Genomic DNA, 55,778 nt, shown 5'->3' with positions numbered 1-55,778 from the left:
GTGTGGGTGCTCGTCGCGCTCGCGGTGCTGGCAGGCGTGCCGCAGGGCCTGAACAACCTCGCCAACCAGAACGCCGTCTACGCCCAGGCCGACCCCGAGCGCCTCGGATCGTCGGCGGGGCTGATGCGGACGTTCTTCTACCTCGGCGCGATCGCGGCGTCGGCGGCGAACGGCATCGTCTTCCGCGACGGCGCCACCACCGCGGGCATGCACGAGCTCGCGGTCGTCATGCTCGTCGCGTCGGCGCTCTTCCTCGTGCTGACGCTGGCCGACCGCTCGCTGGCGCGCACGACGCTCAGGAGCGACTCGTCTCCCGCGGTCGCAGATAGATGAGGCGGCGGGAGGAGGGGGGCTCGGGCTCCGGGTCGGGCCCGGCGGCCGGCGCCGCGTCGGCGGGCGTGCGGGCCCGGGGGATCGCCAGGTCGTCCCCGCTGTCGGGCTGGCCGCCGCGCCGAGCCTCGATCCCGAGGATCGCGCGGTGGGTGCGGGCGACGAGGTCGGGGTCGGCGCGGTCGAGGGCGGCGGTCAGCCACCGCAGCGCGCCGCCGTCCCACCGGCCCGGCTCGGGGGTGTGGGCCGCGGAGCGGGCGGCGAGCACGACGCCGAGGCGGTAGAGGGCCTCGGGCTCGAGGTCGTCGGGCGGGACACCGGTCGCGAGCCAGAGGGCGACCTGGTCGTCCCCGCGGGCGAGGGCGACGCGGGCGAGGCGGGCGCGGTCGTCGGGGACGAGGCGGTGCCACAGGTCGCGGGCGAGGTCCTCGGGCACCGCCCAGCCCGTGGTGTCGCGGTCGGCGAGGTGGGAGAACAGGCGGTCGGCGGCCAGCGCGCGCCCGCCCGGGAGCACGTGCAGGAGGCGGACGCCGCCGTGGTCGGCGCGCAGCAGCCGGCGCACGACCCCGCGCAGCTCCGCCGGCGCCGGCGCGGGTGCGCCGAGGGCCGCGAGGTAGGGCGGGGCGAGATCGACGAGCAGGGCGGGCGTCAGTGGGAGCGGGACGCCGAGGCGGTCGTGGTCGACGGCGGCGCGCAGCAGGGCGAGGGGCACGCGCGACGACCAGCCGACGGGGTCGAGCACCGCGTGCGCCCGCGCCACCGGCCGGACCGTCTCGCCGATCGGGGGGTCGCCGGGCAGCACGACCAGCGCCTCGGTGAGCCGCGCGCGGACGCCGGGGGCGAGGTGGGCGTCGAGGAAGGATCGCCGGGTCGTCAGCACCAGGCGCACCGCCGGCGTCAGCGCGGCGTGGACCTCGGCGGTGAGCTGGTCGAGCAGCCCCGGCGGCGCGTCGTCGGCGACGACCACGACGGGCCCCGAGCGGGCGGCGACGGCGCGGGCGTCGCGCAGGACGGCGGCGAGGTCGGCGCCGTGGGGGTCGGCGACGGGCAGCAGCAGGCGGTCGCCCAGCATCCGGCGCAGCGCGCGGTGAACCGCCCGCGAGGTGCCGGCGAGGCGCTCGCCCGTGACGACGACCAGCGGGCGGTCCCGCCCGCACGCGTCCTCGAGGGCGTCGTCGACCGGGCGCGGGACGTAGGGCGCCGTGGCGTCGGGGTCGCGGACGCCGAGCAGCTCCGGTCCCGCGTCGCCGACCTTCACCGGCTCCGCGCGCCGCCGTCCCCGCCCCCTCGCCACCCACGCAGTGTCACCGGGACACGGACGGGTGACCAGACCTGATCTCGGCATCACCCGTTCGCCCGGCGTGTCGTTCCCCCGGGATCGATAGGGAGACGGTAAGGCGCACCCGGTCGAGATCGGTCACCCATGTGTGAGCTGCGTCCCACCGGCAACCCTCGACTACGCCGACAAGCCCAGCGCACGAGGAGCGCCGGGCCCACGGAGGTGCTCCATGGGACGCCACGACCGTCACGACACGACCAGCACGCCCGCCGCGCGGGGCGGGGGGCAGGACAGCAGGCAGGACAGCAGGCAGGACCGCTCGACCCCACGCCGGATCGCGCTCGCCGTCCGGCAGACGATCCCCGCGCCGCCGGCCCCGTTGCCGGGTGCCGACGCTACGACGCTGACTATCCGCCCGTTCGGCGCCGCCGGGCCGACGGTCGCGCCCGGACCCTCCCCGCACGTCGGCGGCGACGGCCTGATCCCGACGGCCGGCCCGCCCGCCCGGTTGAACCGTCGCGAGCGGCGGGCCGCGAAGCACGAGCAGGCCGAGCGGGACGCGCTCGCCGCGCGGCTGTCGCGCGCGCAGCGCCGCAACCGCCAGGTCGCGGCCTGGGGCACGCCGGCGGTGCCGGCCCCCCGGTCCCCCGACCCGTCGACCAGCGGCCCGTCCGCCGCCGACAGGCTCCGCGCCCGGCGCGCGGCACGGCCGCCGGGGGCCGACGTCTTCGTCCCGACCCAGCGGTCCTGAGCGGCGGTCCTGAGCGGGGCCGGTGGCGGGGCCCGAGGGTCCCGCCACCGGCGGCGCTACTCCTGGTCGGTGCGGAAGTCGTCCGGGGTCGCCTCGGACAGCGCGCGGCGCAGGGCCTCGACCTCGTCCTCGACGTCGGCGGTCGCCGCCGTCGTCCCGGCCTCGGTCTCGTCGGGCTCGTCCTCGGGACCGCCGACCGTCGCCACCGCGTTCGCGGGCAGCGCGGCCTCGCTGAGCACGTCCTCGGACACCTCGATCGTGCAGCCCTGGTGCACGGCGAGGGTGACCGCGTCGCTCGCCCGCGCCGACACCGACCGCGAGCCGCCGTCGGCCGTCGTGAGGTCGAGCTCGGCGTGGAACTGCCCGTCGACCAGCGCGGTCAGGCGCACGCCGACGAGCTGCGCACCGAACGCCTCGACGGCGTCGAGCAGCAGGCGGTGGGTCAGCGGGCGCGGCAGGGTCGCGGCGACCTCGGCCGCCGCGAGCGCCGTCGCCTCCGGCGCCCCGATCCAGATCGCGAGGTAGCGACGTCCCCCGCCCTGCTCACGCAGCAGGAGCACCGGGTCCTCGCTCCCCTGTTCCTGCCCCACACCGGCGACCTCGACCACAGCCATGCCACCACTATCCGCCCGCCCGCAGGCCGGCGTCGACCCGGCCATCGATCGGCCACGGCCGCGGCACGTCACGCGACGCCTCCCCCTCGGCGGTGTGGCGCCGGTCATACCCGCGAGCACCGCGGAAAGCTCCCGACTATCTACCTTCTCGCCGGAGCATAGTTCCGGATCGGGTCGGGGTACCCGTCCCCGCGTGCACGCTGATCTCTCGCTGACCGTCGACGGTCGCCACCACACGCTCACCGTCGACACCCGCACCACGGTGCTCGACGCGCTGCGCGAGCACCTCGCCGTCACCAGTCCCAAGAAGGGCTGCGACCACGGGCAGTGCGGTGCCTGCACCGTGCTGCTCGACGGCCGACGCACCCTGTCCTGCCTGTCGCTCGCCGTCGCCCACGACGGCGCCGAGGTCACCACCGCCGACGGCCTCGCGCCCGAGGGCGAGCTGCACCCGGTGGCGCAGGCGTTCCTCGACCACGACGCCTTCCAGTGCGGCTACTGCACGCCCGGCCAGATCTGCTCCGCGGTCGGGATGCTCGACGAGGCCGCCGCGGGCCACCCGAGCGTCGTCACCGACGACCTCACCGGGCCGGTCACGCTCGACCGCGCCGAGATCGCGGAGCGCCTCTCGGGCAACCTGTGCCGCTGCGGCGCGTACGCCCACATCGTCGACGCCGTGGAAGAGGTCGCCCGATGAGGCCCTTCGCCTACGAGCGCCCCGACGACGCGGCGGGCGCCGTCGCCACGGTCACCGCCGACCCGGACGCCGTCTTCCTCGCCGGCGGGACCAACCTCGTCGACCACCTCCGGCTCGGGCTGGCCGCGCCCGGCACGGTCGTCGACGTCACCGGGCTGACGTCGACGGAGATCACCGAGCTGCCCGACGGCACGCTGCGCGTGGGCGCCGGGGTCCGCAACGCCGACCTCGCCGCCGACGAGCGGGTGCGCACCCGCTACCCGGCGCTCGCGCAGGCCCTGCTAGCCGGGGCGTCGGGCCAGCTGCGCAACATGGCCACGACCGGCGGGAACCTGCTGCAGCGCACCCGGTGCGTCTACTTCCAGGACCTCACCACGCCCTGCAACAAGCGGGCGCCCGGGTCCGGCTGCTCGGCGCTCGACGGCTGGGCGCGCCACCACGCGATCCTCGGTGCCACCCACGAGCCGGCCGACGTCGCCTGCGTCGCCACCCACCCCTCGGACATGGCCGTCGCCCTGGTCGCGCTCGAGGCGCAGGTCCGGGTGCTCGGGACGGGCGGGGAGCGCACGATCCCGATCGGCGACCTGCACCGCCTGCCGGGCGACGACCCGTCGCGCGACACGGTGCTCGAGCACGGCGAGCTGATCACGGCGGTCGACCTGCCGCCGTCGCCGGTCGCCGCGCAGTCGACCTACCGCAAGGTGCGCGACCGCGCCTCGTACGCGTTCGCGCTCGTCTCGGTCGCCGCGGCGCTCGACGTCGCCGACGACGGCACGATCCGCGACGCCCGCGTCGCGCTCGGCGGCGTCGCCCACCGGCCCTGGCGGGCGACCGCGGCCGAGCAGGCCCTGGTGGGCGCGCCCGCCACCGAGGACACGTTCCGCGCCGCGGCGCGCGCCGAGCTCGTCGACGCCCGCCCCGTCGGGAGCCCGCGCGGCGGCACCGCGTTCAAGCTGCCGCTGGTCACGGCGACGCTGCTCGCGACGCTGCGCGATCTCACGGCGCGCACGGCTGCTGCGACGACGAGGGAGGACCCCGCATGACCTCCGCATCCCGCCCCTTCGTCCCGCGGGCCACCGGTCGGCCGATGACCCGCCCGGAGGGTCCGCAGAAGGTCCGGGGCACCGCCCCGTACACGATCGAGACCTCGGGCACCGACGCCCTGTACCTCTTCGCGGTCCAGGCCGGCGTCGCCCGCGGGCGCATCACCGCGATCGACACGAGCGCCGCCGAGGCGCTCGACGGCGTCGTCGCCGTGCTCACCCACGAGGACGCGCCGCGGCTGGCGCGCGAGGCCGACGCCGACCACGGCGTGCTGCAGTCGGCGACGATCCACCAGCACGGCCAGTACCTCGCCGCCGTGCTCGCCACCTCGTCGGAGACCGCGCGGGAGGCCGCGTCGCTGGTGACGGTGGACGTCGTCGAGGAGCCGCACGCGGCCGTCCTCGACGAGGACTCCCCCGACGTCTACGCCCCGGCGTCCCTCGTCGTCGGCGCGACCGACGACACCCGCGGGGACCCCGAGGCCGCCCTCGCGGACGCGGAGGTCGTGCTGCGGGCGACCTACCGGACGCCGATGGAGCACCACCAGGCGATGGAGCCCCACGCCACCGTCGCCCTGTGGGAGGACGGCGGGGAGGGCGAGCGGCTGGTGGTCCACGAGGCGACGCAGGCCGTGAGCTGGACCCGCCAGGCGCTCGCCACGGCGTTCGGGCTCGAGGAGTCGGCGGTCGAGGTGGTGTCCCAGCACGTCGGGGGCGGCTTCGGGTCCAAGGGCGGCACCCACCCGAACACGGTGCTCACCGCGCTCGCCGCCCGGGCCGTCCCGGGGCGGTCGGTGCGCTACGCGCTGACGCGCCAGCAGACGTTCGACCTGGTCGGGTACCGGCCGGCGACGATGCAGCACGTCGCGCTGGGCGCCGACCGCGACGGCCGGCTCACCGCGATCACCCACGACGCCGTCACCCAGGGCTCGCGCATCGGCGAGTTCGTCGAGCCGGCGGCCGCCTTCAGCCGCGGCATGTACGCGGCGCCGGCGCGGCGCACGACCCACCGGACGGTGCCGCTGGACATCGGCACGCCGACGTTCATGCGCGCGCCCGGGGAGGCGCCGGGCAGCTTCGCCGGCGAGTCGGCCATGGACGAGCTCGCGATCGAGCTCGGGATCGACCCGGTCGAGCTGCGCGTGCGCAACGAGCCCGAGGTCGACCCGGAGACCGGGCTGCCGTTCTCCAGCCGCAACCTCGTGGCCTGCCTGCGACGGGGCGCGGAGCGCTTCGGGTGGGCCGGGCGCGACCCGGCCCCGCGGGCCCGCCTGGTCGACGGCTGGTGGCACGGCACGGGGGTCGCCGCGGCGTCGTTCCCGGTCGTGCGCTTCCCCGGCTCCGAGGCGACGATCCGGGCGGTCGGGGGCGAGAACGGAGACGGCGACGGCCCGGTGCGCTACGCCGTCGAGATCGCCGCCGCCGAGATCGGTCAGGGCGCGCGGGCGGCGCTCACGGCGATCGCCGCGGACGCCCTCGACGTGCCCGTCGAACGGATCGACCTGCGCATCGGCGACACCGCGCTGGGCGCGGCCGGGCCGGCCGGCGGCTCGGCGGGGACGACGTCGTGGGGCGCGACGGTCGTCGAGGCGGCCGAGCGCTTCCGCGACAAGTACGGCGACGACCCCGACGACGGCGACGAGGCCGACGCGTCCACCCCGGACAACCCGTGGGCGTCGGACTACGCCATGCACGCCTACGGGGCGCACTTCGTCGAGGTGGCGGTGCACGCCGACACCGGCGAGATCCGCGTGCCGCGGATGCTGGGGGTGTTCGCGGCGGGCCGGATCGTCAACCCGCTCACCGCGCGGTCGCAGTTCCTCGGCGGCATGACCTGGGGGCTCTCGGCGGCCCTGCACGAGGAGAGCGTGCTCGACGACCGCTTCGGGCACGTGGTCAACCGGGACCTCGCCGGCTACCACGTCGCCACCAACGCCGACGTCGGCGCGGTCGAGGTGGAGTGGCTCGACGAGGACGACCCCTACGTCAACCCGATGGGCACCAAGGGCATCGGCGAGATCGGGATCGTCGGCGTCGCCGCCGCCATCGCCAACGCCGCCCACCACGCCACCGGCGTCCGCGTCCGCTCGCTCCCGATCACCCTGGACGCGTTCCTCTGACCGGCCTGTGTGAGCGATCTTCCCGGCTGTAGCTGGGAAGATTGCTCACATGGTCAGCGGGCCGAGGCGATGCCCGCGGCGAGGCGGGTCACGGCGGTGCGGGTCTCGGCGACGGCGGCGACGCACGCGCCGGGGTCGGGCGTGGTGCCCGCGACGCACCCCGCGCGCACGAAGCGCTCGTGACCCGCGCGCACCGCCGCCGCCGGGTCGGTGATCTCACGGTCGCCGGGACGCGCGCCCGCCGCCGCGTTCCCGACGTTCAGGACCTCCTCCTCCCAGCGCCCGCACAGCGGCCAGCGCCGGTCGACGTCGCGCGCGGTGTAGCAGGGGTCCTGCTGGACCAGCGCCAGCTTGGTGCGCGCGGCCTCGAGCGATCCGTCGGGCCGCGCGGGCGGCGCGGACGTGCCCTCGGTGTACGACGACGTGCAGCCGGCCAGGGCGAGCACGCCGACGAGCAGGCACAGCGCCAGCCCGGCCACGAGGCGTCCCGTCACCGCCACACGGTGTCAGGGGCGACGGGGCCTCGCCACCGGTGTGATCAACCAGTCCGTGCGGTCGGTGTCGATCTCCGTGGTGACCGCACGGGCTGGGTGATCAGGCCGACGCCGGGAAGTCGGTGTCGCGCCCGAGCGCCTCGACCTCGTCGAGCTCCGCCAGGCGCGCCGTCAGCGTCGCGCGGATGCTGTCGAACGCGCTCGGGCCCAGGGGCAGGCGCAGTGGCGGGTCGGCGAGGTCGGCGACCGCGACGACCACCTGCGCCGCCCGCTCCGGGTCGCCGGGCTGCGTGCCGTGGAGCGTTGCGAACTTCGCCCGCGACGCGTCGAGCACCGCCGCGTACGCCGCCATCGGCTCCGCGCGGGCGGGCGAGCGGCCGGCGAAGTCGGTGCGGAACGGGCCGGGCTCGATCATCGTGACCTTGATGCCCAGCGGCGCCACCTCCGCCGCGAGCCCCTCGGACATCCCCTCGAGCGCGAACTTGCTCGCCGAGTACGCCGACCCCCCGAGCGCCGAGCGCACCCCCGCGAGCGACGACATCTGGATCACGTGCCCCGACCCCTGCGCGCGCATCACCGGCAGCACCGCCCGGGTCACGGCGAACGCGCCGAACACGTTGACCTCGAACTGCGCGCGGATCTGGGCGTCGGTGAACTCCTCGAACGCCCCGCGGCTGCCGTACCCGGCGTTGTTGACGACGACGTCGATCCGCCCGAGCTCGGCGACCGCGCCGTCGACCGCGGCGCGCACCGAGTCCTCGTCGGTGACGTCCAGCGCCGCGACACGCACCCGGTCGGGGGCCTCGGCGGCGAGGTCGGCGACGTCCTCGAGCCGCCGGGCGGTGGCGACGACCCGGTCGCCGCGCGCGACCGCGGCCCGCGCGATCGCCCGCCCGAAGCCGCTGCTCGTCCCCGTGACGAGCCAGACCCGCCCGTCCTGCACTCCCTGCGGCGCCGACATCGCCGCCTCCTCCCGCTGCTCTCCCACCTGTCCCCGACGACGCCGAGTCTGCCCGCCGTCGCCCTCAGGACCCGCGCACGACCGCCGCCGCACCGAGCACCAGGGCCACCGACAGCAGGTCGGCGGTGGTGACCGCGTGGTTCTGCGACAGCACGAGGAGCGTGGGTCCCTCGACCCGCTTGTCCAGGTTGTTCACCGGCACCCAGGCCAGCGCCGCCGCCGTCATGAGTCCCGCCAGGGTCCACCGCCGCCGTCGCGTCACGGCGCGAGCGTGCCAGCCGGGCAGGATCGGTCGGTGTGGACCAGCGTGGCGACCGGGCGGGGACGGCGGGCGTCGTCGTCACGACGAGCAAGTCGCCCTCGGACGCGCTGCGCGCGGAGGCGCAGCGGCTCGCCGCGACGTGGGGGCTGCCCGTCGTCGAGCGGCGCCGTGGCTCGGTGGCGACAGCCCGGGGCGACGCCGCCACGGCGCTGGTGTGCACCACCGAGGGCCTGGTCGCGGAGTCGGCGTCCGGGCGGCTGGCGTTCCACCAGGGCACGGCGGCCAAGCGCCTGCGGGCCCTGCGCCACGGCGGCGCCGACCCGCTCCTGCGCGCGGGCGAGCTCCGCCCCGGCGACCGGGTGCTCGACACCACCCTCGGCCTCGGCCGCGACGCCCTCGTCGCCGCCTGGGCGCTGGGCCCCGAGGGCGAGGTGCTCGGCGTCGAGGCGGACCTCGTCCTGGCCGTCCTCGCCACCGAGGGCTTCGCCGGCGCCATCCCGCGCCCCGGCTCGGCACCGGTGCGCGTGCGCCACGACGACTCGCGTCGGGTGCTGACGGCGATGGCGACGGCGGGCGAGCGGGTCGACGTGGTGCTGCTCGACCCGATGTTCGCCGACCCCCGGTCCTCCGACCACGGCTTCGCCCTCGCCCGCGACCACACCGTGCCGACGCCGCTGACCCCGGAGTGGGTCGCGCTCGCGCGCACGGTGGCGCGCCGCTGGGTCGTCGTCACCGCCGAGCGCGCCCGCCCGTGGTTCACCGAGTCGGGGCTGGAACGCCTCGAGGGCACCCGCTCGGGCCGGTGGTTCCGCGCCCGCCCGGCCCCCTGACCCGCGAGCGATGCGGCATCGCTGGCGTCCACCGCCAGGATCGCCACATCCTCACCGGCACGACACGCCGAGCGAGGTCAGCGCCGCGGTGTCGGCGAGGGCGGTGACCGGCGGGGGCCGGCCTGCCGGGTGGGCGGGGCCGGTGGGGGCGGCGGCTGCGCGGGGCCCCCGAACGGCGTCGACTGCCAGCGGTCGTCGCCCGCCGGCCACCGCTCGGGCCGCCGGTCCTGACGCGGGTCCGGGTCCCGCCACGACGGCCAGGCGATCACCACGGCCATGGCGAGCATGACCAGGGACAGCAGGTCGGCCGTCGTCACCCCGTGCCGGCGGGAGAGCTCCAGCAGGACCTCGCCCTCGACGGGCTTGTTGATCCGGACCCAGATCACCGCGCCGACCACGAGCAGCCCCGCGAGGAGCAGACGCCGCGTCGAGAACACCATGACCGATAGACGTGCGCGGGCCACGGATCGTTCCCCGGGTGTTCACCGCGCCACTCGTCAGTGCTCCAGCACCAGCCGCAGCAGCAGCACGACCAGCCCCAGCACGCCGGCGCCGACCGCGCCCCGCAGCGCCCCGGTCCACCGCCGCCCCGCGCGCCACCCCGCGACCCCGCCGATCACGACGAGGAACGCGAGCCCCAGCCAGACGACGGCGTCGATCGCCGTCACGGGGTCGTAGAGCCCGCTGACTCCACCGACCACGACGACGAGCAGCGGGAGCACGCCGAGCAGCAGGAACTGCGCGGAGTGCCACCGGATGTGCCGCAGCTCCGCCCGCGTCGGCGGCGGCAGGTCGTCGCGGGCCCGGCGGGCGAGCGACTTCGCGAAGGCGTGGGCGGCGAAGGCCGCGATCAGCGGTCCGAGGACGACCTGCCCGGCGACGACGAAGTCCTCGATGCCGTCGTCGAGCGCCACCACCAGCACCGTCATGAGCACGACCGTGCCCTCGACACCGATCTCGACGTCGAGCCGCAGGGGGCCCCACCGGACGACGGGCATGTCGGTCACGGGGCGCATCCTCCCCGCGCGGCCCCGCGCGGAGGCGTCAGGTCACCGACCGGGTGATCAGGGGTCCATCACGGGTCCATCGCCAGGACGTCGCGCAGGCCGCGGTCGATGAACGCCGTGTCCTCGTCACACATCCCGCCGCCGGCGAAGTGCCCCCACACGCCGGGGATCACCCGCACCTCCCCGCGCGGGATGTGCTGCGCGGTCCACTGCTCGTCCTCCGGCGGGAAGTACAGGTCCTTCTCCGCGGGCATCGACAGCAGCGGGCAGCGGATCGAGTTCAGCGCGGCGACGGTGTCGCCGCCGAAGCCGGGCGTCTGCCCGACGTCGCCGTGGAACCAGGTCCAGGCCATGGCGAGCAGGTTGTTCGGGTCGCGCTCGTCGAGCCAGAACCCCTCCCAGAAGCCGACGAGGAAGTCCTCCAGCGACGAGGCGCCGAGGCGTCGCCACTCCTCCTGCCAGTAGAACGCCTGCGAGAACCCCCATCCCGCGTAGACGCGCGCGAAGGCGCGGATGCCCTTCTCGGGCAGCTCGCGGTACCACCCCTCGGCGAACGCGGCGTCGGCGCGCAGCGCGGCGGTGATCGACTCGAGGAAGACGCGGTTGTGGGGGCTGGTGACGCTCGACCCGCAGAACGGCGCGGCGCGCTGGACCATCTCGGGGTGGCTGACCGCCCACTGGTAGGTCTGCCCCGCCCCCATCGACCAGCCCGTCACGAGCCGCAGGCTCTCGATGCCGAAGTGCTCGGTGACGAGCTTGTGCTGGCACTCGACCTGGTCGTAGAAGGTGACGTGGGGGAACCGCGCGCGGTCGTAGGGCGGCGGGGTGTTGCTCGGCGACGAGGAGAGCCCGTTGCCGAGCATGTTGGGCACGATGATGAACAGCTCGTCGGGGTTCAGGGCCTTGTCGGTGCCGATGAGCCACTCGTTGTCGGTGTGCCGACCCGAGTACCAGGTCGGGTACACGACGGCGTTGCTCTTGTCGGCGTCGAGCGTGCCGTAGGTCTGGTAGGCGAGCTTCGCGTCGCGCAGCGTCAACCCGTCCTGGAGGACGACGTCGCCGAGCTCGAAGATCTGGTGGTCGGTGGGGATCGGCATGTCAGCCCGCCGTCGCGCACTGGCCGCGCTCGACGAAGGTCGGCCCGTCGCCGTTGGGGCGGATGTCGTCGTCGAAGATGCCCGTCGGTAGGTAGAGCGAGCAACAGGCGTTGGGGATGTCGACGATGCCGCTGACCCGACCCTCGATCGGCGCAGCGCACAGGATCAGGTACGCCTGCTCGCCGGTGTAGCCGAACTGCTTCAGGTACTCGATCGCGCTGAGGCAGGCGCGCTTGTAGGCGATCGTCGCGTTCATGTAGTGCTGGTCGCCGGCCTCGTCGACCGAGATGCCGATGAACGAGACGAACTCGGTGTAGCGCGGCTCGTGCCGTCCCGGCTGGAAGATCGGCATGTCGGCCTTGTACTTGTTCACCCCGTCCTTGACGAGGTCGACGTGGACGTCCACATAGCCGCCCATCTCCATCGCGCCGCAGAAGCTGATCTCGCCGTCGCCCTGGGCGAAGTGCAGGTCGCCGATCGAGAACTTCGCGCCCGGGACGTAGACGGGGTAGAAGACGCGCGAACCGATCGAGAGGTTCTTGATGTCGACGTTGCCGCCGTGCTCACGCGGGGGGACGGTGCGGGCGGCCTCGGCGGCGGCGCCGGAGAGGTCGGAGCCGGCCATGGTCCCGAGCAGCGCGTGCTGGGGCAGTGGCGGCAGCGCGAGCGGCGGCACCCGGTCCGGGTTCGTGTCGATGAGGGCCTGCTCGCGGCGGTTCCACGTGGCGAGCAGGTCCGCCGAGGGGGCGCACCCGGCGAGTCCCGCGTGCACGTTCGACGCTATCCGCACCCCGGGCAGGTGGCGCGACGTGGCGTACATGCCCTGGAAGTCCCAGATGACCTTGCCGGCGCGGGGGAAGTGGTCGGTGAGGAAGCCGCCCCCGTTGTTGATGTCGAAGATGCCGGTGTAGCCCCAGCCCTGCCCGGGCTCGTCGCCCACGGCCACCGTGCCGGACTGGGCGGGCCCGAGGTCGAGGTAGTCGACGACGAGCAGGTCGCCCGGCTCGGCGCCCTCGACGTGGATCGGCCCGGAGAGCATGTGGTTGTGGTCGAGGACCATGTCACGGATGTCGTTGGCCGAGTCGTCGTTGCGGACCTGGCCGTCCGTCCAGTCCTTGCACTCGATCCGGAACACGTCGCCGGGTCGGACGGAGGCGGCGGCGGGGATGTCGGGATGCCACCGGTTGTGCCCGGGGACCTCCTGGTCGCGCATCGACGTGGACTGGTCCACGCGGAACACGGTCTCGGGCATGAGCACTCCCCGGTATCGGAAACTTTCTCATATGAGAGTGCTCATGCGGCCACGCGTCAAGGGGTGACAGGCGGCAGCGCCGTGAGCACGTCGAAGTCGATCCCGTCGGCCACCGCGAGGTGCACCGTCTGCCGAACCGCCCGCCCGCGGAACTCGACGGTGCCGCGCGGGCCCTCCCACGCGGTGCCGTCGACGACGGCGTCCCACGCGGCGACCTCGTCGGTGGCCGCGCGCGTGGCCAGCGCGGCGAGGGCGTGCAGGCCCTCGTAGCAGCTCTCGGCGGCCGCGGAGAGGGCGGGCGCGCCCGCGCCGTGGCGGTGCAGGTAGTTGTCGAACAGGTCCATCGCGCCGGTCGTGGCCATCGAGCGGAAGTAGGACGCGGCGACGAACAGCTGCTCGGTGGCGTCGGGCCCGCTCGCGAGGAGCATGTTCTCCTCCATCAGTGGGCTGAAGCGCACGAGCCGATCGGCGAGCCCGCGGCGAGCGAACTCGCGGTTGACCTCGACGGCGTCCTGGCCGACGAGCAGCATCAGCACCCCGTCGCACACCGCTCGCTCCACGCGCTCCATGAGCCGGTCGAGGTCGACGGCGCCGAGCGTCACGAATGCCTCGTCGACGACGTCGAGCCCGAGCCGGTGAGCGAACCCGCGCACGGCCCGGGCCGACCGGTGCGGCCAGACGTAGTCGTCGCCGACGACGAACCAGCGCCGCACCCCGAGCTCGTCGCGCAGCCAGCGCAGCGCCGGGGCGATCTGCGCGTCCGGGGTCTCCCCACTGCAGAACACGCCCTCGCGGGACTCCCCGCCCTCGTAGAGGGAGGGGTAGGCGTACGGCACCCGACGTGCCAGTACGGGCGCGAGCGCCTGGCGCACCGAGGAGATGTGCCAGCCGCTGACCGCCTGCACCGTTCCGGCGTCGACGCGGCGCCCGACCTCCGCGGCGACGCGGGCCGGCTCGTCCCCGCCGTCCACGATCTCGACGACGACCTCACGCCCGAGGATGCCGCCGCGAGCGTTGAGCTCGTCGACCGCGAGCGCCGCGACCGCCTCGCACGACGGCGCGAACAGCCCGGCCGGCCCCCGCAAGGGGACGACCATGGCCACGCGCCACGCGTCGTGCGGCATGGATCTCCTGGATGCGTGCCCGGGCCGACGGAGCCCTTATCGTCACACCAGGCGCGGAATTCTCAAACGGGGACGACGACACGGAGGTGGCCCGGGTGGACGAGTCGCTGACCCTGGCGCTGGTCCGTGCGCTCGACGAGGTCACCCGGCGCGTCGAGGAGACCACCTCCGGCGAGGGACTGTCGCTGGAACAGTGGCTCGTGCTGCGCGGGCTCGCCGTCGACGGCGGCCAGGCCATGCGCGACCTCGTGGCCGCTACCCGGCTCAACGACTCGACGCTCACGCGCATCGTCGACCGCCTCGCCGCCCTCGGCCTCGTGTTCCGCGAGGCCGACCTCGTCGACCGCCGGCGGGTCCGGGTGTCGGTCAGCGATCGTGGCCGCACCCTGCACGACCGTCTGGCCCCCGCCGTCGAGGACGCCGAGCAGCAGTTGCTCCGGGACCTCGACGCCCCTGCCCTGGTCGACGCACTGAGCCGGCTGGGCCATGCCGGCCTCGGGATCCTCGCGCCTCCGTAGCGAAGCGCGGCCCGCCTCGGCGTCCGACCTCAGCCCATCCGCCACGTGCAGGGGCCCTCGAGCACGACCCCGGCGTCGGCGCGGATCACGCGCAGCGTCGTCGGCCCCTGGACCTCCCGCTCGGCGATGACGTCCTGCGGCCGCCCCGCGAAGCCGGAGACCCGCACGGTGGTGCAGGACGCGTCACCGACCGGGCCGGCGGTGACGTAGCGCCCGGCCGACATCTCGCCCGCGCCGTCGCCGACGACGTGGACCCCGGGCCGGTAGACGGGCAGGGGCGGCGCGGTCGTCGGGTAGGGCGTGTCGCTGCCGCCGGTGAACGCACCGATCCCGACCCCGAGGGCGACGCCACCGACGAGGGACGCCACGAGCACCAGCCCGATCGGCCACCGGCGTGGCCGGGCCACCCCCGGGGACTCCCGCGAGGGGTCCGCGGGAGGCGGCACCGGGTCCTCGGCCGGCGATTCCCGGGGCGTTGTGACCACCTGTGTGACGTCGTCGTCCGGGCTCCTCGGGATGGCCGGATCCGAGCGGCGCGCGGCCGGCCGCGGGGCTGCGACGTAGCGTCCCGACTCCGGGTCGAACACCGAACCCACGCGACTCCCTCCGCGTCGCCGCCACCGGCGGGGTGCGACGGGGAGAGGGCGCGTGACGGGCCCGCTCCCCAGCGGCCCTCCCGCGTGACCCTCTCCCCGGCCCCCCACGGACTATCGCGACGAGGGCGCCCGTGCGCTACGGCCTGGACCTTGCGATCGCCGTCAGCCCGATCTCACACCGGCCACACCCGGCGAGGGCGCGCGGGCGGTCCTACGGTCCCCGGGTGACGCTCTGGCACGCGGTGCTCATCGCCGTCGCCGGCGTGTGGGCGGGGACCATCAACACGGTGGTCGGGTCGGGCACGCTCGTCACGTTCCCCGTGCTCGTCGCGCTGGGCTACCCGCCGGTGACGGCGACGACATCGAACGCGATCGGCCTGGTCCCGGGCTCGATCACGGGCGCCTGGGGCTACCGCCACGAGATCACGGGAGCGCGCCGGCAGCTCGTGACGTGGTCGGTGTTCTCCGCCGTCGGGGCGGTCGGGGGCACGGCGCTGCTGCTCTCGCTGCCCGAGGACGCGTTCGAGACGATCGTCCCGTTCCTGGTCGGGGTCGCGCTGGTGCTCGTCGTGGTCCAGCCGATCCTCACCAAGCGGCTCGCCCGGACCCCGGCCGCGTCCCGCCGCACCTGGCCGCTCTACCCGCTGATCACCCTCGTCGGCGTCTACGGCGGGTACTTCACCGCCGCGCAGGGGATCCTGCTCGTCGGCGTCATGGGCCTGCTGCTCACCGAGCCCCTCCAGCGGCTCAACGGCTACAAGAACGTCCTCGCCGCGGTGGTCAACGTCGTCGCGGGCGCGGTCTACGCGGTCGTCGCGCCGATCAGCTGGCCGGTCGTGGCGATCCTGGCCGTCAGCTCGACGCTCGGCGGCCTGCTCGGCGCGAGGATCGGCCGGCGCCTGTCCCCCACGGTCCTGCGCGCGGTGATCGTCGTCGTGGGGCTCGTCGCGATCGTGCGGCTGGTGACGGAGTGAGGCTCGCCCGCGACCTCGGTCCCGTGCTGCGCCGCACCGTCGAGGACGGCGCCGCGCACGAGCCCGGCGTGCTCCCCGAGGACGCGCGCCGGGCCCTGCTCGCCGAGGTCGACGCCGAGAGCTACGCGCGGCTGCCCGCCGTCGAGGGTCCGCACGGCGTGCGCCAGGACGGCGAGTACCTCGTCCTGGCCGGCGAGGAGGTCGCCCGGCGGCCCGTCGTCGACGCCCTGCGGACCGCCCTGGTCGACGCTCTTTGCGCAGCGGGGCTCGACACCTGGTGGCCGGACGAGGTGACGATCCAGCGCTACGCGCCCGGCAGCGGCGGCATCTCCGCCCACCTCGACGGGCGGCGCCACCGCCACCTCGTCGCGATCGTCACCGCCGAGGGCTCGGCCGTGCTCCGGCAGTGCTCCGACCGCGCGGGCACCACGGTGCGGTCGTGGGACGCCGCCGCCGGCAGCCTCGTGCTGCTCCGCGGGCCGGGGCTCGCCGACGTCCAGGACGGCCGCCCGCTGCACGCCGTCGACGGCCCGCGCGCGGGGCGCCGGACGTCGGTGACCTTCCGCGCCACCGGACGGCAGAACCTATCCGTGTGACGCATCGACGACCAGGATGAGGCCCGGGAGGAGGTGCCGTGCCCGCCGAGCAGCCCGAGGTGATCGGTCGCGCCGACGAGCGCGCCGAGCTCGCCGCCGCCGTCGACCCGCAGCGCCGCGACGGCACGGTGACGGTCCTCGCCGGCGAGCCCGGCAGCGGGAAGTCGACGCTGCTCGACGAGGTCGCGGCGGCGTCGACGCGCCGGGTCCTGCGCACGGCCGGGGTCGAGGGCGACGCGGTGCTCCCGTTCGCCGCGGCCGCCGACCTGCTGCTCCCGCTGACGAAGCACGCCGACGGCCTGCCCGACGTGCAGCGGGAGGCGCTCGAGATCGCGCTCGCGCTGCGTGTCGGCGTCGTCGGCAGCCCCCTCGCGGTGTGCGCCGCCGCGCTGGCGACGCTCGCCGCCGCGGCCGACGACGAACCGCTGCTGCTGGTCGTCGACGACTTCCCGTGGATCGACGCGCCGTCCCAGCAGGTCCTGCTGTTCGTCGCGCGGCGCCTCGCGCGGGAGCGGATCGCGCTGCTGCTCTCGGTGCGCTCCGAGGTGCCCGTCGACCCCGCGGTGTGGCGGCTGCCGACGATCGAGCTCCCCCCGCTGACGCCCGACGAGAGCCGGGCGCTGGTGGCGGCGCTGCCGGTGCGGGCGTCGCCGCGGGTCGTGGAGACGATCGTCGAGCGGTGCGCGGGCAACCCGCTCGCCGTCGTCGAGATCGCGCGGGCCGCCGGCCCCGACCTCCTCGTCCCCGGCGACGCGGCGACGCCGTCGTTGCCGCCGGGCTCCGCGCTGGAGCGCACCTGGTCGGCGGCGGTCGATGCGCTGCCGCCCGCGAGCCGCACGGCGCTCGCAGTCCTCGCCTTCGGGCGCACGACGTCCCGCGAGCAGCTCGAACCCGTCTTCCGCGACCTCGGGATCGCCGACGACGACCTGCTTCCCGCCGAGCGCCGACGGCTCGTGACGCGCGATGGCGACGAGGCGGGCCTGCGCCACGGCCTGCTCCGCCCGCTGGTCGTGGCGCGCACCTCGCGCAGCCTCCGCCGCCGCGTGCTCGACGGCCTCGCCCGCCACGCCCCGCCCGACCTCGCGGTCTGGTACCTCGCCGAGGCCACCGAGCCGCCGGACGACGACCTCGCCGCCCGCCTCGTCGAGGCCGCGCACACCGCCCGGCAACGCGCGGGCCTGCTCGCCGCGGCGCGGACCTGGGCGCGCGCCGCCGACTTCACCGCCGACCCCGAGCTGCGCGCGAGCCGCCTGCTCGCCGCCGCCACCGACTCGTCGCTGTCGGGCGGCGCGGAGCAGGCGGTGCGGTGGTGCGAGGAGGCGCTCGCCGTCCACGACGACGTCCTGTTCGCCGCCGAGGTCGAGGTCGTCCGTGCCCGCTCGTTGACGTGGCTGGACCCGACCCGTGCGGTGGACCAGGCCCTGCGGACCGCCGACGCCGTGCGAGTCCGCGACACGCAGGCGGCGGTGCGCCTCTACGGCGAGGCCGTCATGCCGCTGACGATGCTGGCGCGGCTGCGCGACGCCGAGGCGGTGGCCGACCGCGCGCGGGCTCTCGACGACGGCGAGGACCTCGCGCCGCTGACCGAGGTCTGTCACACCTACGCGCTGGTCGGGCGGTGGGGCGAGGCGCGCGCCCTGCTCGACGGCTTCCTCGGGCGCGCCGACGACGCCGACCCGCTGTGGGACGGGCCCGTGCTCGCCGGCGGGGCCCAGTCCGCCGTGTACCTCGAGCGACCCGAGGACGGGCGCCGGCTCGTCGACCCCGTCGCGACCACCGCGCGCCGCGCCGGCGCCCCGCTGATCCTGGCCTACGCCCTCGGGGTGCGGGCCGAGATCGACTGGTGGGCCGGGCGCTGGCCGTACGCCTACGCCGACGCCAGCGAGGCCGTCGCCTGGGCCGACGAGCTCGGCCAGCCGCACAGCAAGGCGTTCGGCCTGACCCTCCTCGCCCGCCTCGAGGCCGCCCGCGGCGACGTCGCGACGAGCCGCGAGCACGCCGAGGAGGGGCTGCGCATCGCCGGCTCCCTCGGCGTCGCCAGCCTCCACGGCTACGCCGCGGCCGCCCTCGGTGCCGCGGCACTCGCCGTCGCCGACGTACCGACCGCGATGGCCCACCTCACGCGGGCCCGCACCCTCGTCGAGCGCCAGGGGTCCGTCTGCGACGTCGCCATCCCGTTCGCCGGCGACCTCGTCGACGCCACCGTCCGCACCGGCGACCGGGCCGCCGCCGAGGACGTCGTCGCCTGGGTCGCCGCGAACGCCGAGCGCACCGGATCGGCCTACGCCGAGGCGGTGGCGGCCCGTGGACGCGGCCTGCTCGCCGACGACCACGCCGAGGCCGAGCACTGGTTCGCCGCCGCGCACCGCGCCCACAGCCGCCTGGTCGCCCCCTACGAGCGCGCCCGGACGCTGCTCGCGCAGGCCGAGGTCCGCCGGCGCTGGCGACGTCCCGGCGCCGCCCGCCCGTTGCTGCTCGAGGCGGAGGGCGCGCTGACCGCGCTGGGTGCCCGCCCGTGGGTCGAGCGCGCCCGCACGGAGCTCGCCGCGACCGGGCACCGCGGCGCCGCGCCCGAGGCCGCGGGGGAGAACAGGCTCGAGTCGCTCACCCCGCAGGAGTTCCAGGTCGCGCGCGCCGTCGCCGAGGGGCTCTCCAACGTCGAGACCTCGTCGGCGCTCTTCGTCTCGCGCAAGACCGTCGAGGCCCACCTGACGCGGATCTACCGCAAGCTCGGCGTGCGCTCGCGGACCGAGCTGGCCGCGGAGTTCACGCGGCGTCGCGACGCGGGTGAGGGACCTCCCTAGTACCGGGTTCAACCGTCACCCGTCAGAGTGATCCACGAACACGATCGGTGATCGGGACGGGGAGGTGGAGACGGTGATCAGCACCGAACGGCCGCGCTTCGCCGGGTTCCACCACTACTCCCCGGCCATCACGGACGTCGACGCCAGCGCGGCCTGGTACGAGCGGGTGCTGGGTCTGACCCGGACGTCCGCGCCGTGCCCGGAGGACGAGGGACCGGAGACGGTCGTGCTGTCCGACCCGGAATCCGGCGTCGCGATCCAGCTGACGGCCCCGGCCCTCGGCCGGCGTCACAGCCACACGGCCTTCTCGGTGGCGAGCCGCTCGCAGCTCGACGCCTGGGCGACGTGGCTCGACGGCCTCGGGGTCGCGCACGGCGGTGTCGTCGACGTCGCCGAGCCGGAGCCCTACGCCTACCTCGTGTTCCGGGATCCGGACGACGTCCCCCTGGTGCTGGTGCACGTGGGGATGTGAGTCCAGCAGGCCGCGGAGCGCGGTGCACACGTCCGGGACGCGCGGGGGGCGCCGGACGGCGTGTCGCGGGGACGACGTCGGGGGGCGTCGGCACCGGCTCCGCGTCCCGGCTCCGGCGGCTCGGGGGGAGCCGCCGGAGCCGGGCGTGCCTCACCGGTCGGTCGGCGCCTGCCCGCGCGACCGGGGGTGAGCGGCCTCGTCGTGCCCGCCGCCACGGGGGGCGGGGACGTCGGGGTCCTCGTCCGGCTCGGGCAACCGGCGCCGCTCGGGCTCGTCGACGTGCGCCAGGACCCGCGCCACGACGAGCGCGATGACCAGGCCGACGACGAACCACAGCACGACGACGCCCAGCACCCACCACAGCGTCGACGTCGCCACGGTCCGCCCCCACGGCCGTCCGGGGCCGCTTCCCGACCCCTCCCCCGCCCGTCACCCCCCGTGACGAGTCGTGGCCCCATGTTGGGGCCTCTGAAGCTCGGGCAGGGCAGCGGTGGTGTCACGATGCGGTGACGCCCACGGCTTCGACGCGCGGTGGGGGGAGGAGGGCGCGGACGCGCGCCGTCAGAAAGCCCAGACCACCGGCGGCGAGGCCGAGAACAGAAGCAACGGAGCGGAACGGGTTGCCGTCGCGACCGACGAGGCCCCACAGTGCAACGGTCGGCACGATCCGAAGAGCGAAGCGGCGTTCCGGCGCCAACGAGACCGCGCTCCGCGATGTGTTGACCCATCGAGCCATCTCCGCCCCTTCCTCCCAGCAGCGCTGCCCAAACCATGCGAGCCCGACAGCATCTCCCCGTAGATCGCGCCGGACGACGGCTGTCGGGACGTAGACGAGCCTGCCGTGCGGCGCGACCGCGCGAAGCCGGGCAGCCAGCTCCACGTCGTGCGCTTGTCCGCCGAGACCGCTGAGCAGCCCTCCGGCCCGCGCCAGGAGCTCGCGGCGAAAGCTCGTGTTTCCTCCCAGTGTGTTCCGCACCTCGCTCGTCTCGACGGGCATCCCCACCCAGGAGCAGCCGAACAACCAGTTGAAGCACGCGGGGAACCACCGGGGCCGAGGCGCGATCCACCGGGGGAACACGGCGCCGCCGACGCCGACGACATCGTAGGTTGAGTACGGGCCGAGCAGCGCCTGGAGCCAGTCGTCGTCCGGGAGGAGGTCGTCCTCGAGGAGGACGACAACCTCGCCCGTATCGCGATCTGCTGCTTCGTTGCCGGAGTCCTCGTCGAGAGTGAGGACTTCCGCCGTTCCCAGCTCCTCGGAGGACTCGATGACGACGACCTCGTCGTTCGCGTCGAGCTGCCGGTCGAGCGCCGTGAGAAGAGCCTGCCGCGTCGTCGGAGATGTCCTCGGTCGCGGGGTCACCAGGACAGTGACGCGGGGACGCCCCCTGCTCAGCGCACGTCGCTGACGGCCGGCCACGTCGTCAGGCCCCCCGCCCGCGCCACCGGAACAGCACCGATCGAGTCCGAGCTCCCGCGCGCGGCGGCCGCAGCCGGGTTGACGAACGGGCCAGGCGCGCCATCGGGACTGCGCCAACGCGAGCGGTCGCCGACCAGCGACGCCGGACGCCGCCGAGCGAGGCGCCAGCGCTCGGAGAGGACGGTGGCAAGCACGCGGAGCCCGTCGCGGCCGGCGTCGAGATTGCTGACCCCGTGGATGCGGCACCGCTCTACGCTCGCCACCTCCCTCACGCGAGAACCCGATGCCGCCCGGATGTTGAGGAGGGTCTCGATCTCGAACCCGTCACCCCACGCACGGTCCGAGCCCGAGTCCATCTCCACCGGCGGAAGGTTCATGGTCGCGACGAGATGGCCCCAGAAGGCGTTGTAGCCGTAACAGAGATCGGTGAACGTCATGCCGAACAGCACATTGACGAGCGTCGTCAGCGCGCGGTTCCCCGCCGAGCGGAGGCGCGTGATGTCCTCACTGCCTCCGCCCGAGGCATATCGAGTTCCCTTGGCGAAGTCGGCCCCGCCGAGGAGCACCTCGACGAAACGTGGAATCTCCTTCGGATCGGCGGAACCGTCGGCGTCCAGAGTGACGATGATGTCGCCGGTCGCGGCAGCGAAGCCGCACACGAGGGCGTTGCCCTTCCCGCGACGGGTCTGCCTGATGATGTGTGCGTCCGGTCGAACCCGCCGCGCGACCTCCACCGTGGCGTCCACGGAGTGCCCGTCGACCACCACCACCTCGTACTCCTGCGGAATAGCGCCCAGCACGAAGGGGAGGTTGGCGGCTTCGTTGCGGGCCGGGATCACGACGGAGACCGACACGAGCGCCGACCTCGGCTCCCGAGTACGACTGGGCACGGTGTCGTCCACGGCTGCTCCTCGGGATCGTCTCGACGGCGCCTCTTCGGCGACGCTCTGTGTAGATCGATGAGCGTTCTACGGCCGAGCGGATGACACATCCTCAGGATTGAGGAACCGCCGTGAGCGAGCTGTGATCAGGGCCGGTCCGGGGTGTCCGGGTCAGCGGGCTCGCGCACCAGAGCGACGGCCTCCAGCTGTGAGCTGACCTCCAGCTTGCGCAGGATCGCCCGGATCTGGCTGCGCACCGTCGTCAGCGACGTGATGAACTCCTCCGCGATCGCGGCTGCGCGGCTACCGTCCGCGAGCCGGTCGAGCACCTGGCGTTCACGCACGGTCAGACGGCCGAGCCGCTCGTCACGAACCGCTCGTTGCCGCCGCGCCGCGCGGGCCATGGTGATCCATCGTTCCCGCTCCTCCGGGCTCATCAGCGGACGTCCCTGTGACACCATCCTGACCGCTTCGACCAGGTGCTCGAGCGGGTCTGCCTTATCCACGAACCCGACGACTCCCGCCTCGACCGCCACAGCAATTTCGATCTCTCGCGCGTTGCCGCTCACCGCCAGGACCTGCCAGCGGCGCGCCGACAACGGGCGCACGAGGTCTGTGCCCCGGCGACGCTCTCCCCGTGACCCCCGCCCGAGATCGAGGTCGAGCAGAGCGACCGCGGGCGGGATCGCGTCGGTCGCAGCTCCCAGGATGTCATCGGGATCGCCGACCGGAGCCCGTCGCGCGTGGAAACCGCTGCGGCGGAAGACGGCGACCAGCGCCGAGCTGAGGACCTCGTGATCATCGATCACCAGCACGGTCGTCGTGGGAAGTGACGTGGTCACGGCGCCGTGGCCGTACGAAGGCAGATCACCGCCGACCAGCCTCGGGCGTCGGGCCGAGGCTCGAGATCGATGGTTCCGCGCTCGCCGGCGAGGAGGCGCCGGGAGAAGGCGAGGCCGACACCGACACCCGGGCATCGCGGCGAGCGGGGATGAGGGATCGCGGGACCGTCGTCCTCGACCTGGATCTTCGTGCCCTGATCGGTGACCTTCGCCCGGACGACGATGGCCGACGCGGGCGCATGACGGACACAGTTGAGGAGGACGTTCACCATCGCGTGACGAAACGCATTGGGATCACCGACGACAGGGAGCGACGACGAGATGTCGACGTGCACGGGGACCCCGCACGTGTACATCGAGACGATGTCGTCGATCACCGGCACCACGTCGTAGACGACGTCGTGAAACGGGCGCTCCGTCGACTCCGCTGTCAGACGTCGCATCCGCTCGATCTCGTCGCCCACGATGCGCAGAAGACGGTCACGTTCGATCTTGTCCTCCACGTGCCCAAGAAGATCGACGACGGCACTGAGACCGAGGAGGATGTTCGACAGCTCGTGGCCGCGGACCCGCTCGGTCTGCGGATGCGCGCGCGGAGAAAGCTCCATAGACCTGAATCGATCCGGCAGGCACCACGTCAGCGAGTCGCGCCACACAAACGATCCCCTCGATGTCGGCATGCTTCCCCCCCGAACGAGCGAACCCCATGCCGCCGATTCGTTCAGATTCAACACTAGCAGCCACCGGGTGGCGCACAAGCAGCCCGAATGCCGGACCCTATCCGGGTGACGCGGCGTACTCAGAGTCACAGGTATCGCTCCGTCGCACTACCGCCACTGTCCGTCGTGCAACGGCTCGACTCGCTCTCGAGGAAAGCGATCTCCGGGCGACCTGAACGACCTGCGGAAGGAATGGGCCGTCAATCCCGGGGACGGAGACGACGGCCCCAGCGCGTGAAACGGGGGCAGGCCCCGGGCGGGCACAACGAGCACTCCGTGCCGCGTCGATGATGCTCGTGCGCCTCGCGGTCATGCCCGCACGAGCATCGTGACAGGTGGCCCCGCAAACCCACAGAGCCGACGGTACAGCCGCCGGCCTGCGCCCGCGTTCGGCCTATCGGCTACGACGCGCTCGCCCTGCCTCCGACGGCCGGCACCTCGGCACGCGGCGGGCTTTCCGGGGAGCCGAAGAGCTCCTCGGAGGTCGTCCCAGCGGCCGGGGGCAGCGCGCCCGTACGGCCCCGCACGTAGCCGGCCACGGTCACGGCCAGGCCTCCGAGCATGACGGCCGCCTTGGCTGCGCCGGCATCCTCGCCACCGAGCGCTCTGACGAGCCCCCGCGGGAGGTCCGAGCGAATGTAAGTGCGCTCCGACGCGAGCGCGGCCTGGTGCCCCGCCATCCTCGACACGGCAGCCTTGGAGACCCCCTCCGCGTAACAGCGTCGGGCGAAGTAGCCGAGCGCCCCGCGTTCCACGCCGACCGTGTGTCGAACGCGGGCGGCGGGCTCGTAGACGAAACGGGCGCCCGGCGCCCTGCGCCTCGCACGGATGCCGAACTCGGTCTCCTCGCACCCGAGCGGAACCGCCCCGATGCGACCGAGACCGACGGTGAACCCACCGGCACGCTCGAACACCTCGCGTCGGTAGCTCATGTTGGCGCCGACGAAGTTACGCACATCCCGCGCAGCAGTTGGCATGCCCGAGTGTGAGCAGCCCACCACCCAGTCGAACTCCTTCGGGAACCACCGGGGACGCCGCCCCTGGCGCCATGCCGGTACGACGCCACCACCGACGCCGAGCACCGAGTCGTCGCGGTAAGGCTCGACGAGCCGCGCGAGCCAGCACTCTTCCGCCTCGGCGTCGTCGTCGAGGAACGCCACCACCTCGCCCGACGCCTCGGCGACGCCGGTGTTGCGCGCCCCCGCCAGCCCCGCCGGCCAACGGCTCGCCACCACGCGCACGCCCGGAAAGCGGGCTCTCGCCCACGCGAGCAGCGCGTCGCAATGATCGCTCACCAGGATGATCTCGCCCGGAGGACCCGGCTTCTGAGCCAGGAGTGATTCGACAGCCCGGACGATGTCGTCGCGGCGCCGCAGCGTGTAGGCGCAGACGACAACGGTGACCGCCGCGGCGTCGGGCCTCGGCGTCGCGGTCGGCCCGTCATCCCGCTCGCCGACCTCGTCTCCCATGAGGCTCCCCGTCTCGAGACCATGCTGATAACACAACGCAATGGTCGTGATGATGAGAGGTCCGGACGGGTGAAGCATCGTCAACAATGACGACGCGAGCGTTCGCTCGTGGTGACAGGCTCCCTGCCGGAGGACGCGAGGGCGGAGGGGAGCGTCGTGGCGAGGTGCCCGGTACTGCCGGATCACGGCGCACTCCGTCGACCGTGAGCGCCACGAGCGGAGCCCGCCGGTCGGCCGGCCCGACCCCCATGGCCCTCGGTACCGTAGACGCCGCGGTGCACGGCTTGTTCTCGCGCGACGCCGCCTTCTCGGGGCTGCGTGCCGTCCAGATGCTTTCGGTGGCCCTCGCGACGCCAGTGATCACTCGCTTGCTGGGGCCGGTCGAGTTCGGCCATTTCGCCACGGCTCTGGCGGCCATGCAGGTCGCGGTGATCGTGGCCGGGCTCGGGCTGGAGACCGCGATACAGCGCGCCTTCGCCGGCCCCGGCGGCGAGGACGAGGCCCGCCGCGTCCTGACCCTCGCCGTCCTCGCGGCCGCCTGCATCGCCGGCGTGGTCGGGGCGACGACCGCGGGGTGGGGTCCGCTTCTCGGCTTCCGCGACGGGGCGGTCGAGCTACGACTCGCCGTGATCTCGGCCGGGCTGCTCGCCGTCGTCTCGGCCGGACAGGCGCTGCTCCGCAGCCAGGACCGGTTCCAGCCCTTCGCGGCCACGTGTGTCCTGATGGCCGTCGCCGCGCCGACGGCCGGCGTGGTCGTGGCCGGCGGCTTCGGCCGGACAGCACCTGCGTACTTCGCGGGCCTGGTCTTCGCCCAGCTCCCCGTCGCCGTCCTCGTGATCGCCCTGGCACGACCAGCGCGCTTGAGGTTCGTCGACCACGGCGCCGTGCGCCGGGCCCTCGTCTTCGGCGTCCCGTTGATCTCGGTCGGTCTCAACGCGGTCGTGCTCACGGCCGGCGACCGCTTCGTGGTCGCCGAGGCCCTCGGGACGGTCGCCGTGGCGCGCTACCACATCGCCTACAGCGTGGGGTCGTTGCCTCTCCTCCTCGTCTGGCTGATCAGTTGGGCCTGGCTCCCCCGTCTTCTCGCGCTCGAGGGCGAGGTCGACAGGGCCCTTGTCCTCGCCGCGACGCGGGACACGCTCTACCGGCTGATCGTCCCCGTCGTCGTCGGCATCGGCTTCGGCGCTCCGCTGGTCCTTCGCGTCTGGTCCCCGGCGAGCTTCGCCGTGGACGATCTCCTCCTCACCACCGTGGTCGTCCTGATCTCGGTCGTGCCGTACACGGCGGCGATCATTAGGGAGAACGTGCTCCTCGTCCGGGGACGCTCCGTAAGCATCGCGCTGACGACGACCGCGGCCGCTGCGGTCAACGTCCTTGTGAACCTGCTCCTGGTCCCGGTACTCGGCCTCGGCGGCGCCGCGCTGACGACGGTGCTCGCGTACGGCCTGCTCTATGTCACCCAGCGAGCCTCGAGCGGCACGTCCTTCGGTCTCGTTCCCAGCTCCACGCGCAGCCGCCTGGGGCTGCTCGCAGCGGTCGGGCTGGCGTTCCTGACCGCGGTGGCCCTGCCGACCTCGCCGCTCTTCCTCGCACTCCGAGCCGTCGCGGCCGCGGGGTGCGTCGTGTGGTTCCTGCGTCTGGCGGCGGACGCGATCCGCGGCCCCCGAGTCACGCACCCCGTCGTCGAGGAGGCCCGAGAGCCGTGACGATCCTGCTCGGCCTGCTGCCCTGCGCACTCGCGGCGATGGCCGGAGCGAGTGCGTACCGTCACCGCGGCCCGGCCGCGGCCTCCCCCTCGCCACGGCACGGAGCCCTGCTCCTGATCTTGGCGACGGCGAGCGCGACCAGCACCATCGCGATCGCCTTGGCGCCCTCCCCGCTGCGCGTGGCGGTCGTCCTCGTCGCGGTGCTCCTCGCGCCGGGCTTCGCCCTGACCACCGTCGTTCCCGTCGACGACCCGATCGACGAGCTCGCCCTCGCCGTCGGGCTCGGCGTCGCGGCGCTGATCCTGGGCGCCACGATCATGGTCAGCAGCGGACTTTGGGCCCCTGTCGAGGTGAACGCCCTCGTCAGCGCGGTCGTGGCCCCCACGCTGGCGCACCGTGGCGTGCGGGAGGTCTTGCATCGGGCCGCCTCCCGCGAGGCACACCATGTCTGAGCTCGTGGCCCTCCGCCCGCGCGACCGAGCGATCGAGCGGGCGCGTCTGGGCGCGCGTCCGGCCATGCACGTGGTGCTGATCGCGGTCGCCCTGGGCGAGTGGGCTGTGTCGCTATGCTTCGTCGAGCTCGATGACATGACCGGATGGGGTCTGGTCTCGGTCCTCCCGCCGACTGTCGTCGTCGCCCTGCTGCTGCTGTGCCTCGGCTTCGGCGTGGGACTCGCCCTGCGCCTCTCGCCGCGGCTGCTGATGGCCTACCCGGCGGCAATCCTGGCGGTCACCCAGGTGACGGTTCCGCTGGCCTACGACACGCCCCGGCACGCGTACGCCTACAAGCACATCGCGGTGACCCGCTACATCGCCGAGAACGGGTCGGTAGATCGGGCGCTCGACATCTACCACAACTGGCCCGGCCTGTTCTCCGCATGTGCCGCGCTGAGTCACCTCACCGGCGTCGACGCCTTCGACTACGCTAACTGGGCGCAGGTCTTCTTCGCCGCGGCCAACGCGCTCGCCGTCTACTTCCTGGCTCGCTCCCTCACCCGTGACCGACGCCGGGTCGTGACGGCTGTCTGGCTCTACACCCTGACCGCCTGGCTCGGCCCCACGTACTTCTCGCCGCAGTCCGCGTCGTTCGCCCTCGCCCTCCTCGTATTCGGCGGCGCGCTGCGCTGGCTCCCGCCGGCGCCACAGGACGCCGCACAACGAGTGTTCCGCGGTATCGAGGAACGCGTGCTCGCCACCGGCGACCGTCTCGTCCGTCGACTGCCCGTTCTCACGATCCTTCGGATGCCTGGGCGCCCTGCCGTGGCGCCCCCTGAGCGGCCCTGCGGCGAGCTGCGGGCGAGCGTCGCCGTACCTCTCCTCCTGGCGCTCTGCGCGGCCGTCGTCGTCAGCCACCAGCTCACCCCGTATTTCCTCATCAGCGGGCTCGTCGCGCTCTTCCTGCTCGGGCGGTCCCGCTCGTGGCTCCTGCCCCTCGTCGTCGCGCTGCTCAGCGTGACCTGGTTCATGGCGGCCTACGGCTTCGTTTCGGAGCACTACTCGATCTTCAGCTTCGACCTGTTCTCCAACGTGCGCGGCACCCAGGCGGCCGTGCAGTCGGCCGGCTCGTTCGAGCACCAGATGGTCGCGCTCGCGGGGCGGACCGAAAGTGTCCTCGTCGTCGGGCTGGCCGTCGCGGCGTGGTGGTCGGGGCGTCACGGACGCCGCGACTCCTTCGTCTGGGTCATGGTCGCTGCCGCGGCGAGCGTGCTCGTCGTCCAGCCCTACGGCGGGGAGGCCATCTACCGGGTCTACATGTTCGCCTTGCCGTGGCTCTGCTTCCTCGGGGCGCGGGCGCTCGTGGACCTCGCGGGGCGATGGCGTCAGGTGACCGCGGCGGTGTCGGTGGTCGGTGGCGTGGCGGCGATGCTGTTCCTCGTCGGACAGTACGGGCTCGACCAGCTCAACCACGTCCGGCCGCACGAGGTCCGTGCCAGCGCGTGGTTGGAGGAGTCGACCCCGACGGGCAGCACCGTCGGCCTCCTCATCGCGAACTGGCCCAGCCCGCTCACAGCGAACTACCCCGCCCACATGAATGCGTACGGCGGGTGGAATTTCGACATCTATCAGGACGCCGACTTCGTCGGCCGTGCGCTCACCGCCGCGGACATCCCACGGGTGACATCCGCCCTCAGGGACGCGAGTGCCGGCGGCCCGGTCTACCTGGCGGTCGGGCCGGCTCAGCTTGCGGCGATCGAGAACTACGGATATGCCCCTCCCGGGAGTGCGGGTCGCTTCGTGGAGTCGCTCCTCGCCGATCCGAGTCTGCGCATCGCCTACCGCGACGGCGACGTCGTCATCTTCGAGCTGCCCTCCGGGTCGCCGCCGTGATCAGGCCACAGGAGGTCCGCGTCGCGCTCGGCGTCCTCGTCATCGTGATCGCCATCTCCGCACTCGCGCCGGTGGGCCCCCCGCGAACCGTCGCCCACAAGGAGACATGCCCTGCCGGGGCGACGGACACGAGCACCTCGGCGACGGGCACAGCCTGCTGGACCTGGGTCGACGAATTCGACGGGCCGGCCGGCGCCCCGCCTTCGCCGCAGCACTGGCTCGTCGAGACGGGGGGGCTGGGGTGGGGCAACGGCACGCAGCTGCAGGCCTACACGTCGGCACCGTCGAACGTCGCTCTCGACGGTCAGGGCCGGCTCCTCCTCACCGCGCGGCAGGAGGCAGGAGCCGGCGGCGCCCGCTACACCAGCGCGCGCATCACTACCTGCGGACGCTTCGCCTTTCTCCACGGACGGGCGGAGGCTCGCCTCCGGCTGCCCGCAGGGCAGGGCCTCTGGCCCGCGTTCTGGACTCTCGGCGCGGAGGGCCCCTGGCCGGAACACGGCGAGATCGACATCGTCGAAGGCCTCAACGACGTCGAACGAGTGATCTTCAACCTTCACCAGCCCCGCGCCGACGGCTCGGACTGGACGGCGCTGACGACATCGCCCGTCCACCCGTCCGGCAGCTGGGCCGGAGAGTTCCACACCTATGCCGTCGACTGGAGCGCCGATCAGGTCAGCTGGAGCATCGACGGAGAGGTCCTCGCCACGCGACGCCGGACGGAGACCCCACCCCAAGGACGCTGGGTCCTTGACCGGTCGCCCCAGGTTCTCGTCCTCAACCTCGCCGTCGGCGGGTGGCCGGGCTCGCCGGACGAGACGACGCGGTTCCCCGCCGAGATGGTCGTCGACTGGGTCCGTGTGACCCCGGATACCGATGTGCCCACTCCGCGCACGCCGAGCACCGGCCGCTGCGCCATCCCATCCGCGCTCGGAGCTGCCCCATGACGATCGTCGAGCACCCAGTGTCCGCCGTCCCGATCCTGCTCTATCACTCCATTGCCGCGCCCGGTCGATACGTCGAATCGCCCTGGCAGGTCCGCGCCGCCGACTTCGCCGCCGACATGGAGGCCGTGGCCCAGACGGTGTCGGACGGGCGCCGGTCGATGACGGCGACGGACCACGGGGCGTGGCTCGCCGGCGAGCTCGGCGACGCCCGACCGATACTCGTCACCTTCGATGACGGTTTCGCCGACTACGTCGACGTCGCACTCCCCATCCTGCGGAGCCTCGGTATCTCGTCCACGATCTTCGTGACGACGGGGTACCTCGATCGGCCCCGGATGCTCTCCCGGAGCGCGACGGCCGACCTCGTTGGACAGGACGGCGTGGAGGTCGGCGGCCACACCGTGACCCACCCGCACCTCGACACCGTGCCGCTCGCGCACGCGCGCCGGGAGATCGACGACTGCCGCCGCGACCTCGAGGACATGACCGGCACGACCGTCAGGTCCTTCGCCTACCCTCACGGTAGCGTCGATGCGCAGGTCCGAAGGCTCGTCGTCGGAGCCGGCTACGAGGTGGCCCACGCCGTGAAGAACGCGCTGTCCCACCCAGCTGATGATCCGTTCGCGCTCGGGCGCTTCACGGTCACGGCGGCGACGTCACGCGCCGTGGTGCGTGCAGCGCTGAGCGGGGAGGGGCTCCCGCTGGCCTGGACCCACGACCGGGTCCGCACCCGCGCTTTCCGCATCGTGCGGCGCGCACGTCGGGTCGCCGGCGAACTCACATCCGGCCGCGGACCCGGCCGAACTCGTTGAGGGTCTGCCGGGCCGCTCGACGTAGCCCGGGATGCGCCAGAACGAAGTTCGTGGCAGCACGTGCGGGCTCGGTACGCAGCCAGGACGCGGCGGCACCGGGTGTGGCACGGCGGACCGCCCCCGAGCAGACGATGCGGTCGCGGTCGCGGAAGGTGTCCTTGTAGACGGCCTCACCCGCGCCGAGATCGAAAAGCCCGACACCGTCCTCGGCCGCCAACCTCGCGATCGCGGCGAGGTGGATGGTGCCGGGCGAGTAGCGGGAGAGCGCCGTGTCGTAGGTAGGGAACCACCCAGCCACCGTGTCATCCGCGCGCAGGAACAGGTAGAGCGCGGCCACTTCGCCACCGACCGTCATGACGGAGAGCGGCACCGAGAAGCCGTCGATCCTCGTCTCGACGAGCTCCCGCACCGCGCGGGCGACGCGGACGTCCCGGAAGCGGTCCCGCCGGCCGGTCCGACGGTACTGCGCCGACTTCCACGTCATCAGACGATCCAGGAGGGCCACGCGCGGGGTGTCCAGCTCGACGGAGACCTCGCCGACCTCGCGAGCGAGCTTGCGCTCGTACTGCCGCACCTTCTTCAGACGGGAGCCTTGGTGGCGGGACAGATAGGCCTCCCAGCCGTCACACAGGTCGAGCACCGGAGAGGGCCGTTCCTCGATCACCTGCGGCCCGAACGCATCGGCTTGGGAACGGATCAGGTGGGTGAACTCCCAGGCCCCGAGCCCGCACCGCTTGAGAAGTTCCACTCCCCGCCAGGGCAGCCCCGCTTCCGCGACGAGCCCCTGATGGTCGGAGAGCCCGTAACCGATCGCCCTGCCCGCACCGGACGGCGACCGTTGAAAGGCGAAGAAGCCGACAATCCGACCCGACGGCTCCTCGACGACCGCGACGCGAGCGTCCGCCCGATGGCGCCCGATGGCGATTGCGAACTCGGGTCGCAGAAAGGGGTTGGCGAGCTCGGGGTCGGCTCGATTCAACATTCGCCAGCGAGCCTTCTCCGCCGCGCCGAGCTCCTCGGGCCGACACACCCGAACCTTCACGCCACCTTCTCCGGGTGGTCGCCCGTCGGGGCTCCGGGGTGGAGAAAGTGGCGATATCGCCAGCTGCTCAACGCGTAGCGGAACGGGCCCTGGAGCATACCGAGGCGCTCGGCTCGATCGAGTTCGCGCGGGTACGTCGACGGCTTCTGGTGGTTCTTCGCGGATTCGGGATCGAGGACGTGGCGGAGCGCGCGAGGGAGACGCCGCAGCATGGTGAGGACGACCCCTGGGTCGTGGCGGACCGCGCTGGCGAGATAGGCACCCAGGCCGACGCCGTAGTGCCCTGCCTGGCGGCGCAGGAGGTCGTAGTCGCGGCGGTGCCAGTGGTGGACGAGCGCCGCGGGTGCATAGGCGACGGCACGGCCCGCCCTGAGGACACGAAGGAACATCGCGAGGTCGTCCCCTCCCCGCGCGGGCGTGCCGGCGCCAAGGGCGGGGTCGATAGCGTCGGTGTCACGCAGCAGCGCGGTCTCAAACGCCATGTTCGCCCCGGAGCCGAGCCTGCCCGCGGAGAAGGGGAAGAGCGCATCGTCCGGCCGACGAGGTCCGGTGTCGACGACTCGCGCCGCGAAGCCCCGGTCGAAGCCGCCCTGCTGTTCGAGCAGCAGCTGCGCCGTCGTCTCCAGCTCGGCGGGCACGATGAGCCCCGTCACGCAGCCGACGCCGGGAGCGGCCGCGGCCTCGGCGATGGCCGAGAGCCATGAGCGGTCGACCACGACGTCGTCGTCGGTGATCGCCACCCAGTCGCCCGTCGCGACCTCGAGGCCTCGGCGATGCGCAAGACCGAGTCCGGGCATCGGCTCGTGGACGTAACGGACCGGTACGTCGCCCAGCTGTCCGTGCAAAGCGGCGAGCGCGCGGGCCGTCTCGTCCGTCGACGGCGCGTTGTCCACGACGACGATGTCGTGGCGCGTCGGGTAGTTCTGCACGGCGACCGACCTGAGACAGCGGAGCAGAGCCTCGGTGCGGTCGTGCGTTGCAATGACGACGGTGATGCTCGGAGCGTCGGCGAGGGCCAGCGCCCGTCGTCGATCGCAGGCGGGGTCGGCGACCGCCGGCAGCCCCTCGGGACCCAGGAGGGCCGGGGGGTACAGCCCGTCCTCCGCGAGGTGCGCGGCGATCGCCTCGGAGGCCCGCTCGGCGATGTGCCGTGCCAGCGTGGCAGCGCTCATCCCCGTCGGAGCGAGCGGCAGGAGCAGCCGGGCCACCGGCCGACCGTGCAGTCGGACGAGCACGTGCACGCCGTTACGCCCGGGGGCGGGGAGGACGCCCGGGAGGGGCCTCGACAGTTCGACCTCGAGCGTCTGCGCGGACGTCACCTGGTTCGCGAGATCGGCCGATGGTGGTCGGGCGTCGTGCTCGAGATCGTCGTGGCCCTGCATCGCTCGTCCCCTCGTCGAACCTCGCCGACCGATGGAGTTCGGTGCCGAATTCCGACCCTAGCGGCCGGACAATTCTCTCGATAGAGCTGACGCCCGTGCGTGACGACTAGTCGCCGCCCGAACGCCGGGCGTGAGTCAGCACCCAGAAGACTTCAGCGACAATGCACATCGAGCGCGAAGGATTCCTCAATAGTGGGGATGACAGCGGCCTGGTGCGTGTCGGTGCCGCCGGACATATCGCGTGTTCTTGAGGACGCCGCACGCCGTCCCACGCGGCCACGTGCGCACGGTGGGGGCCGTTGCTTCCCGCCGCGGGAGTGGTGGTATCACCGTCCGGTGACATCGGTGGCGGACCGCGCGTGAGGACGGACCGCCGGGGCTTTCTCGTCCTCGGGGGGCTGACTGCGGTCGCCCTCGCCGCCTGCAGCGCCCCCAACGCCGCGGCCGCCCGCCCGGAGGGTCTCCTCGACCCCCAGCGCCGCCGGGTCGCCGACGCCGTCATCAGCACGTTCGAGAACTCGACGGTCGACCTCCCCTACGCGCAGGCCCAGCGCCTCGGCGACGGCCGGGGCATCACGGCGGGCCGCGCCGGGTTCACCAGCGGCACCCACGACCTGCTGCTCGTGGTGCGGCGGTACGAGGCGAGCGCCGGCGGGGCGACGCCGCTGACCCGGTTCGTGCGGCCGCTGGAGCGGATCGACGCGGCCGGCGGCGGGTCCAGCACGCGGGGGCTCGACGGGTTCGAGGACGTGTGGCGCTCGACGTCCCAGACCGACCCGCGCCTCAATCAGGCCCAGGACGCGGTCTACGACGAGCTGTACTTCCGCCCGGCTGTCGACCTGGCGCGGGGCGCGGGGCAGGTGACGGGGCTGGGCCAGCTCGTCGTCCTCGACACCGCCGTCCAGCACGGGCGGGGCGGCCCGGACGGGCTGCAGGCGCTGATCACGGAGACCGGCGTCCAGCGCGACGCCACCACCTGGCTCGGCCGCTTCCTCGAGGTCCGCCGCGCCCACCTGCAGGACCCGGCCGACGAGGAGACGACCGAGGTGTGGCGGGAGTCCATCCCGCGCGTCGACACCCTCGAGACGTTCCTGCGCGAGCGGCGGTTCGAGCTGGAGACGCCGCTGGAGTGGGACTTCGCGGGCGACCGCTTCAGCCTCGCCTGAGACTCACCGGATGCGGTCCGCGAGGGTCCGCAAGCCGTCGGGCGCCTGGTCGCCCGCCGCGGCGGTCGCACGGAGGTCGACCCCGAGGGTCCCCCGGGCCATCGCGAGGCTGCGGCCCGCGGCACCGCCGAGCGCCGCAGCCTGCTCGTGCGCCTCGGCCTCGCTCGCGAACGACGTGATCGTCGCGGTCAGCAGGGTCGTCGACCCGTCGGCGACCGTGCAGGTCAGGGAGGTCCCCGACCCGCTCGGGGAGACGGCGAGCCCCGCCGCGGGGACGCCGAGCGCCTCGGCCACGGCCGCCGGGGCGAACGCCTGCGCACAGAGGCTCCGCGGCACCGGCTGCGGTGTCGCGGTCGTCGTGGTGGGCGGGGTCGTCGTGCTTGCCGTCGGCGGGGTCGTGGTCGTGGCGGGCGGGGTCGTGGTCGTGGTCGTGGTCGTGGCGGGCGGGGTCGTCGTGCTCGCCGTCGGCGGGGTTGTGGTCGTGGTGGGCGGCGTCGTGGTCGTGGCGAGCGAGCTCACCGGCGGCGAGGTGGACGTCGAACCTGTCGCCGTCGTGCCCGTCGCGCTCGTGCCGGGCGCGCTCGTGCTCGGCGCGCTCGCGCCCGCGGCGCCCGGCGTGGTCGTGCCGGTCGCGGAGGTGGACGTCGCTCCGGCCGTCGGTGACGGTGCGACCGCCTGTGCCGGGTCGAGTGACGGCACAGGCCCCAGCGGCGGCGCCGGCACCACGACCGGCGCGGCCCCCGACCCGGGCAGTGCCTCCGGCGCGACGGGCACGTCGAGGGGCTCCGGCTCCCGCGCCACAGCCACCGGGAAGGACGAGGCCGAGTCGCCGGCCAGCGCCAGGTCCGCCGCGCCCGACGGGTCGTCGGGCAGCACGGTGACGCCGCCGTCGTAGATCGCGGCCCAGCGCAGCACCGTGTCGACGTAGCGCTCGGAGTGGTTGTAGCGGAACACCGCGGCGCGGAGCTGGCCCGGATCGGCCAGGTCCAGCCCGCCCGCGCACAGGTAGCGACCCGTCGAGACCGTCGCGTCGTGGACGTTGTTCGGGTCGGCGCGGCCGTCGGCGTCGCCGTCGGCGCCGTAGGTCGCGAACGTCGACGGGATGAACTGGGTCGGGCCGACGGCCCGGTCCCAGACGTTGTCGCCGTCGAGCAGGCCGTCGTCGGTGTCGACGATCGCGGCGTTGGCGCCGGTGCCGTCGAGGCGCGGCCCGAGGATCGGCGACAGCGTCGTCCCGGTCGCGTCGATGGCGCCGCCGCGCGCGTGGTCGGACTCGACCTTGCCGATCCCCGCCACCAGCGACCACGACAGCCCGCACGCCGGCGCGCTCTGCGCCAGCTGCGCGGCGGCGCCGTGGTAGGCGGTCAGCACCCCGCCGGGGATGCCCGGGTGCTCCGGGGAGGCCGGCACGTCGACGTCGGGCAGCACGAGCTCGGGAGGCGGTCCGGGCAGGAGGTGGTCGGGGAGCCGGCCGGTGGCGCCGAGCGGGCTGGTGTCGGGCGGCGGCAGGGCGGCGACGGTCGTCGCCGACTCCCGCGACCCGGCCGCGGCGACCGACGCCACCAGCACGGCCAGCACCACCCACGCCGCGACGCGACGCCGGTGCGCCCCACCACGACCACGGCGCGCCCGGTGCGCACCGCCCCCCGATGACCGATCCACGCGTTCCCCCCGGAACCGCCGACGCGCCGCCGGCTCCCGCCCGGAGTCGGCCCGCCGATGCTCGTCGTCACCCCACGCCCCCGCCAGCCCGCCGACGGGTGGTCCTCACCGCCGGCTCAGCACCACCAGCTGCTGACGGGGGCGCTCCGCGGGCCTGGTGGTCGGCTGGAGGTGCGCCTCCAGCCCGCCGACCCGCCGCAGCTTCTGCCACCCCAGCCGGATGCCGCCCGCCGCCGTCACCACCGACCGGATCAGCACCGCGTACATCAGCTGCCGGTACACGACCTGCTGCAGCGGCAGCAGCCACAGCACGCCCAGCGGCTCGCGCTCGAGCCGGAAGGCGATCACGGCGGCGGCGAGCTGGACCGCCTGCACCGACGACCACGCCACCAGCGTCGTGGTCGGGTCGAGGAACAGCAGCCCGTAGAGCAGGAAGATGTCCACCAGCGGCGCGAGCAGCGGCAGCAGCACCTGGAACACCGCCAGGTGCCCCAGCCCCGCCCGCCCGAAGCGGCCCGACGCGCCGGACTCGAGCACCGCGCGGCGGTGCTTCCACATCGACTGCATCGTCCCGTAGCTCCAGCGGTAGCGCTGGCGCCACAGCTGGCCCAGGGTCGCGGGCGCCTCGGTCCACGCCGTCGCGGTCTCCTCGTAGACCACGCGCCAGCCGCTGCGGCAGACCGCCATGGTCAGGTCGGTGTCCTCGGCGAGGGTGTCGTCGCTGACCCCGCCGACCTCGAGCAGCACGCGACGCCGGAACGCCCCGATCGCCCCCGGGACCGTCGGCATGCAGCGCAGGACGTCGTAGACGCGGCGGTCGACGTTGAAGCCCATGACGTACTCGATGTGCTGCCAGCGCGCGATGAGCCCGCGGCGGTTGGCCACCTTCGCGTTGCCCGCCACCGCACCCACCGACGGGTCCGCGAACGGCTGCACGAGACGTCCGACGGTCTCGGGCGCGAAGACGGTGTCGCCGTCGATCATGACGACCAGCTCGTGGCGCGCGTGCGCGATGCCCGTGTTCAGCGCCGCGGGCTTGCCGCCGTTGGCCTGCCGGATCACCCGCACGCCCGGCAGCCGCAGCCCCTCGACGATCTCCGCGGTGCCGTCGGTGCTGCCGTCGTCGACGACGATCACCTCGACCCGGTGCGTCGACGCGGCCAGCGACCGCACGGTGGCGGCGATGTTCTCCTTCTCGTTGTAGGCCGGGACGATCACCGACACCGGCGCGGTGACCGGCGGTCCCCACGAGAACCCGGGCCGGTGCCGGCGACGGTGGTGGCGGACGGCGACGACGAGCATCAGCACCAGCCGCGCGACGACGAGCGCGCCGACCACGACCAGCAGCCAGGTCAGGGCGTCGACCACGACCCCGGCGATCGCGACCAGGCCGATCAGCACGCTGCCCAGGAGGTGGTCGACGGTCCCGACGGGCTGGTTGTCCAGCGGCAGCCCGACCGCGGCCTCGGGGACGTCGAAGCGGTAGCCCTGCGCCCGGAGCTCGGGGATGAGGCGGTCGAGGGCGGCGACGGTCTGGGAGCGGTCGCCACCCGCGTCGTGCAGCAGCACGATCCCGCCCGCGCCGTTGGCCGGGATCGAGTTGCGGACGATCGCGTCGACGCCGGGGCGCTCCCAGTCGCGACTGTCGACGTCGGAGAGCACGGTGACGTAGCCGTCGGCGCCGGCCGCGCGGAACGAGCGCAGGGCGTCGTCGTCCACCGCGTCGGCGGTCGACGAGTACGGCGGGCGCAGCAGGTAGCTCGACTCCCCCAGCGCCCCGGCCAGCACCAGCTGGGTCTCGGAGAGCTCGCGGTCGATGCGCAGGTCCGACGCCGCGGACAGGTCGGGGTGGGTGAAGGTGTGCACGCCCACCTCGGAGCCCGCGGCGCGGATGTCGCGCAGCAGGTCGGGGTGCTGGGCGGCCATCGACCCGACGACGAAGAAGGTCGCGGGCACCTGGTGGCGGCGCAGCACCTCGAGGACCTGGGGCGTCCAGGTCGGGTCGGGGCCGTCGTCGAACGTCAGCGAGATCGTGCGCGTCGGCATCCGCGCGCTCACCGGGGTGGCGCCGCGGGCGTCGACGACCGGCCCGCCGTCGATGATCGCCGCCGGCACCTCGCCGTGGGCGCCGTCGGTCGCGTGCTCGGCGTCGACGCCGACCTCCGACCGCGCGAGCCCGTTGACCACCAGCAGGCAGCCGAACATCAGCAGCGCCACCACGACGAGCAGGACGCCCGGGCGGGGACGCAGCCGGCGCCACCCCGAGTCGGCGACCGGGGCGCGGTGCGGGTGGCGCACCGGCGGGAGGTCCCGGGCGCCGGGACCGGCGGAGCGGTGACGGGACACGGTCAGGCCCCGATCGCGAGCACGTCGGCGGTGGCCGGGTCGGTGACCGTGGCGCCGGGCGGCGGGGTGGTGGTGCTGCCGGTGCCCGTGCTGCCCGTGCTGCCCGTGCTGCCGGGCGTCGCGGTGCCGCCGGTCGGGCCACCCGTCGAGCCGCCCGAGGCGGTGCCACCCGACGTGCCCCCGGTCGTGCCGCCCGTGGACGTGCCGCCGCCGGTGGTCGTGCCGCCGGAGGACGACCCGCCCGAGGCCGCCCCACCCGAGGCCGCCCCACCCGAGGCCGCCCCACCCGAAGCCGTCCCACCCGGGGCCGTCCCGCCCGCCGGCGGGGCCGGCTGTGCCACCGGCCGGGGCGAAGCGACCGGCGCGGGACCGACCGGGGCGGGAGCCACCGGCGCGGGAGCGGCCGCCGGACGGGGCGCGCTCGCCGCGGCCCGCGGCGTCACCTCCCGCAGCGGCACCAGCGCGGGGCGCGCCGGCGCGGCGTCGACGCGGCCGGCCGCCTCGGGCTCGTCGTGCTGCGCCGGGCCCGAGCCGTGGTCCTGCGCGTCCGCCACCTCGACGACGGTGTCGATGCCCTCGACCGGCTCACCGCCGGCGTCGTCGACGGCCTCGTCCGCGGTCACCGGGCTCGGCGTCAGCGCGACGCCGGTCGTGTGCAGCTGGCCGGCCGTCGTGCCGATGGTGATGCCGAAGGCCGCGAGGTACGCCGCGGCCGCCGAGGCGCCGAGGTAGCCGATCACCGTCACCCCGCGGCGCCGCCGCCCCGTCGCGTCCACGAACACCGGTCCGTGCGGGCGTTCTCCCTCGCTCATGGCCGTCCCCCCGAGTCACCGCTGAGTCACCGCGAGACCTCGTGTGGGTCTCGTCGATCACTCATCGTCAGCGTGACGGCGGAGTGCTACGGAGAAGCAGCCACTCGTTCGGGTGATCCGACGGCCGGGAGCGGCGGAACGGTGACGCTCAGCCCCCGAGGTTGATGTTCAGGTCGATCCCGAGCAGGACGAGCGGCCACAGGAACATGGCGAGGAGGAAGGACAGCAACGAGGAGAGGTCGGTGATCCCGTAGCCGTTGGACAGGGCCACGACCACACCGATGATCAGGTAGAGAGCGGTCCCCAACGAGATACCGCGACGCTGGCGCATGCCACTCCTCATCTCCGACGGCGTCCCCCGGCGCGACCGCAGGGTCGGGCCACCTTGACGTACCGGTCCCGACTCGCCGCGCGCGCCACGCCGAACCCGCACACCTCGGTCCTCGTACTCCGATCGCGTGACGTCCTCGTGACCCGCTCGTTGTGATCACAGGCGGCCCTCCTGCGGCGCGATCGCGCCGCGCCTGACGGTGACCCGGGCCGGCGGGAAGGCACCTCGTGGCACCGATCGGACCCCTGCGGCGCGGACTCGTCACGCTCGTCGCCGCGGTCGGCCTGACGGCCCTCGGCCTCCCGTCCGCGCTCGCGGACGGCGGTGACGGTCACGGCGGCGCGAACCCCGGCGGCGCCGACGTCGTCGAGTACGTCAACATGGGCGACAGCTACAGCGCCGCCAGCGGCGTCCTGCCGCCCGCGCCCGGCGCGCCGCCCCAGTGCCTGCAGTCGGCCCGCAACTGGGGCCACGTCCTCGCCGCGCGCTGGGGCATCGACGGCGACGCGTTCACCGACGTCTCCTGCGGCGCCGCGGAGACCCGGCACTTCACCGAGCCCCAGTACCCCGGCGTCCCGCCCCAGGTGGAGGCCCTGTCGGCGTCGACCGACGTCGTGACGCTGACGATCGGCGGCAACGACAGCGGCGTCTTCATCGGCACCATCCAGGCCTGCGCGACCGCGGCGGCGCTGACGCTGGGCACCGGCAACCCGTGCGAGGAGCAGAACGGGGACCGGTTCACCGACACCATCGAGGACGTCACCTACCCGTCGCTGGTCGAGGCGCTGGAGACGATCAAGGGCGCGGCCCCGAACGCCCGGATCGCGATCGCCGGCTACCTGCAGATCCTCCCCGAGGAGGACGGCTGCTACCCGGTCATGCCCGTCGCGCGGGGCGACGTCCCGTACATCAACGACATCCAGGCCACGCTCAACGACGCCGTGCAGCGCGCCGCCGCGGCCACGGACGTGACCTACGTCGACGTCACCGAGGCCTCCCAGGGCCACGACGCGTGCCAGCCGATCGGCACCCGCTGGGTCGAGCCCGCCGTCGGCGGCACCAACCCCGTGGTCGTGCACCCCAACGCCCTCGGCGCGAAGGCCATGGCCGACCGGGCCGCCGAGGAGCTCGGACTGGGCGCGCCGGTCCGCACGCCCGAGGTCCCGCTCGCCGTCGCCGGTCCCTGATCTACCCGGTCGGGCGTCGGAGCAGCAGGCGGTAGAGCACCGCCACGACGGTGCTGATCACCAGCGCGGGCAGGGTCAGCGGCGCGAGGTCGTCGGCGGGCGGGCGGGTCAGCACCGAGGTGCCGGCGACGGCGACGAGGCTCAGCAGGACGCCGAGGACCGACCCGCGCCGGGCCCGCAGCGCGCCGCTGACCAGCAGGAACCCGTCCCGCGTCCACCGGCGCACCAGGACCCCGCCGAGCGCCGTCACCAGCAGGGCGCTCGGCGCGAGCAGGCCGAGGACCAGGACGGCGGGACCGGGCGGGTACGACGAGAACGCCGGCATCCGCCCGTAGGCGGTGAGCACCAGGACGAGCGTGACCGCCCCGGCGAGCCCGCTGACCACCGCGACCGCGAGCGCGACCGCGCGGGTGCGGTGGGACCGGTGCTCGCCGATCCAGTCCCACTCCTCGTCGGTGGCGGGCACGGGGGTCATCGGTTCGGCCTCCAGTCCGAGCCGTCGCCGTCGGTGACGCTCGCGTCGGCCATCGCGGCCGTCGCCGCGGGGTTCGGCGCGGGCCAGGTGTCGCCGATCCCCTGCAGCGACTGCTGCATCGCCCGCTGCTCGGCCGTGATGCGGTCGGTCAGCAGGTTCATCTGCTGGACCGCGACCGTCACGGCCGCGGCGCCGCCGGTGATCGCGGTGAGGACGGCCGCGGCGGCGGCCGGGATGCCGACGACGGTGTACACGCTGACGGCGGCGGCGACGACGGTCAGCCCGAGGAGGACGAGGGCGGAGGTGATCGCCGTCCAGAACGACTCGATCTGGTCGGCGAGGCCGTTCAGCGACGTCGCGAGCGCGAGGCACTGGGTCGCCACCGCCGTGACCTGCGTCTGCTGGCGGGGCACGAGGGCCTGGTAGGCCGCGGCGGCGGCGCCCTCCCACTCGATGGTCGCCCGCATCCGATCGGGCGCGACCGTGCCGGCGGTGTCGGCGACGCCGTTGCCGACGACCTGCCAGCCCGTCGCCGCCTGGCGCAGGCGCTCGGGGTCGCCGGGCTGGTCGAGGAGCTGCTGGATGCGGTCGAACAGCGGCTGTACCTGCGCCTGGACGTCCTGCACGCCCCGCCGGATCGCCTCCATCAGCTCCGGCGAGATCAGCACCGGCCCGCCCGGGCTCCCCGGCGTGCCGGCCGGGGCGACGGCGGCGCGCCGCAGCGCCTCGTCGACCGCGGCGAAGAAGTCGCGGACCTGCTGCTGGAGCGATTCGAGCTCGGCCCGCGCGTCGTCGATGACCGTCACCGCGACCTACCCGCCGTCCCGGCGTGACCCGTCGAACCGGTGCGCGCCCGCCGCGTCCTCGCGGCCGTAGGTGTCGGCGGCGGCGGCGAGGGTGTCGGCGAGTGCCGTGAAGATCGCGCTGCCCTGACCGAGCAGCCTCTCCACCTGGGCGCGGACCTCCGCGTAGCTGCGGTCGAGGCCCTTGTCGACCGCCCACATCGAGAACGCCGCCGGCGCGACGAGCATCCCCTGCACGTGGGAGCGCCGCCGCTCGAGCTCGCCGGCGGCGCCGCGCCACCGCTGCGCGTCGGCGCGCAGCGCCTCCAGCTCGACCTCGACGCCCTCGCCCGGGGCGCTGGGGCCGGTCACGGCCGCATCCCGGCCAGCCGCACGAGCAGGGCGGGGTCGGTCATGAGCTGCCGGAGCGCCACCGACGCCGGGTGCGACGGTCCGCGGCGCAACGCCTCGGGCACCGCGTCGCGGCGCAGCCCGGCGAGCACCTCGCCGAGCTCGACCTCGATGTCACGGACGGGGGCGCCGGCGGCCCAGGTCACGTCGACCTCGACCTCGGTGACCACCCCGCCCCGAGCGGTCCCGCTGACGTGCCGCCCGGCACTGGTCCCCGTGACCACCCGGTCGGCCAGCTCCGTCGCCGCGGCGGCGAACCGGTCCCGGTCGCGGCGCGCCTCGGCGAGCAGCCGCTCGAGCGAGCCCTGCCAGGGGGTGAGGTCGGGGATGTCCGTCCCCGCCTGCGGGGTCGCCGCCTGCAGGCCCTGCTCCAGCCCCCGCGCCACGGCCCGCCCGGTCGCGACCACGACCTCGGCGCCGAGGCGACGCGGGTCGACCTGGGCTCGCCAGTCCGCGGCCAGGGTCACGCGCACGGGGTCGAGCGCGACGGTGACGACCTCGGTCGGCGGCGGAGGGACGGGGGAACGCCGCGACGACGCCGGCGCGGCGAGCTGCGCGAACTCCTCGTCGCTCAGCCCGGCGAACCCCCACCGCCGCTCGTCCACGCGCTGCCACCCTCCCCACGAGCCACAGGTCCTCCGGAGCGTCGCACGGCGACGATCTCCGGAGGCGGCGATCGCGCGAAGTCGCCCGGACCTCCCGACAGACGGGGTGACGGCCCGGAGCACCCGGGCCGTCACCCCCGCGGACCCGCAGCCGGAGCCGCCGGCCGCGGGACCCCGACCCGTCACGACGTCGGCGGCACGACCTCGCCGTCGACGGTGAACGAGCCGCCCTCGACGGGGCTCTCCTGGTAATTGTCGTCGCCCTCGCCGTCGGCGGCGTTGCCCCGCACGAGCGAGCCGGTGACCGTCAGCGTGCCGCCGGGGGAGTTCCACAGCCCGCCGCCGTCGCCGGTGGCGGTGTTGCCGAGCACGGTGGTGCCGGCGATGTCCACGGTGGCGGCGCCGGTGATGTGCAGCGCGCCGCCGTTGCCGGGGTTGTCACCGGTGCTGTTGTCGCTCAGCGTCGAGTGCTCGACCGCGACGGTCGTGCCCTCGGCGGCCTCGATCGCGCCGCCGGCGCGGGAGGCGTCGTTGTGCTGGAGCACCGAGCTGCGCAGCGTCACGCGGTTCTCCCCCGCGTTCTCCCCGGTGACCGCGAGCAGCGCCCCGCCGGAGCCGGACTCGCCGGAGGCGGAGTTGCCGGTGACCAGGCCGCGCTCGACGGTGAGCGTGCCGCCGTCGTTGTAGAGCCCGCCGCCGCCCTGGGTCGCCTCGGCGCCCTCGGCGACGTTGTCGCGGATCTCGGTGTCGGTGACGGTCATGGTGCCCGCCGCGGAGTTCCACAGCCCGCCGCCCTCAGCCGCTGCGGTGTTGCCGATGACGCTGCTGCCGGTGATGTCGACGGTCCCGGGCCCGGTGAGGTGGAAGGCACCGCCGTTGCCGGGCTCGCCGCCGGTCTCGTTGTCCGAGAGCACCGAGCGCGTGATGGTCGTGCGCGAGTCCGCGGTCGCCTCGACGGCACCGCCGGCGCGGACCGCCTCGTTGCCCGTCAGGGTGCTCCCGGTGGCCTCGAGGGTGCCGGCGTTGAGCACCGCGCCGCCCGAGTTGCCGACCTCGCCGCCCGCGTCGGCGACCCCGCCGGTGACGGTCAGGTGCTCCAGGGCCAGCTCGCCGCCGGAGAGCACGTGGAACGCGCGGTCGATGCCGTCGGCGTCGACGGTGGCGCCGTGCCCGCGCACGGTGACGGGCGAGGTGACGTCGAGGTCGCCCATGGCGCCCTCGTCGTCGTCACCCTCGACCGACAAGCGGTACGTCGACCCCGGCGAGAGCACGACCTCGCCCCCGCCGGCGGCGTTGGCCGCGCGGATCGCGGAGCGCAGCGTGCCCTCGGCGTCACCGTCGGCGGTCGAGGAGACCTCGAAGACCTGGGACGGCGCCGCAGGGACGTCGGACGGAGTGGCAGGTGCGGCCGCCGCCGGCACGGCGAGCGCCGTGCCCAGTCCGGTGGCCAGAGCGGCCGCAGCGGCCGCGGATCGGAGCGTCATGGGAACTCCCGCGTCGATGTCGTGTCGGGGCGGGCTACGGGCCGCCGGACGGGCGCCGTTCACCCGCCGCGGTGTGACGCAGGCCATGACGCGGGTGGTGAACGAACGGGCCGCCGCGCCCGTCCGAACCCGGCGTGACGATCGGCGGAGGGAGGCGTGTGTCTTCAGGACGCGGATGGGTCCCGGAGGCCCGCCGGGCGGACCCCGCGGAGATCGACCTCTCCTCCGAGGCCGGCCTGCGGCGCGCCTACGACGCGCACGGTCCCGAGATCTATCGGCTGGTGCTGCGTCAGACCGGCGACGAGACGGTGGCCCAGGACGTCGTGCAGGAGACGTTCCTGCGCGCGTGGCGCCACGCCGACCGCTACGACGCGACGATCGCCAGTGTGCGCGGGTGGCTGTTCGCCATCGCGCGTCACCGGGTGGTCGACCACGTTCGCGCGGATCGCGCCCGCCCCGGGAACGGGACCGCCCTCTCCCCCGAGGACCTGTTCGACGTCGAGGGCGACCGGGGACGCTTCAGCGACACCGTCCTCGATCGCTGGCTGGTGGAGGAGGCCCTGCTGCGCCTGAGCCCCGAGCACCGCCGCTGCCTGGTGGAGATCCACCTTCGCGGGCGACCCGCCGGCGAGGTCGCCGCCGAGGTCGGTGTGCCGGTCGGCACCGTCCGCAGCCGCGTGTTCTACGGCTTGCGGATGCTGCGTGTGGTCCTCGACGAGATGGGAGTGGAGCCGTGAGCCCCGCCGACGTGCCGGACCCGGGCGCGGCGCACCGCGCCGTGCGGGAGGCCCTCGGGATGCACGCCCTGGGCCGGCTGCCCGCCGACGAGGTGGTGGGACTGCAGGCCCACCTCGACGGCTGTCCCGACTGCCGCGCCGAGCTCGACGACCTCGTCGCCACCGCGGCGAGGCTCGACGCCCTCGACCCCGACGCCCTGCCCGACCACGCCACCCGCCCCGCCCCGCCCCCGTGGCTCGGCGACGCGCTCATGGCGCAGGTGCGGTCCGAGGCGGCGGCCGCCGCGTCGGCCCGTGCCGCCGACCAGGACGCCGAGGGCACCGTCGTGCGGCCCCGGCGCGAGCGGTGGGGCGGCAGCCGGGGACGGCGCCGGGTGCTCGTCGGAGTGGCCGCGGCGGTGCTCGCGATCGTCCTGGCCGGCGGCGGCGTCGCCGCGGGTCTGGCGCTGGCCCCCGACGGCGGTCCGTTGGAGACGGTCGCGCTCGCGCAGGAGGCGCCCGGGCTGGACGCCACGGCCGGGGTCGTGCCGCACACGTGGGGGATGGAGGTCCGCATCGAGGGGTCGGGCTTCACCCCGGGCGGGACCTACCGCGCGACGGTCCTCGACGCCGCGAACCGGCCGGTGGACGCGGGCAGCTTCCTCGGGACCGGCGCCGACGAGCTGGTGTGCAGCCTCAACTCCTCGGTGCCCCGCGACCAGGCCCGGGGCTTCACCGTCGTCGACGGTCAGGGGAACCCGGTGATCGTCGCCCGGCTCTGAGACGGCCGGGACGGGCTCAGCGGACCCGTCCCCGACGCAGGACCCGCGCTGTGGTCAGCAGCAGCACGACGGTGCCGATCGCCTCGACGACCAAGGAGGTGGGCGCGAGGTCGTAGGACAGGCTCGACTGCAGCCCGAACAGCCCGACGGTGAGGGCGAGGACGAGCGCCAGCAGCGAGCCGACCATGAACACCAGGGCGAGCACGGTCACGAGCGCCAGCAGCCGGCCCCGCACCACGACGATCCCGAGCGCGAGCACGAACGCCCCGATCGCCTGCAGGGTGAAGAGCGTGCCCAGCAGCCCGCCGGTGCTGGTCGCGACGAGGTAGAGGTGGATCCCGCCCACCGCCAGCAGGAACAGCGCGCTGAGCACCCGCCAGACCAGCGACCCCCGTGCCGCACCGACCGATCGCGCTCGTGTCGCCATCCCGCCACCCTGTCCGCCACCGGGCCGGAGGGGAACCGCCCATCGCGGTCGGAAACACCCCGCGCCGACCAGGGCGCCGGCCCGCATCGGTGATCAACATCCAGTGTCGGGGGTCGGGTCTACCGTCCTTCTCGTGAGCATCGACCACGACCTGCGGCCCGGCCTGGCGGCCGAGCTGGCGGGCTGCGCGCTCGACGCGCAGCTGGTCGACCGGCTCGACGAGGTCTCCCCGGCGTCGCTGGCGGGGGAGGACCTCGCGGCCTACGTGCGGGCCCGCTGGCAGCTTCAGAGCCGGGCGACCGCGCAGCTGCTCGAGGCGCTGCACCACCTCGGTCGCGCCGACGACGGGCGCACCGAGCGCCGCTCCGGGCTCGACGAGTTCTCCAGCGACGAGGTCGCCGGCCTGCTGGGCTGGTCACGCACCATGGCGGCCCGCAAGCTCGACCTGGCCGACGACCTGACCGTGCGCCTACCCGAGGTCGGCGACGCCCTGCACGAGGGCCGCATCGACGAGCCCAAGGCCCGCACCTTCTGCGAGCAGACCAGCGACCTGTCCGACGACCACGCCCACCACGCCTGCCGCCTCGTGCTCCCCGAGGCCCCCGAGCTCCCGGTCGGCGCGCTGCGCGAGCGGCTCGAGCAGGTCGTGCTCGCCCTCGATCCCGACTGGGCCGAGCGCCGCCGCAAGCGTGCCGAGTCCCGCGCCCGGGTCCTGCTCACGCCCAACCCGTCGGGCACCGCCACCCTGTCGTTCTGCGACGCGCCCACCCCCGAGGGCATCGCCTCCCAGGCCCGCATCGACACCCTCGCCGCCGCGGTGCGCCACCTCGGGGTGCTCACCCCGATCGCCGCGCTGCGCCTGCGGGTCGGGATGCGGCTGCTCGACGGCTCCACCGCCGGCATGACCGACCGCGACATCGCGCTCCTGCTCGCCGCCGAGTACCACGCCGAGCAGAACCCCACCGACGCCCAGCCCGCCGAGCCGCCCGCCGACCAGCGCGACGACGACGACGAGGGCCGCGACCAGGGCGGCGACGACGACCAGGACGGGCCCGACGACGACTCCGGCCCGGACGACGATCCGGACGACGGCCCGCACGACGGGCCGGATGAGGGCCCCGACGACGGTCCCCTCGACCACGACGGCGACGCCGGAGCCACTGACGACGAGGCGCCCGCCGACCCCTCCAGTCGACCGACACCCGAGCAGGGTCGGCTCGCGCTGCCCGGCCTCCCCGACGCCCCGGAGCCACCTGAGCCCGCCGTCCCGGGCTCGGCACCCGACCGGGCACCCGGCCGGCTGCGCTCGGGCACCGTCGAGGTCCGGCTGCGCCTCACGACCGCGCTCGGGCTCGACGAGCTCCCCGGCAGCGTGCCGGGCTTCGGCGCGGTGCTGGCCCACGACGTCCGCACCCTGATGTGGCGCCACCGCCACGGCGAGTGGCGCGTCGTGCTCACCGACCCGGACGGCCGGCTCGACCAGGTGCTGCTCGCCCGCCGCCGCCCCGCGCGACATCCCGGCCCCCGCGACCAGCACCGGACGCGGGGGCACGGCAGCCGGCGCAGCGCCGCGATCGTGGAGCTCCAGATCCCGACCACGGTGCTCGCCAGCCTGCGCCCCACCGACCACGGCGCTTGGGCGCCACTGCTCACCGAACTCCAACAGCGCCTCGCCGAGCGCAACCAGCCCGGTCGCCGTCCCGGTCGCCCGCCCGACGCCGACACCGGCCCCGACCAGTGGGCCCGACGACGCCACAGCATCGAGGTCGACCGCTGGACCCGAGCGCGCGATCGGCACTGCGTCGCGCCCGCCTGCCGCCACTCCGCCCAGCGTTCCGACCTCGACCACACCCGCGACCACGCGTTCGGCGGGCCCACCGTGACCTGGAACCTCGGCGCCTGGTGTCGGCACCATCATCGCGCGAAGCACCATGCCCGGTGGCAGGTCCGCCAGCCCGCGCCCGGCCGCTTCGTCATCCGCACCCGCGCCGGCATCACCCACACCACCACGCCCCGCCGCGTCCTCGAGCCGCTGCCCGCGCCCTGCCCGACCGCGCAGCCCCGGCCCCTGCCCGACGACGGCTGGCCCGAACCGACCGACGACCACGGACCCCTCGGCCCCGACTGGCTCACCAAGGTCGCGCCGAAGCTCGCCGCCGCCCGCGCTCGCGTCCCAGCGGTGCAGCCTCAGCGAAGCCGTGCGCTGCCCGAGGAACCGCCGTTCTGAGGAAGCGGGCGGGGCTTGCTGCCCGACGACCTCCGTGAAGGCTCTCCCGGTTCGCTCGAAGGAGTGACGTTGCGTGGTCGCGGGATAACGAGTCGTGGCCACCTCTCGATGCCGTGGGTGCACGCACGATCACCACCGAGAGCCGGGAGCACCCACGTGAGCAAGCACCGTCGCCCCACCGCCGCGGCCGTGGGCGGGATGACCCTCGCCGCCGCCCTGCTCCCGCTGTTCGGCGGCACCGCCTCGGCCGAGACGTTCACCGAGTGCCAGCAGCGCCGCGCCGACGCGGTGGAGGCCCTGAACGCCCAGCGCGAGGACATCGCGCCGGGCCAGGCCGCCCTGGCCGAGGCGCGCACCACCCTGAACGACGCCATCGCCACCCGCGACGCCGCGCAGGGCCCAGCTCGCGAGGCCCGGCGAGCCCTGGCCGGACTCGAAGCCGAGGTCACCGAGGCCCGCGCCGCCCTGGAGGCAGCGCAGGGCGTCGAGGCCGACGCCCGCGACGAGCAGGCCGCGGCGCAGGAGGCGGTCCGGGAGGCCAACGCGCTGCCGAAGGACACCGCCGAGCAGCGCGCCGAGCGCCAGGAAGCGATCCGGACGGCGCAGGCCCGGCTGGCCACGGCCCGTGAGGCCACCGCCGACGCCGTCGCGGACAAGAAGGCCGCCAGCTCCGCGCTCTCGGAGGCCAACCAGGCGGTGCAGCAGGCCAACCAGGCCATCGCCGCGCTCGAGGACGCGCAGGACGCCGTCGCGACCGCACGGGCGGAGCTCGCCGAGGCCCGGTCCGCGCTCGACGCCGAGCAGGCCGAGGTCCGCGACGCCCGCGCCGCGGTCGACGCCGTCGCCTGCGAGCGCCCTGCCCCCGCCCCGGACCAGCCCGAGCCCTCCGAGCCCTCGTCCGACCCGGAAGGCCACGGAGTCGAGCACGTCGCCCACCACGGGCACGGCCACCACCACAAGCACGACGGCCACCAGCACGGCCAGCACGGCCAGCACCACCAGGACCAGGGCACCGACGACGACCGGTCCCGAGTCGAGGTCGTTCATCAGGTCGCCCAGGTCTCCGAACACGACAGCGCCGACCACCACGCCGGCAGCGACCACTCCGGCAGCGACCACTCCGACAGCGACCACTCCGACCACGACTCCGACGTGTCGGCCTACCCGCAGGGCGGGGTCGACGCCGGCGACGGTTCGGGCGGCGGCGACCACATCGGCCTCGCGGTGACCGGGATGGCCGCGCTGGGCCTGACCGGTGCCGGCGCGTACGCGTGGCGGCGCCACCAGCTGCACTGACCTGCTCCTCCGACGGCACGCCGCCTCGAGGTCGCCGCGGGCACGGCCTCGAGCGACGAGCACGGACGGCGCGATCGCCCGCGGTACCGTGCCGCCATGGAGCCCGCCGAGCTCGCCCGAGCCCTCGCCGGCCACCCCGCCCTCTCGGGTGTCGGCGTCCTGGTGCTCCACGGCTCCCGCGCACGTGGCGACGCAGCGCCCACGTCGGACTGGGACCTCGCCTACCTGAGCGACGACGCCCCCGGCGCGCCCGCCCCCGATCCGGTCGCCGTCCTCAGCGCGGCCACCGGTGTGCTCGGCACGGACGCCGTGGACCTCGTCGACCTCGCCACCGCCAGCGCGCTGCTGCGCTTCCGGGCGGCGCGGGACGGCGTCCTGCTGCTCGAGACCCGCGAGGGAGCGTTCCTCGACTTCCGCGTCGAGGCGGTGATCTTCTGGTGCGACGCCGGGTCGGTCCTCTCCGCCGCCCAGGCCGACGTCCTCGCCTCACTCGGATGAGCCGCGCCATTGACGGCGAGCTCCTCGCCGAGCGCAGCGCCACCGTCCTCGCCCACCTCGACCGGGTTGCGGCCCACCTGCCCGACGACCCTGATGACCTGCGCCCGATGTCGTCGGCGACCGACACCGTCGTGCTCCACCTCTGGCAGGCGATCCAGGTGGTGATCGACCTGGCCGTGTCGACGGCTGTCCGACTCGGGCTGGGCAGCCCACCGACCTACGGCGACGCCTTCCGGTCACTCGCCGACGCCGACGTCATCGACGAGGCCCTCGGCGCGCGGCTCGCGCGAGCGGCCGCGTTCCGCAACCTCGTTGTGCACGGCTACGGACGCCTCGACCTCACCCGCGTCCACGCCATCGCCCACACTGGCCCGGAGGACCTGCGCGCCTTCCTCGCCGCCCTGCGCGACCTCGCCGCTCGCTGACCCCGAGCCGCCGGGGACCACCGCAGCGCCGCCGACGACACTGGCCCCGTGGGCACCGACCTCGCCGACCACCTCGCCGCCCTCGACGAGCCGTCGCTGGCCGCGGTGCTGCGGCGCCGCCCGGACGCGTGCGCCGAGCCGGCCCCGCGGGACCTGCAGCGTCTCGCCCAGCGGCTCACCGGCCGGGCGTCCCTCGCCGCGGCGCTGCGGCGTCTCGACCGCGACGTCCTCGAGGTCGGGCGCGCCGTGGCCTCGCTGGGCACCCGGGCGACGCCGGACGCGATCGCTGCGCTCCTCGACGCCGAGGGCGCCCCGGTGCAGCGGGCCCTCGGCGTCCTCACCGACATGGCCCTGGCGTGGCCCGACGGGGACACCCTGCGGCTCCCTGAACCGCTGGCCGACCACTGGCTCGCCGAGATCGGCGCCGACGAGCCGTTCGCCCGGATGGCCCGCCACGTCGTCGCCGACGAGGTGCGCCGCATCGCCACCGCGCACGGCCTGGCCGTGTCGACCCGCAAGCCCGAGGTGGTCGCGGCGATCCACGACGCCTGGACCACGCCCGGCTTCCTACGCGCCGGCATCGCGGCCCTGCCCGCGTCCACCCGGCACCGTCTCGCCGCGCTCTGCGGCCTCGGGTTCGACGACCTCCGTCCCACCACCGAGGACCGCCGCCTGCTCGACGCGGGCCTGCTCGTGCTCGACCGGCACGTCGCCCGCATCCCGCAGGAGGTCGCGGTCGCCGCCTGGGCCGTCGGCGCGACCCTGCGCGGCGTCCCCGACCTGCCCGCCCCCGCCGACGACGCCACCAGGCTCGCCGACGGCGCCGTCGCGGCCGCCCGGGGCTTCCTCGACACGGTCGTCACCGTCCTCGACGAGGCCGCCGCCCGCCCGATCGCGGCGTTGAAGAGCGGCGGGGTGGGCCGGCGGGAAAGGACGCGGCTGGTCAAGCGCCTCGATCTCGCCGACGACCACCTCGCCTGCCTCCTGCTCGACCTCGCCGCGCACGCCGGCCTGCTCGGGCCCACCGACGCCGGCTACGCGCCGACCGCCGCCTACGCCGCGTGGCGCGAGGAGGACGCCGCACCCCGCTGGGCCCTGCTCGCCCGGACGTGGTTCGGCCTGGAGTACGCGCCCGGCACCCGCGAGGTGGACGGCAAGGAGGTGCCCCCGCCCACCCCGCTGATCAGCGCGGCCGGCGACGTCCGCCGCACCCTGCTGGCCGCGGCCGGCGACCGTTCGGTGCACGCCACCGAGCAGCACATCAGCTGGTTCTGCCCCGCCTACGCCCCCGACGACCCCGCCCTCGCCGACACCCTCGCCGTCACGCGCCGCGAGGCCGAGGTGCTCGGCGTCGTCGTCGGCGACGCCGTCAGCCCGCTGGGCCGTGCGCTGGTGGACGGGGACGGGACCGAGGCGGTCGCGGCCACGGTCGCCCAGCACCTCGTCGACACCGCCGGCGAGGTCGTCCTGCAGTCCGACCTCACCGCGCTGGTGTCGGGGCGCCCCGCCCCGGCGGTCAGCCGCCTGCTCGCCGACGCCGCCGTGCCCGAGTCCCGCGGCGCGGCCACCACCTACCGCTTCTCCCCCGCCAGCGTGCGCGGCGCCCTCGACGCCGGTTGGAGCGCCGAGGAGCTGCTCGCGGCCCTGCGTGACGCGTCCGACCGCCCGCTGCCCCAGCCGTTGGAGTACCTCGTCACCGACGTCGCCCGCCGGCACGGGCACGTCCGGGTCCGGCCCGCGGGGGCCTGCCTGGTGCTGGACGAGACGCTCGCCGAGGAGATCCTGCACGCCCGCGCCCTGCGCGGCCTGCGCCTCGCCCGTCTCGCGCCCACGGTCCTGACCAGCCCCGACGACCCCGACGCCGTCCTGCGCGCCCTGCGCGGCGCCGGCTACCTCCCGACCCGCGAGGACGAGACCGGCGCGCTCGTCGTCGAACGCCGCGAGACCCGCGTCGCCGACACCCCCACCGGACCCGACCGTGCCCGCGCCGTCGTCGACCCCGCGACGCTCGCCCGCCGGCTGCGCGATGCGGGCCTCGGCGACCAGCTGGTCGGCTCCCCCACCGCGGCCGCGCTCGGCGAGCTCAACCCGCACCTCGACCCCGCCGAGCTCGACCTCCTCGCCGACGCCGTCGACCACCACCGCGACGTCCGCATCACCTACGCCGACCGCAACGGGGCGGTCTCCCACCGCGTCGTGACCCCCGGCGAGGTCCAGCACCGCTGGCTCATCGCCTGGTGCCACCTCCGCAACGACGAGCGCGAGTTCACCGTCGAGAAGATCCTCGACGTCGCCCCGCCGCTGTGAGACGACACCCGCCGGTTCTCGCCGATCGACGGGATGACGGTGGGACGATGTGCCCGTGAGCACACCGCACGAGGGGCTGGCCCGCCTCGAGGTCGCCGCGGCATCCGGCGACCTCGACACCCTCGCCGCGCGCCACGGTATCCGTGGCCTGACCGTCTTCGGCAGCACCGCGCGGGGTGAGAGGCAGGCCCGCGATCTCGACATCGGTGTCCTGTTCGAACACCGCCATCCCGCCGACCTGCTCGCCGTGATCGACGACCTCGACGAGCTGACCGGCGCGGAGAACGACGTCGTGCACCTCAACCGTGCCGGCCCGGTCCTGCGGGAGCGCGCTCTGGTCGCCACCGTGTGGCTCTTCGAGAGCGAGCCCGGGGCGCTGGCGACCGCCATGGCCGCGGCGATCGGCGAACGCATCGACACCGACCCCTCTCGGCGCCTCGACCTCGAGCTCCTCGCCGAATGAACCCGCGACCGCTGGACTGGCGCTCGGTACGTCCCAAGCTCCGCAAGATCGAGGACCTCGCCGCGACCCTCGAGACGATCGGCCCTGTCGATGCGGCGACTCTTCGGGCCGAGGCGACGACCTCGCTCGCCGTCGAGCGGATCCTCACCCTGTTCGTCGAGCTCGCCTTCGCCGTCAACTCCCATGTCTCCGTGGCTCGGCTCGGCAGGCCGACGCGATGAAGCCCGCCGCGGGGATGCGGAACGTCCTCGTGCACGCCTACCTCGACGTCGACCACGACATCGTCGCTGCGGCGATACCGCTCGCCCTCGAACACAACCGGCTCTACGTCGGCCAGGTCGCGCGGTGGTTCCGGGCAGGACCTGCCGAGTAGCGCTTCGCGTCACGGGCGCTGGCGGCCTCGGCAGTCCTGGAGCCACGGCGTCCTCGTGCGCCGGATCGTGGAGCAGCGCCCGTTGGGGTGACGACGAACCGGCTGGTGGTCCACGCAGCCACCTCGCCGCCCGTCCTGCGTGGCGCCTGTCCCCGCGGCTGGTCGGCAGGGACCATCGAGCGGAACCGCGGAGCACGACGAGATGTCGGCGCCGCGGCCCCCTGGGGAGGAGGCCCGGATGCGGGTCCGGACGGCAGCCGTCGGTCGACGCGGCCACCCACCGGAGCACGGACGATCCCGTCCCGCCGCGACCGTGGCCGGGCTCCTCGGTGCTCTCATCGTCATGACCGGCTGCGCCGCGACCGGCGGTGCTCCGACCCCGGCGCCCGCCTCCGCGCCGGCCCTGCCTGCCGCGCGGCCGGCGAGCCTGCCGCCCGCTCCAGCCGTGCCGCCCCCGCCGGCCTCGGAGCCGGTCCGGACGGTCGTGCTCGATCCCGGCCACAACGGCGGCAACGCCGATCACCCCGAGCAGGTCGACGCGCTCGTCCCGGACGGCCGCGGCGGCACCAAGCCGTGCAACACCACCGGCACCAGCACCGACGCCGGCTACGCCGAGCACGCGTTCACCTGGGACCTCGCCCGACGGGTCGCGGAGACGCTGCGCGGTCAGGGGATGCGGGTCGTGCTCACCCGGCCCGACGACACTGGCGTCGGACCCTGCGTCGACCACCGCGCCGCGGTCGGCAACGAGGCCGGAGCCGACGCCGTGGCCTCCCTCCACGCCGACGGCGCCGCGAGCGACGCCCGCGGCTTCCACGTCGCCTACTCCTCGCCGCCCCTGTCCCCCTCGCAGGGAGCGCCCTCGCGCACGCTGGCCGACGCCGTCGTCGAGGCGATGACGACCGGAGGCTTTACCCCGGCCACCTACATCGGCGACGGCGGTCTCGACCCGCGCGCCGACCTCGCCGGCCTCAACGGCTCGCGCGTCCCGGCCGTCCTCGTCGAGTGCGCCAACATGCGCCACCCCGCCGAGGCCGCGACAGTGTCCGGCCCCGCGGGCCGGGACCGCTACGCCGCCGCCATCAGCCGCGGTGTCCTCACCTGGCTCGAGCGGCAGCCCGCATAGCTCGGCGCCGACATCGCTCGAGGCGACGTGAGCCGGTCGCTACGGCCCGCACAAGTCAGGCTGGGGGCGAGTTCGGCCGGCTCCTCCTCGGGACACCGGAACGCCTGCTCACGGGGCCCACAGTGATCAACATCCTCTGTCGGGGGTCGGGTCTAGCGTCCTTCTCGTGAGCATCGACCACGACCTGCGGCCCGGCCTGGCGGCCGAGCTGGCGGGCTGCGCGCTCGACGCGCAGCTGGTCGACCGGCTCGACGAAATCTCGCCGGCGTCGCTGGCGGGGGAAGACCTCGAGGCCTACGTGCGCGCCCGCTGGCAGCTGGCGAGCCGGGCGACCGCGCAGCTGCTCGAGGCGCTGCACCACCTGGGCCGCGCCGAGGACGGGCGCACCGAGCGGCTCCGGGCTCGACGAGTTCTCCAGCGACGAGGTCGCCGGCCTGCTGGGCTGGTCACGCACCATGGCGGCACGCAAGCTCGACCTGGCCGACGACCTGACCGTGCGCCTGCCCGA

The 55,778-nt window shown here is 74.7% G+C and carries 59 protein-coding genes and 1 pseudogene (3 of these 60 running past the window's edge); 31 read left to right on the top strand and 29 right to left on the bottom strand.

Going from position 1 to position 55,778, the window contains the following annotated elements; all coding sequences use genetic code 11:
- A protein-coding gene (locus ACYX4T_RS24585; protein ID WP_476011838.1) for an MFS transporter crosses the window boundary here: on the top strand, positions 1–52 show its 3' end. 1,103 nt of this gene lie to the left of the window's left edge; the window shows 52 of its 1,155 coding nt (coding positions 1,104–1,155); its start codon lies off the left edge, out of view; the stop codon is at positions 50–52.
- On the top strand, positions 1–333 hold the 3' portion of the coding sequence (locus ACYX4T_RS24580; protein ID WP_476011837.1) for a hypothetical protein. Its footprint begins 39 nt before the window's first position; only the last 333 of its 372 coding nucleotides appear in the window; its start codon lies off the left edge, out of view; its stop codon occupies positions 331–333. The genes ACYX4T_RS24585 and ACYX4T_RS24580 overlap by 91 nt, the downstream gene beginning before the upstream one ends.
- Here ACYX4T_RS24580 and ACYX4T_RS24575 read toward each other — a convergent pair.
- Positions 296–1,588: a hypothetical protein gene (locus tag ACYX4T_RS24575; RefSeq protein WP_476011836.1), complete on the bottom strand. Its 1,293-nt coding sequence runs from the start codon at positions 1,586–1,588 to the stop codon at positions 296–298. The genes ACYX4T_RS24580 and ACYX4T_RS24575 overlap by 38 nt on opposite strands.
- Before the next feature lie 250 nt (positions 1,589–1,838).
- Between ACYX4T_RS24575 and ACYX4T_RS24570 the strand changes: the two genes are divergently transcribed.
- Positions 1,839–2,360 (top strand): hypothetical protein, encoded by a 522-nt coding sequence (locus ACYX4T_RS24570; protein WP_476011835.1) that lies wholly within the window; start codon positions 1,839–1,841, stop codon positions 2,358–2,360.
- A gap of 56 nt (positions 2,361–2,416) precedes the next feature.
- Here ACYX4T_RS24570 and ACYX4T_RS24565 read toward each other — a convergent pair whose 3' ends face one another.
- Complete coding sequence (locus ACYX4T_RS24565; RefSeq protein ID WP_476011834.1) at positions 2,417–2,974, bottom strand: bifunctional nuclease family protein; 558 nt, start codon at positions 2,972–2,974, stop codon at positions 2,417–2,419.
- 193 nt (positions 2,975–3,167) lie between these two features.
- Between ACYX4T_RS24565 and ACYX4T_RS24560 the strand changes: the two genes are divergently transcribed.
- From ACYX4T_RS24560 to ACYX4T_RS24550, 3 genes are read left to right on the top strand one after another with little or no spacing between them, the layout of a single operon-like run.
- The gene (locus ACYX4T_RS24560; protein ID WP_476011833.1) at positions 3,168–3,671 is read left to right on the top strand and encodes a 2Fe-2S iron-sulfur cluster-binding protein; all 504 of its coding nucleotides are present in this window, start codon (positions 3,168–3,170) and stop codon (positions 3,669–3,671) included.
- Positions 3,668–4,714 (top strand): FAD binding domain-containing protein, encoded by a 1,047-nt coding sequence (locus ACYX4T_RS24555; protein WP_476011832.1) that lies wholly within the window; start codon positions 3,668–3,670, stop codon positions 4,712–4,714. Before ACYX4T_RS24560 ends, ACYX4T_RS24555 begins: the two co-directional genes overlap by 4 nt.
- Entirely contained in the window at positions 4,711–6,834 is a 2,124-nt protein-coding gene (locus tag ACYX4T_RS24550) for a xanthine dehydrogenase family protein molybdopterin-binding subunit (RefSeq protein WP_476011831.1), read from the top strand. Before ACYX4T_RS24555 ends, ACYX4T_RS24550 begins: the two co-directional genes overlap by 4 nt.
- Positions 6,835–6,887: 53 nt before the next feature.
- On the opposite strand, the gene ACYX4T_RS24545 is transcribed toward ACYX4T_RS24550, so the two are convergent.
- The 3 genes from ACYX4T_RS24545 to ACYX4T_RS24535 form a co-directional block, all read right to left on the bottom strand.
- The gene (locus tag ACYX4T_RS24545) at positions 6,888–7,328 is read right to left on the bottom strand and encodes a hypothetical protein (RefSeq protein WP_476011830.1); all 441 of its coding nucleotides are present in this window, start codon (positions 7,326–7,328) and stop codon (positions 6,888–6,890) included.
- Positions 7,329–7,428: 100 nt separating this feature from the next.
- Positions 7,429–8,289, bottom strand: a complete 861-nt coding sequence (locus tag ACYX4T_RS24540) for an oxidoreductase (RefSeq protein WP_476011829.1) — start codon at positions 8,287–8,289, stop codon at positions 7,429–7,431.
- A 64-nt stretch (positions 8,290–8,353) separates the two neighbouring features.
- Positions 8,354–8,551 carry a hypothetical protein gene (locus ACYX4T_RS24535; RefSeq protein WP_476011828.1) on the bottom strand — a complete coding sequence of 66 codons (198 nt, stop codon included), beginning with the start codon at positions 8,549–8,551 and terminating at the stop codon, positions 8,354–8,356.
- A 35-nt stretch (positions 8,552–8,586) separates the two neighbouring features.
- Between ACYX4T_RS24535 and ACYX4T_RS24530 the strand changes: the two genes are divergently transcribed.
- Entirely contained in the window at positions 8,587–9,381 is a 795-nt protein-coding gene (locus ACYX4T_RS24530; RefSeq protein ID WP_476011827.1) for a class I SAM-dependent methyltransferase, read from the top strand.
- 77 nt (positions 9,382–9,458) lie between these two features.
- On the opposite strand, the gene ACYX4T_RS24525 is transcribed toward ACYX4T_RS24530, so the two are convergent.
- The 5 genes from ACYX4T_RS24525 to ACYX4T_RS24505 all read right to left on the bottom strand — a co-directional run bounded on the left by ACYX4T_RS24525 (position 9,459) and on the right by ACYX4T_RS24505 (position 13,861).
- The gene (locus ACYX4T_RS24525) at positions 9,459–9,845 is read right to left on the bottom strand and encodes a hypothetical protein (RefSeq protein ID WP_476011826.1); all 387 of its coding nucleotides are present in this window, start codon (positions 9,843–9,845) and stop codon (positions 9,459–9,461) included.
- Positions 9,846–9,878: 33 nt separating this feature from the next.
- A complete protein-coding gene (locus ACYX4T_RS24520; protein WP_476011825.1) occupies positions 9,879–10,388 on the bottom strand; it encodes a hypothetical protein in 510 nt (169 codons plus the stop codon).
- 68 nt (positions 10,389–10,456) lie between these two features.
- Positions 10,457–11,485 (bottom strand): alpha/beta fold hydrolase, encoded by a 1,029-nt coding sequence (locus ACYX4T_RS24515; RefSeq protein WP_476011824.1) that lies wholly within the window; start codon positions 11,483–11,485, stop codon positions 10,457–10,459.
- Between the two features lies 1 nt (position 11,486).
- Entirely contained in the window at positions 11,487–12,737 is a 1,251-nt protein-coding gene (gene fmdA / locus ACYX4T_RS24510) for a formamidase (RefSeq protein WP_476011823.1), read from the bottom strand.
- A 56-nt stretch (positions 12,738–12,793) separates the two neighbouring features.
- On the bottom strand, positions 12,794–13,861 hold the full coding sequence (locus ACYX4T_RS24505) for a substrate-binding domain-containing protein (RefSeq protein WP_476011822.1): 1,068 nt from the start codon (positions 13,859–13,861) through the stop codon (positions 12,794–12,796).
- Positions 13,862–13,956: 95 nt separating this feature from the next.
- Here ACYX4T_RS24505 and ACYX4T_RS24500 point away from each other — a divergent pair, with 95 nt between their 5' ends.
- The gene (locus ACYX4T_RS24500) at positions 13,957–14,379 is read left to right on the top strand and encodes a MarR family winged helix-turn-helix transcriptional regulator (protein WP_476011821.1); all 423 of its coding nucleotides are present in this window, start codon (positions 13,957–13,959) and stop codon (positions 14,377–14,379) included.
- A gap of 29 nt (positions 14,380–14,408) precedes the next feature.
- Here the strand turns inward: ACYX4T_RS24500 and ACYX4T_RS24495 are convergent, their stop codons facing one another.
- A complete protein-coding gene (locus ACYX4T_RS24495; RefSeq protein ID WP_476011820.1) occupies positions 14,409–14,786 on the bottom strand; it encodes a hypothetical protein in 378 nt (125 codons plus the stop codon).
- A gap of 413 nt (positions 14,787–15,199) precedes the next feature.
- On the opposite strand from ACYX4T_RS24495, the gene ACYX4T_RS24490 reads away from it, so the two are divergent.
- The 4 genes from ACYX4T_RS24490 to ACYX4T_RS24475 all read left to right on the top strand — a co-directional run bounded on the left by ACYX4T_RS24490 (position 15,200) and on the right by ACYX4T_RS24475 (position 19,821).
- Positions 15,200–15,949, top strand: coding sequence for a sulfite exporter TauE/SafE family protein (locus ACYX4T_RS24490; protein WP_476011819.1), 750 nt, complete (start codon positions 15,200–15,202; stop codon positions 15,947–15,949).
- The gene (locus tag ACYX4T_RS24485; protein WP_476011818.1) at positions 15,946–16,545 is read left to right on the top strand and encodes a hypothetical protein; all 600 of its coding nucleotides are present in this window, start codon (positions 15,946–15,948) and stop codon (positions 16,543–16,545) included. The genes ACYX4T_RS24490 and ACYX4T_RS24485 overlap by 4 nt, the downstream gene beginning before the upstream one ends.
- Before the next feature lie 38 nt (positions 16,546–16,583).
- Positions 16,584–19,349, top strand: coding sequence for a helix-turn-helix transcriptional regulator (locus tag ACYX4T_RS24480; RefSeq protein WP_476011817.1), 2,766 nt, complete (start codon positions 16,584–16,586; stop codon positions 19,347–19,349).
- Between the two features lie 73 nt (positions 19,350–19,422).
- Complete coding sequence (locus ACYX4T_RS24475) at positions 19,423–19,821, top strand: VOC family protein (protein WP_476011816.1); 399 nt, start codon at positions 19,423–19,425, stop codon at positions 19,819–19,821.
- A gap of 150 nt (positions 19,822–19,971) precedes the next feature.
- Here ACYX4T_RS24475 and ACYX4T_RS24470 read toward each other — a convergent pair whose 3' ends face one another.
- The 6 genes from ACYX4T_RS24470 to ACYX4T_RS24445 all read right to left on the bottom strand — a co-directional run bounded on the left by ACYX4T_RS24470 (position 19,972) and on the right by ACYX4T_RS24445 (position 25,152).
- The gene (locus ACYX4T_RS24470; protein WP_476011815.1) at positions 19,972–20,199 is read right to left on the bottom strand and encodes a hypothetical protein; all 228 of its coding nucleotides are present in this window, start codon (positions 20,197–20,199) and stop codon (positions 19,972–19,974) included.
- A 118-nt stretch (positions 20,200–20,317) separates the two neighbouring features.
- The gene (locus tag ACYX4T_RS24465) at positions 20,318–21,184 is read right to left on the bottom strand and encodes a hypothetical protein (RefSeq protein WP_476011814.1); all 867 of its coding nucleotides are present in this window, start codon (positions 21,182–21,184) and stop codon (positions 20,318–20,320) included.
- Positions 21,185–21,213: 29 nt separating this feature from the next.
- Complete coding sequence (locus tag ACYX4T_RS24460; RefSeq protein ID WP_476011813.1) at positions 21,214–22,143, bottom strand: glycosyltransferase family 2 protein; 930 nt, start codon at positions 22,141–22,143, stop codon at positions 21,214–21,216.
- Positions 22,144–22,268: 125 nt separating this feature from the next.
- Complete coding sequence (locus ACYX4T_RS24455) at positions 22,269–22,937, bottom strand: LuxR C-terminal-related transcriptional regulator (protein WP_476011812.1); 669 nt, start codon at positions 22,935–22,937, stop codon at positions 22,269–22,271.
- 23 nt (positions 22,938–22,960) lie between these two features.
- The gene (locus ACYX4T_RS24450; protein ID WP_476011811.1) at positions 22,961–23,620 is read right to left on the bottom strand and encodes a sensor histidine kinase; all 660 of its coding nucleotides are present in this window, start codon (positions 23,618–23,620) and stop codon (positions 22,961–22,963) included.
- Positions 23,621–24,084: 464 nt separating this feature from the next.
- Positions 24,085–25,152 (bottom strand): glycosyltransferase family 2 protein, encoded by a 1,068-nt coding sequence (locus ACYX4T_RS24445; protein ID WP_476011810.1) that lies wholly within the window; start codon positions 25,150–25,152, stop codon positions 24,085–24,087.
- A gap of 275 nt (positions 25,153–25,427) precedes the next feature.
- Here ACYX4T_RS24445 and ACYX4T_RS24440 point away from each other — a divergent pair, with 275 nt between their 5' ends.
- The 5 genes from ACYX4T_RS24440 to ACYX4T_RS24420 are packed head-to-tail and all read left to right on the top strand — an operon-like array spanning position 25,428 to position 30,945.
- Positions 25,428–26,858, top strand: coding sequence for a lipopolysaccharide biosynthesis protein (locus ACYX4T_RS24440; protein WP_476011809.1), 1,431 nt, complete (start codon positions 25,428–25,430; stop codon positions 26,856–26,858).
- Positions 26,855–27,310, top strand: coding sequence for a hypothetical protein (locus tag ACYX4T_RS24435; RefSeq protein WP_476011808.1), 456 nt, complete (start codon positions 26,855–26,857; stop codon positions 27,308–27,310). Before ACYX4T_RS24440 ends, ACYX4T_RS24435 begins: the two co-directional genes overlap by 4 nt.
- Entirely contained in the window at positions 27,303–29,186 is a 1,884-nt protein-coding gene (locus ACYX4T_RS24430) for a hypothetical protein (protein WP_476011807.1), read from the top strand. Before ACYX4T_RS24435 ends, ACYX4T_RS24430 begins: the two co-directional genes overlap by 8 nt.
- Positions 29,183–30,133: a glycoside hydrolase family 16 protein gene (locus ACYX4T_RS24425; protein ID WP_476011806.1), complete on the top strand. Its 951-nt coding sequence runs from the start codon at positions 29,183–29,185 to the stop codon at positions 30,131–30,133. The genes ACYX4T_RS24430 and ACYX4T_RS24425 overlap by 4 nt, the downstream gene beginning before the upstream one ends.
- Positions 30,130–30,945, top strand: a complete 816-nt coding sequence (locus tag ACYX4T_RS24420; protein ID WP_476011805.1) for a polysaccharide deacetylase family protein — start codon at positions 30,130–30,132, stop codon at positions 30,943–30,945. The genes ACYX4T_RS24425 and ACYX4T_RS24420 overlap by 4 nt, the downstream gene beginning before the upstream one ends.
- On the opposite strand, the gene ACYX4T_RS24415 is transcribed toward ACYX4T_RS24420, so the two are convergent.
- Positions 30,911–31,987, bottom strand: coding sequence for a GNAT family N-acetyltransferase (locus ACYX4T_RS24415; RefSeq protein WP_476011804.1), 1,077 nt, complete (start codon positions 31,985–31,987; stop codon positions 30,911–30,913). The genes ACYX4T_RS24420 and ACYX4T_RS24415 overlap by 35 nt on opposite strands.
- Positions 31,984–33,369 carry a glycosyltransferase family 2 protein gene (locus ACYX4T_RS24410; RefSeq protein WP_476011803.1) on the bottom strand — a complete coding sequence of 462 codons (1,386 nt, stop codon included), beginning with the start codon at positions 33,367–33,369 and terminating at the stop codon, positions 31,984–31,986. The genes ACYX4T_RS24415 and ACYX4T_RS24410 overlap by 4 nt, the downstream gene beginning before the upstream one ends.
- Positions 33,370–33,728: 359 nt before the next feature.
- Here ACYX4T_RS24410 and ACYX4T_RS24405 point away from each other — a divergent pair, with 359 nt between their 5' ends.
- On the top strand, positions 33,729–34,535 hold the full coding sequence (locus tag ACYX4T_RS24405; protein ID WP_476011802.1) for a chitosanase: 807 nt from the start codon (positions 33,729–33,731) through the stop codon (positions 34,533–34,535).
- Between the two features lie 3 nt (positions 34,536–34,538).
- On the opposite strand, the gene ACYX4T_RS24400 is transcribed toward ACYX4T_RS24405, so the two are convergent.
- The 4 genes from ACYX4T_RS24400 to ACYX4T_RS24385 all read right to left on the bottom strand — a co-directional run bounded on the left by ACYX4T_RS24400 (position 34,539) and on the right by ACYX4T_RS24385 (position 39,686).
- Entirely contained in the window at positions 34,539–36,104 is a 1,566-nt protein-coding gene (locus tag ACYX4T_RS24400; RefSeq protein WP_476011801.1) for a lytic transglycosylase domain-containing protein, read from the bottom strand.
- A gap of 198 nt (positions 36,105–36,302) precedes the next feature.
- The gene (locus tag ACYX4T_RS24395) at positions 36,303–38,543 is read right to left on the bottom strand and encodes a bifunctional polysaccharide deacetylase/glycosyltransferase family 2 protein (protein WP_476011800.1); all 2,241 of its coding nucleotides are present in this window, start codon (positions 38,541–38,543) and stop codon (positions 36,303–36,305) included.
- Between the two features lie 2 nt (positions 38,544–38,545).
- On the bottom strand, positions 38,546–39,355 hold the full coding sequence (locus ACYX4T_RS24390; RefSeq protein WP_476011799.1) for a hypothetical protein: 810 nt from the start codon (positions 39,353–39,355) through the stop codon (positions 38,546–38,548).
- A 148-nt stretch (positions 39,356–39,503) separates the two neighbouring features.
- The gene (locus ACYX4T_RS24385) at positions 39,504–39,686 is read right to left on the bottom strand and encodes a hypothetical protein (RefSeq protein ID WP_476011798.1); all 183 of its coding nucleotides are present in this window, start codon (positions 39,684–39,686) and stop codon (positions 39,504–39,506) included.
- Positions 39,687–39,913: 227 nt separating this feature from the next.
- On the opposite strand from ACYX4T_RS24385, the gene ACYX4T_RS24380 reads away from it, so the two are divergent.
- A complete protein-coding gene (locus ACYX4T_RS24380; RefSeq protein WP_476011797.1) occupies positions 39,914–40,873 on the top strand; it encodes an SGNH/GDSL hydrolase family protein in 960 nt (319 codons plus the stop codon).
- Position 40,874: 1 nt separating this feature from the next.
- Here ACYX4T_RS24380 and ACYX4T_RS24375 read toward each other — a convergent pair whose 3' ends face one another.
- The 5 genes from ACYX4T_RS24375 to ACYX4T_RS24355 form a co-directional block, all read right to left on the bottom strand.
- Complete coding sequence (locus ACYX4T_RS24375) at positions 40,875–41,348, bottom strand: hypothetical protein (protein WP_476011796.1); 474 nt, start codon at positions 41,346–41,348, stop codon at positions 40,875–40,877.
- Positions 41,345–42,154: a hypothetical protein gene (locus ACYX4T_RS24370; protein ID WP_476011795.1), complete on the bottom strand. Its 810-nt coding sequence runs from the start codon at positions 42,152–42,154 to the stop codon at positions 41,345–41,347. Before ACYX4T_RS24370 ends, ACYX4T_RS24375 begins: the two co-directional genes overlap by 4 nt.
- A 6-nt stretch (positions 42,155–42,160) precedes the next feature.
- Positions 42,161–42,502 (bottom strand): hypothetical protein, encoded by a 342-nt coding sequence (locus tag ACYX4T_RS24365; protein WP_476011794.1) that lies wholly within the window; start codon positions 42,500–42,502, stop codon positions 42,161–42,163.
- Entirely contained in the window at positions 42,499–43,146 is a 648-nt protein-coding gene (locus ACYX4T_RS24360) for a hypothetical protein (RefSeq protein WP_476011793.1), read from the bottom strand. Before ACYX4T_RS24360 ends, ACYX4T_RS24365 begins: the two co-directional genes overlap by 4 nt.
- A gap of 182 nt (positions 43,147–43,328) precedes the next feature.
- A complete protein-coding gene (locus ACYX4T_RS24355) occupies positions 43,329–44,630 on the bottom strand; it encodes an autotransporter outer membrane beta-barrel domain-containing protein (protein WP_476011792.1) in 1,302 nt (433 codons plus the stop codon).
- 158 nt (positions 44,631–44,788) lie between these two features.
- Here ACYX4T_RS24355 and ACYX4T_RS24350 point away from each other — a divergent pair, with 158 nt between their 5' ends.
- Together ACYX4T_RS24350 and ACYX4T_RS24345 are read left to right on the top strand one after the other, a co-directional pair.
- Positions 44,789–45,367 (top strand): sigma-70 family RNA polymerase sigma factor, encoded by a 579-nt coding sequence (locus tag ACYX4T_RS24350; RefSeq protein ID WP_476011791.1) that lies wholly within the window; start codon positions 44,789–44,791, stop codon positions 45,365–45,367.
- Positions 45,364–46,128: an anti-sigma factor family protein gene (locus ACYX4T_RS24345; RefSeq protein ID WP_476011790.1), complete on the top strand. Its 765-nt coding sequence runs from the start codon at positions 45,364–45,366 to the stop codon at positions 46,126–46,128. The genes ACYX4T_RS24350 and ACYX4T_RS24345 overlap by 4 nt, the downstream gene beginning before the upstream one ends.
- 16 nt (positions 46,129–46,144) lie before the next feature.
- Here the strand turns inward: ACYX4T_RS24345 and ACYX4T_RS24340 are convergent, their stop codons facing one another.
- Complete coding sequence (locus ACYX4T_RS24340; RefSeq protein ID WP_476011789.1) at positions 46,145–46,555, bottom strand: hypothetical protein; 411 nt, start codon at positions 46,553–46,555, stop codon at positions 46,145–46,147.
- Between the two features lie 133 nt (positions 46,556–46,688).
- On the opposite strand from ACYX4T_RS24340, the gene ACYX4T_RS24335 reads away from it, so the two are divergent.
- The 10 genes and pseudogenes from ACYX4T_RS24335 to ACYX4T_RS24290 all read left to right on the top strand — a co-directional run.
- Positions 46,689–48,782, top strand: coding sequence for a DUF222 domain-containing protein (locus ACYX4T_RS24335; protein WP_476011788.1), 2,094 nt, complete (start codon positions 46,689–46,691; stop codon positions 48,780–48,782).
- Positions 48,783–48,938: 156 nt separating this feature from the next.
- On the top strand, positions 48,939–50,078 hold the full coding sequence (locus tag ACYX4T_RS24330; RefSeq protein WP_476011787.1) for a hypothetical protein: 1,140 nt from the start codon (positions 48,939–48,941) through the stop codon (positions 50,076–50,078).
- Positions 50,079–50,174: 96 nt separating this feature from the next.
- Positions 50,175–50,576 carry a type VII toxin-antitoxin system MntA family adenylyltransferase antitoxin gene (mntA, locus tag ACYX4T_RS24325; protein WP_476011786.1) on the top strand — a complete coding sequence of 134 codons (402 nt, stop codon included), beginning with the start codon at positions 50,175–50,177 and terminating at the stop codon, positions 50,574–50,576.
- Positions 50,573–51,001 carry a type VII toxin-antitoxin system HepT family RNase toxin gene (gene hepT / locus ACYX4T_RS24320; protein ID WP_476011785.1) on the top strand — a complete coding sequence of 143 codons (429 nt, stop codon included), beginning with the start codon at positions 50,573–50,575 and terminating at the stop codon, positions 50,999–51,001. The genes mntA and hepT overlap by 4 nt, the downstream gene beginning before the upstream one ends.
- 48 nt (positions 51,002–51,049) lie before the next feature.
- Entirely contained in the window at positions 51,050–53,308 is a 2,259-nt protein-coding gene (locus tag ACYX4T_RS24315) for a helicase-associated domain-containing protein (RefSeq protein ID WP_476011784.1), read from the top strand.
- Positions 53,309–53,363: 55 nt separating this feature from the next.
- A complete protein-coding gene (locus ACYX4T_RS24310; RefSeq protein WP_476011783.1) occupies positions 53,364–53,771 on the top strand; it encodes a nucleotidyltransferase family protein in 408 nt (135 codons plus the stop codon).
- A complete protein-coding gene (locus ACYX4T_RS24305; protein WP_476011782.1) occupies positions 53,768–53,992 on the top strand; it encodes a hypothetical protein in 225 nt (74 codons plus the stop codon). Before ACYX4T_RS24310 ends, ACYX4T_RS24305 begins: the two co-directional genes overlap by 4 nt.
- Positions 53,989–54,144 (top strand): HepT-like ribonuclease domain-containing protein, encoded by a 156-nt coding sequence (locus ACYX4T_RS24300; protein ID WP_476011781.1) that lies wholly within the window; start codon positions 53,989–53,991, stop codon positions 54,142–54,144. Before ACYX4T_RS24305 ends, ACYX4T_RS24300 begins: the two co-directional genes overlap by 4 nt.
- A 343-nt stretch (positions 54,145–54,487) precedes the next feature.
- Positions 54,488–55,270: an N-acetylmuramoyl-L-alanine amidase gene (locus tag ACYX4T_RS24295; protein WP_476011780.1), complete on the top strand. Its 783-nt coding sequence runs from the start codon at positions 54,488–54,490 to the stop codon at positions 55,268–55,270.
- A 428-nt stretch (positions 55,271–55,698) separates the two neighbouring features.
- Positions 55,699–55,778 (top strand): annotated as a pseudogene (locus tag ACYX4T_RS24290) (DUF222 domain-containing protein); its annotated part runs 217 nt beyond the window's last position; the annotation flags it as partial.

The organism is Actinomycetospora sp. ABD4_176 (assembly GCF_056311855.1).
Note: the sequence above shows the minus strand (reverse complement) of the source record. Positions and strands in the feature narration are given on the sequence as shown.

What these genes read in the sequence shown, in the direction of transcription:
- ACYX4T_RS24570 (WP_476011835.1), top strand. Translation starts at nt 1,839, where the DNA reads ATGGGACGCCACGACCGTCACGACACGACCAGCACGCCCGCCGCGCGG.
- ACYX4T_RS24565 (WP_476011834.1), bottom strand. Translation starts at nt 2,974, where the DNA reads ATGGCTGTGGTCGAGGTCGCCGGTGTGGGGCAGGAACAGGGGAGCGAG.
- ACYX4T_RS24555 (WP_476011832.1), top strand. Translation starts at nt 3,668, where the DNA reads ATGAGGCCCTTCGCCTACGAGCGCCCCGACGACGCGGCGGGCGCCGTC.
- ACYX4T_RS24550 (WP_476011831.1), top strand. Translation starts at nt 4,711, where the DNA reads ATGACCTCCGCATCCCGCCCCTTCGTCCCGCGGGCCACCGGTCGGCCG.
- ACYX4T_RS24540 (WP_476011829.1), bottom strand. Translation starts at nt 8,289, where the DNA reads ATGTCGGCGCCGCAGGGAGTGCAGGACGGGCGGGTCTGGCTCGTCACG.
- ACYX4T_RS24515 (WP_476011824.1), bottom strand. Translation starts at nt 11,485, where the DNA reads ATGCCGATCCCCACCGACCACCAGATCTTCGAGCTCGGCGACGTCGTC.
- fmdA (WP_476011823.1), bottom strand. Translation starts at nt 12,737, where the DNA reads ATGCCCGAGACCGTGTTCCGCGTGGACCAGTCCACGTCGATGCGCGAC.
- ACYX4T_RS24505 (WP_476011822.1), bottom strand. Translation starts at nt 13,861, where the DNA reads ATGCCGCACGACGCGTGGCGCGTGGCCATGGTCGTCCCCTTGCGGGGG.
- ACYX4T_RS24445 (WP_476011810.1), bottom strand. Translation starts at nt 25,152, where the DNA reads ATGGGAGACGAGGTCGGCGAGCGGGATGACGGGCCGACCGCGACGCCG.
- ACYX4T_RS24430 (WP_476011807.1), top strand. Translation starts at nt 27,303, where the DNA reads ATGTCTGAGCTCGTGGCCCTCCGCCCGCGCGACCGAGCGATCGAGCGG.
- ACYX4T_RS24420 (WP_476011805.1), top strand. Translation starts at nt 30,130, where the DNA reads ATGACGATCGTCGAGCACCCAGTGTCCGCCGTCCCGATCCTGCTCTAT.
- ACYX4T_RS24410 (WP_476011803.1), bottom strand. Translation starts at nt 33,369, where the DNA reads ATGCAGGGCCACGACGATCTCGAGCACGACGCCCGACCACCATCGGCC.
- ACYX4T_RS24390 (WP_476011799.1), bottom strand. Translation starts at nt 39,355, where the DNA reads ATGAGCGAGGGAGAACGCCCGCACGGACCGGTGTTCGTGGACGCGACG.
- ACYX4T_RS24385 (WP_476011798.1), bottom strand. Translation starts at nt 39,686, where the DNA reads ATGCGCCAGCGTCGCGGTATCTCGTTGGGGACCGCTCTCTACCTGATC.
- ACYX4T_RS24375 (WP_476011796.1), bottom strand. Translation starts at nt 41,348, where the DNA reads ATGACCCCCGTGCCCGCCACCGACGAGGAGTGGGACTGGATCGGCGAG.
- ACYX4T_RS24355 (WP_476011792.1), bottom strand. Translation starts at nt 44,630, where the DNA reads ATGACGCTCCGATCCGCGGCCGCTGCGGCCGCTCTGGCCACCGGACTG.
- ACYX4T_RS24340 (WP_476011789.1), bottom strand. Translation starts at nt 46,555, where the DNA reads ATGGCGACACGAGCGCGATCGGTCGGTGCGGCACGGGGGTCGCTGGTC.
- mntA (WP_476011786.1), top strand. Translation starts at nt 50,175, where the DNA reads ATGGAGCCCGCCGAGCTCGCCCGAGCCCTCGCCGGCCACCCCGCCCTC.
- hepT (WP_476011785.1), top strand. Translation starts at nt 50,573, where the DNA reads ATGAGCCGCGCCATTGACGGCGAGCTCCTCGCCGAGCGCAGCGCCACC.
- ACYX4T_RS24305 (WP_476011782.1), top strand. Translation starts at nt 53,768, where the DNA reads ATGAACCCGCGACCGCTGGACTGGCGCTCGGTACGTCCCAAGCTCCGC.
- ACYX4T_RS24300 (WP_476011781.1), top strand. Translation starts at nt 53,989, where the DNA reads ATGAAGCCCGCCGCGGGGATGCGGAACGTCCTCGTGCACGCCTACCTC.
- ACYX4T_RS24295 (WP_476011780.1), top strand. Translation starts at nt 54,488, where the DNA reads ATGACCGGCTGCGCCGCGACCGGCGGTGCTCCGACCCCGGCGCCCGCC.